47 protein-coding genes (1 of these 47 cut by a window edge) are annotated in these 57,671 nt (G+C 44.1%); 24 read left to right on the forward strand and 23 right to left on the reverse strand.

Going from position 1 to position 57,671, the window contains the following annotated elements:
• From SNR28_RS19655 to SNR28_RS19665, 3 genes are all read left to right on the forward strand, one after another.
• On the forward strand, positions 1-176 hold the 3' portion of the coding sequence (locus SNR28_RS19655) for a TfoX/Sxy family DNA transformation protein (RefSeq protein WP_375750289.1). Its footprint begins 412 nt before the window's first position; only the last 176 of its 588 coding nucleotides appear in the window; its start codon lies off the left edge, out of view; its stop codon occupies positions 174-176.
• Positions 177-318: 142 nt separating this feature from the next.
• Positions 319-1,005 carry a TVP38/TMEM64 family protein gene (locus tag SNR28_RS19660; protein WP_375750290.1) on the forward strand — a complete coding sequence of 229 codons (687 nt, stop codon included), beginning with the start codon at positions 319-321 and terminating at the stop codon, positions 1,003-1,005.
• Positions 1,006-1,011: 6 nt separating this feature from the next.
• Positions 1,012-1,323 carry a DUF2007 domain-containing protein gene (locus SNR28_RS19665; RefSeq protein ID WP_375750292.1) on the forward strand — a complete coding sequence of 104 codons (312 nt, stop codon included), beginning with the start codon at positions 1,012-1,014 and terminating at the stop codon, positions 1,321-1,323.
• Between the two features lie 19 nt (positions 1,324-1,342).
• Here SNR28_RS19665 and SNR28_RS19670 read toward each other — a convergent pair whose 3' ends face one another.
• The 3 genes from SNR28_RS19670 to topA form a co-directional block, all read right to left on the reverse strand.
• Positions 1,343-2,140, reverse strand: a complete 798-nt coding sequence (locus SNR28_RS19670) for an alpha/beta fold hydrolase (RefSeq protein ID WP_375750294.1) — start codon at positions 2,138-2,140, stop codon at positions 1,343-1,345.
• Between the two features lie 149 nt (positions 2,141-2,289).
• Positions 2,290-3,738: a glycogen synthase GlgA gene (gene glgA, locus SNR28_RS19675; RefSeq protein WP_375750296.1), complete on the reverse strand. Its 1,449-nt coding sequence runs from the start codon at positions 3,736-3,738 to the stop codon at positions 2,290-2,292.
• Between the two features lie 224 nt (positions 3,739-3,962).
• Positions 3,963-6,593, reverse strand: coding sequence for a type I DNA topoisomerase (gene topA / locus SNR28_RS19680; RefSeq protein WP_375750297.1), 2,631 nt, complete (start codon positions 6,591-6,593; stop codon positions 3,963-3,965).
• A gap of 384 nt (positions 6,594-6,977) precedes the next feature.
• Between topA and SNR28_RS19685 the strand changes: the two genes are divergently transcribed.
• Positions 6,978-7,226, forward strand: a complete 249-nt coding sequence (locus tag SNR28_RS19685) for a YciN family protein (protein WP_375750298.1) — start codon at positions 6,978-6,980, stop codon at positions 7,224-7,226.
• Positions 7,227-7,332: 106 nt separating this feature from the next.
• Here the strand turns inward: SNR28_RS19685 and aroA are convergent, their stop codons facing one another.
• Complete coding sequence (gene aroA / locus SNR28_RS19690) at positions 7,333-8,613, reverse strand: 3-phosphoshikimate 1-carboxyvinyltransferase (RefSeq protein ID WP_375750299.1); 1,281 nt, start codon at positions 8,611-8,613, stop codon at positions 7,333-7,335.
• 185 nt (positions 8,614-8,798) lie between these two features.
• On the opposite strand from aroA, the gene aat reads away from it, so the two are divergent.
• The 3 genes from aat to infA all read left to right on the forward strand — a co-directional run bounded on the left by aat (position 8,799) and on the right by infA (position 10,514).
• Positions 8,799-9,527 carry a leucyl/phenylalanyl-tRNA--protein transferase gene (gene aat / locus SNR28_RS19695; RefSeq protein WP_375750300.1) on the forward strand — a complete coding sequence of 243 codons (729 nt, stop codon included), beginning with the start codon at positions 8,799-8,801 and terminating at the stop codon, positions 9,525-9,527.
• Positions 9,517-10,215 (forward strand): arginyltransferase, encoded by a 699-nt coding sequence (locus tag SNR28_RS19700; RefSeq protein WP_375750302.1) that lies wholly within the window; start codon positions 9,517-9,519, stop codon positions 10,213-10,215. Before aat ends, SNR28_RS19700 begins: the two co-directional genes overlap by 11 nt.
• An 80-nt stretch (positions 10,216-10,295) precedes the next feature.
• Positions 10,296-10,514, forward strand: a complete 219-nt coding sequence (gene infA / locus SNR28_RS19705; RefSeq protein ID WP_001040192.1) for a translation initiation factor IF-1 — start codon at positions 10,296-10,298, stop codon at positions 10,512-10,514.
• A 218-nt stretch (positions 10,515-10,732) separates the two neighbouring features.
• Here the strand turns inward: infA and clpA are convergent, their stop codons facing one another.
• Positions 10,733-13,006, reverse strand: a complete 2,274-nt coding sequence (clpA, locus tag SNR28_RS19710; RefSeq protein WP_375750304.1) for an ATP-dependent Clp protease ATP-binding subunit ClpA — start codon at positions 13,004-13,006, stop codon at positions 10,733-10,735.
• A gap of 42 nt (positions 13,007-13,048) precedes the next feature.
• Positions 13,049-13,369 carry an ATP-dependent Clp protease adapter ClpS gene (gene clpS, locus SNR28_RS19715; protein WP_375750306.1) on the reverse strand — a complete coding sequence of 107 codons (321 nt, stop codon included), beginning with the start codon at positions 13,367-13,369 and terminating at the stop codon, positions 13,049-13,051.
• A 454-nt stretch (positions 13,370-13,823) separates the two neighbouring features.
• Between clpS and cspD the strand changes: the two genes are divergently transcribed.
• Positions 13,824-14,045: a cold shock domain-containing protein CspD gene (cspD, locus tag SNR28_RS19720; RefSeq protein WP_375750307.1), complete on the forward strand. Its 222-nt coding sequence runs from the start codon at positions 13,824-13,826 to the stop codon at positions 14,043-14,045.
• Positions 14,046-14,136: 91 nt separating this feature from the next.
• On the opposite strand, the gene SNR28_RS19725 is transcribed toward cspD, so the two are convergent.
• Positions 14,137-16,365 (reverse strand): NADP-dependent isocitrate dehydrogenase, encoded by a 2,229-nt coding sequence (locus tag SNR28_RS19725; protein WP_375750309.1) that lies wholly within the window; start codon positions 16,363-16,365, stop codon positions 14,137-14,139.
• A 340-nt stretch (positions 16,366-16,705) separates the two neighbouring features.
• On the opposite strand from SNR28_RS19725, the gene SNR28_RS19730 reads away from it, so the two are divergent.
• Positions 16,706-17,383: a pseudouridine synthase gene (locus SNR28_RS19730; protein ID WP_375750311.1), complete on the forward strand. Its 678-nt coding sequence runs from the start codon at positions 16,706-16,708 to the stop codon at positions 17,381-17,383.
• Between the two features lie 69 nt (positions 17,384-17,452).
• Here the strand turns inward: SNR28_RS19730 and SNR28_RS19735 are convergent, their stop codons facing one another.
• Entirely contained in the window at positions 17,453-19,570 is a 2,118-nt protein-coding gene (locus SNR28_RS19735; protein ID WP_375750313.1) for a methyl-accepting chemotaxis protein, read from the reverse strand.
• Positions 19,571-19,887: 317 nt separating this feature from the next.
• On the opposite strand from SNR28_RS19735, the gene xthA reads away from it, so the two are divergent.
• Positions 19,888-20,694, forward strand: a complete 807-nt coding sequence (xthA, locus tag SNR28_RS19740) for an exodeoxyribonuclease III (RefSeq protein WP_375750315.1) — start codon at positions 19,888-19,890, stop codon at positions 20,692-20,694.
• 51 nt (positions 20,695-20,745) lie between these two features.
• Here xthA and SNR28_RS19745 read toward each other — a convergent pair whose 3' ends face one another.
• The 4 genes from SNR28_RS19745 to SNR28_RS19760 all read right to left on the reverse strand — a co-directional run bounded on the left by SNR28_RS19745 (position 20,746) and on the right by SNR28_RS19760 (position 24,006).
• Entirely contained in the window at positions 20,746-21,423 is a 678-nt protein-coding gene (locus tag SNR28_RS19745) for an ABC transporter permease (RefSeq protein WP_375750317.1), read from the reverse strand.
• Between the two features lie 2 nt (positions 21,424-21,425).
• Entirely contained in the window at positions 21,426-22,166 is a 741-nt protein-coding gene (locus tag SNR28_RS19750) for an ABC transporter permease (protein ID WP_375750318.1), read from the reverse strand.
• Positions 22,167-22,307: 141 nt separating this feature from the next.
• The gene (locus tag SNR28_RS19755) at positions 22,308-23,075 is read right to left on the reverse strand and encodes an ABC transporter substrate-binding protein (protein WP_375750320.1); all 768 of its coding nucleotides are present in this window, start codon (positions 23,073-23,075) and stop codon (positions 22,308-22,310) included.
• Between the two features lie 160 nt (positions 23,076-23,235).
• Entirely contained in the window at positions 23,236-24,006 is a 771-nt protein-coding gene (locus SNR28_RS19760) for an ABC transporter ATP-binding protein (RefSeq protein WP_375750321.1), read from the reverse strand.
• A gap of 845 nt (positions 24,007-24,851) precedes the next feature.
• Between SNR28_RS19760 and SNR28_RS19765 the strand changes: the two genes are divergently transcribed.
• The 3 genes from SNR28_RS19765 (at position 24,852) to SNR28_RS19775 (ending at position 29,995) form a co-directional block, all read left to right on the forward strand.
• A complete protein-coding gene (locus tag SNR28_RS19765; protein WP_375750323.1) occupies positions 24,852-26,399 on the forward strand; it encodes a DUF3360 family protein in 1,548 nt (515 codons plus the stop codon).
• A gap of 253 nt (positions 26,400-26,652) precedes the next feature.
• Positions 26,653-28,929 (forward strand): formate C-acetyltransferase, encoded by a 2,277-nt coding sequence (gene pflB / locus SNR28_RS19770; protein WP_375750324.1) that lies wholly within the window; start codon positions 26,653-26,655, stop codon positions 28,927-28,929.
• Positions 28,930-29,068: 139 nt separating this feature from the next.
• Positions 29,069-29,995, forward strand: a complete 927-nt coding sequence (locus tag SNR28_RS19775) for a lipid A deacylase LpxR family protein (RefSeq protein WP_375750326.1) — start codon at positions 29,069-29,071, stop codon at positions 29,993-29,995.
• Here the strand turns inward: SNR28_RS19775 and SNR28_RS19780 are convergent.
• Positions 29,992-31,872: a methyl-accepting chemotaxis protein gene (locus tag SNR28_RS19780; RefSeq protein WP_375750327.1), complete on the reverse strand. Its 1,881-nt coding sequence runs from the start codon at positions 31,870-31,872 to the stop codon at positions 29,992-29,994. The two genes, SNR28_RS19775 and SNR28_RS19780, sit on opposite strands and share 4 nt — an antisense overlap.
• Before the next feature lie 244 nt (positions 31,873-32,116).
• On the opposite strand from SNR28_RS19780, the gene pflA reads away from it, so the two are divergent.
• From pflA to SNR28_RS19810, 6 genes are all read left to right on the forward strand, one after another.
• Positions 32,117-32,857 carry a pyruvate formate lyase 1-activating protein gene (gene pflA / locus SNR28_RS19785; protein ID WP_375750329.1) on the forward strand — a complete coding sequence of 247 codons (741 nt, stop codon included), beginning with the start codon at positions 32,117-32,119 and terminating at the stop codon, positions 32,855-32,857.
• An 86-nt stretch (positions 32,858-32,943) separates the two neighbouring features.
• Complete coding sequence (locus SNR28_RS19790; protein ID WP_375750331.1) at positions 32,944-33,609, forward strand: energy-coupling factor ABC transporter permease; 666 nt, start codon at positions 32,944-32,946, stop codon at positions 33,607-33,609.
• 122 nt (positions 33,610-33,731) lie between these two features.
• The gene (locus tag SNR28_RS19795) at positions 33,732-34,232 is read left to right on the forward strand and encodes a YfbU family protein (RefSeq protein WP_375750332.1); all 501 of its coding nucleotides are present in this window, start codon (positions 33,732-33,734) and stop codon (positions 34,230-34,232) included.
• A gap of 251 nt (positions 34,233-34,483) precedes the next feature.
• A complete protein-coding gene (locus SNR28_RS19800; RefSeq protein ID WP_375750334.1) occupies positions 34,484-36,418 on the forward strand; it encodes a PrkA family serine protein kinase in 1,935 nt (644 codons plus the stop codon).
• 88 nt (positions 36,419-36,506) lie between these two features.
• Positions 36,507-37,778 (forward strand): YeaH/YhbH family protein, encoded by a 1,272-nt coding sequence (locus SNR28_RS19805; RefSeq protein ID WP_375750336.1) that lies wholly within the window; start codon positions 36,507-36,509, stop codon positions 37,776-37,778.
• Positions 37,779-37,816: 38 nt separating this feature from the next.
• Positions 37,817-39,349 carry a SpoVR family protein gene (locus SNR28_RS19810; RefSeq protein WP_375750337.1) on the forward strand — a complete coding sequence of 511 codons (1,533 nt, stop codon included), beginning with the start codon at positions 37,817-37,819 and terminating at the stop codon, positions 39,347-39,349.
• Positions 39,350-39,524: 175 nt separating this feature from the next.
• On the opposite strand, the gene SNR28_RS19815 is transcribed toward SNR28_RS19810, so the two are convergent.
• The 4 genes from SNR28_RS19815 to SNR28_RS19830 are packed head-to-tail and all read right to left on the reverse strand — an operon-like array spanning position 39,525 to position 44,735.
• Complete coding sequence (locus SNR28_RS19815; protein ID WP_375750338.1) at positions 39,525-39,704, reverse strand: Trm112 family protein; 180 nt, start codon at positions 39,702-39,704, stop codon at positions 39,525-39,527.
• Positions 39,685-40,692 (reverse strand): tetraacyldisaccharide 4'-kinase, encoded by a 1,008-nt coding sequence (lpxK, locus tag SNR28_RS19820; RefSeq protein ID WP_375750340.1) that lies wholly within the window; start codon positions 40,690-40,692, stop codon positions 39,685-39,687. The genes SNR28_RS19815 and lpxK overlap by 20 nt, the downstream gene beginning before the upstream one ends.
• Positions 40,693-40,697: 5 nt before the next feature.
• Positions 40,698-42,449, reverse strand: coding sequence for a lipid A ABC transporter ATP-binding protein/permease MsbA (gene msbA / locus SNR28_RS19825; RefSeq protein WP_375750341.1), 1,752 nt, complete (start codon positions 42,447-42,449; stop codon positions 40,698-40,700).
• 30 nt (positions 42,450-42,479) lie between these two features.
• Positions 42,480-44,735 carry a DNA internalization-related competence protein ComEC/Rec2 gene (locus SNR28_RS19830; RefSeq protein ID WP_375750342.1) on the reverse strand — a complete coding sequence of 752 codons (2,256 nt, stop codon included), beginning with the start codon at positions 44,733-44,735 and terminating at the stop codon, positions 42,480-42,482.
• A 2-nt stretch (positions 44,736-44,737) separates the two neighbouring features.
• Between SNR28_RS19830 and SNR28_RS19835 the strand changes: the two genes are divergently transcribed.
• Positions 44,738-45,247 carry a DUF2062 domain-containing protein gene (locus SNR28_RS19835; protein WP_375750343.1) on the forward strand — a complete coding sequence of 170 codons (510 nt, stop codon included), beginning with the start codon at positions 44,738-44,740 and terminating at the stop codon, positions 45,245-45,247.
• Between the two features lie 135 nt (positions 45,248-45,382).
• On the opposite strand, the gene lolE is transcribed toward SNR28_RS19835, so the two are convergent.
• The 5 genes from lolE to lolC all read right to left on the reverse strand — a co-directional run bounded on the left by lolE (position 45,383) and on the right by lolC (position 50,458).
• On the reverse strand, positions 45,383-46,630 hold the full coding sequence (gene lolE, locus SNR28_RS19840) for a lipoprotein-releasing ABC transporter permease subunit LolE (protein WP_375750345.1): 1,248 nt from the start codon (positions 46,628-46,630) through the stop codon (positions 45,383-45,385).
• Positions 46,631-46,632: 2 nt separating this feature from the next.
• Positions 46,633-47,328 (reverse strand): lipoprotein-releasing ABC transporter ATP-binding protein LolD, encoded by a 696-nt coding sequence (lolD, locus tag SNR28_RS19845; RefSeq protein WP_375750347.1) that lies wholly within the window; start codon positions 47,326-47,328, stop codon positions 46,633-46,635.
• Positions 47,329-47,501: 173 nt separating this feature from the next.
• Positions 47,502-48,164 carry a hypothetical protein gene (locus tag SNR28_RS19850; protein ID WP_375750348.1) on the reverse strand — a complete coding sequence of 221 codons (663 nt, stop codon included), beginning with the start codon at positions 48,162-48,164 and terminating at the stop codon, positions 47,502-47,504.
• Positions 48,165-48,273: 109 nt separating this feature from the next.
• Positions 48,274-48,960, reverse strand: coding sequence for a ParA family protein (locus SNR28_RS19855; RefSeq protein ID WP_375750350.1), 687 nt, complete (start codon positions 48,958-48,960; stop codon positions 48,274-48,276).
• A gap of 289 nt (positions 48,961-49,249) precedes the next feature.
• Positions 49,250-50,458, reverse strand: a complete 1,209-nt coding sequence (gene lolC, locus SNR28_RS19860) for a lipoprotein-releasing ABC transporter permease subunit LolC (protein ID WP_375750351.1) — start codon at positions 50,456-50,458, stop codon at positions 49,250-49,252.
• A 196-nt stretch (positions 50,459-50,654) separates the two neighbouring features.
• Here lolC and SNR28_RS19865 point away from each other — a divergent pair, with 196 nt between their 5' ends.
• From SNR28_RS19865 to SNR28_RS19880, 4 genes are read left to right on the forward strand one after another with little or no spacing between them, the layout of a single operon-like run.
• Positions 50,655-51,224, forward strand: coding sequence for a PilZ domain-containing protein (locus tag SNR28_RS19865; RefSeq protein ID WP_375750353.1), 570 nt, complete (start codon positions 50,655-50,657; stop codon positions 51,222-51,224).
• A gap of 5 nt (positions 51,225-51,229) precedes the next feature.
• Positions 51,230-54,697, forward strand: a complete 3,468-nt coding sequence (gene mfd, locus SNR28_RS19870; RefSeq protein ID WP_375750354.1) for a transcription-repair coupling factor — start codon at positions 51,230-51,232, stop codon at positions 54,695-54,697.
• Between the two features lie 52 nt (positions 54,698-54,749).
• Complete coding sequence (locus SNR28_RS19875) at positions 54,750-55,592, forward strand: peptidoglycan binding protein CsiV (RefSeq protein WP_375750355.1); 843 nt, start codon at positions 54,750-54,752, stop codon at positions 55,590-55,592.
• 40 nt (positions 55,593-55,632) lie between these two features.
• A complete protein-coding gene (locus SNR28_RS19880; RefSeq protein WP_375750357.1) occupies positions 55,633-56,169 on the forward strand; it encodes a GNAT family N-acetyltransferase in 537 nt (178 codons plus the stop codon).
• Positions 56,170-56,257: 88 nt separating this feature from the next.
• Here the strand turns inward: SNR28_RS19880 and SNR28_RS19885 are convergent, their stop codons facing one another.
• Positions 56,258-57,547, reverse strand: a complete 1,290-nt coding sequence (locus SNR28_RS19885; RefSeq protein WP_375750358.1) for an NAD(P)/FAD-dependent oxidoreductase — start codon at positions 57,545-57,547, stop codon at positions 56,258-56,260.
• Between the last annotated feature and the right edge of the window lie 124 nt (positions 57,548-57,671).

A 57,671-nucleotide genomic window follows, 5' to 3' on the forward strand; every position in this document is an offset into this window, starting at 1 on the left:
CTTCTGTTTCAGACCTGAAGCAAGCAGGTTCTGTAGGCGCTTACAAAGCGATTAAAGAGACCAACTCCGGAGTTAGCCTGGAACTGCTGTGGGCTCTCGAAGGCGCACTAAACGGCACTCACTGGTCGGTGATATCGAAGGAACGACGCGAAGAGTTAATAAAACGACTCGACTAAGCTTTATCAAGATATTTCAATTAAAAACCGCTTTGAATCTCATAGCGGTTTTTTTGTATTTAAAATTCTTTGTGAAGTGTGAAATTATTTTCTTACTGAGCCTGTCTTATACTGTAACTACATGACTATCGGATATTTTAATATGAACAAAAAGCTGATTATCGGAATTCTGCTTGTTGCTACTATCGTGATTCTTGCGACGCAATTTGGACAGTATCTGACATTAGAAAATGCGAAAGCACAACAAGCTGCGTTAACCAGCACAATTAACGATAACAAACTGGTTTCTGCTCTAATCTACTTCTTTGCCTATGTGCTCATTACAGCTTTCTCCATTCCGGGAGCTGCTGTGGTTACCTTACTTGGTGCTGCCCTATTTGGTTTTTCTCTAAGTCTCTTGTTAGTTTCATTTGCTAGCTCGATAGGCGCGACGCTGGCATTCCTAAGTAGCCGTTACCTTTTACGTGACTGGGTACAAAGTAAATTTGGTTCAAAACTCAATGCGATTAACCAGGGCGTTGAAAAGGATGGTGCGTTTTACCTTTTCTCATTGAGATTAATCCCTGTGTTTCCGTTTTTCCTTATAAACTTACTTATGGGTCTGACACCAATATCAACTCTGAGATTCTATCTGGTAAGTCAGCTAGGCATGCTTCCAGGAACCATGGTTTACCTGAACGCAGGTACGCAATTAGCAACAATTGATAGCCTGTCGGGTATCGTGTCGCCTAATGTTCTGCTCTCATTTGCTCTATTAGGTTTGTTCCCTATTATCGCGAAGTGGGTAATGGGAAAAATAAAACCAGCCAAACAACCACAAAACAGTTAGTGGCCGATGAAAATATATAGCGCTAAGAACCCTACAGAAGCTCACATTGTCAGTGAGCTTCTGAAAAGTGAAAACATACCTGCTGAAGTACGCGGAGAAGGCATATTTGGGTTAAAAGGAGAGCTGCCTTTAACCGATGACACTGACCCCTACGTTTGGATTTCCGATACTTCACAAGCAGATGAAGCACATGAAATTGTTAACTCTTTTAAGCAACAATCTTTGAATACAGATACAGAATGGAGCTGCCAACAATGTGGCGAAAAGAATGAAGGACAGTTTGGAGCTTGTTGGCAATGTGGCCAGGAAGCCCCTTAACTCATTAAACACGTCATAGTTAGTGACTAACTGCTTTAATAAACTCTATAGACTTTTGATTAAACTCATCTGGGCGCTCAACGTTACATACATGTCCGCAGTCTGGGATCTCACATAGATAGCTTTGACGATGTGCCTTAATCATCTCTTTGACCGGCTGAATAAACATATAATCCTTTTCACCCATCAGATAGAGGGTTGGAATAGGAAGCTCTCTGTCTTTAAAGTAGCGCATCAGAGGATTCACATCTGCGGCCATCACAAACCAGCGTTTAAACTCTTTCTGGCAAAGCTTCTTAGCTTCTCTGACAAACAGGTGCCGCGATTCCCTTTGGCTCCGCTGTGGCATTACAATGTATGCAAAAAGTTTATACAGCCACATGTAAGGCACTATATGCTTACTAAAGTGCCCTAGCTTAACCAGAACCTGAGAACGTGCGTTTAAGCGCGTTACAGCCCCACCAAGGACCATCGAGCTTACTCTGTCGGTCGACAGTTCCGCAATATTTCTAACAATAATGGTTCCCAGAGACATTCCCACAAAATGGGCAGATTGAATTTTCAGATGATCAAGCACCTTAAGGACATCAACTGTTACTTCTTTAAAAGTGTATCTGCTAGAGATGATATCTTTTATAAATTCTGAGGAGCGGCCATGTCCACGCAAATCAACTAGCAGTAGATTAAAGTGTTCTTTGTAGGCTTTTATCTGTTTAAACCAGATCGAGGAACTACCACCAGCGCCATGCACAAAAACGACCCACTCCTTGCTGGTGGGATGAATATACGTTTTGTGAAAAAGCAAAGTCTCTGACATGTTCTCTTTTACTGTAATGTTTTTTTATCCACAGGGGCTGTGAGCTTACCACAACTATAGCTGGTATACGGCATTCTATATAATAAATACTACAAAGATTAGCGTACGGTTCAATAATTTAATGCATTCAACTTGGTACATTTTCGATATCAAGTTTGCGTAGTTCGGTACATTTCGACATATTTTTCAGCAGAGCACTTCCAGCTAAAGTCTTGTTCCATAGCACGTTTTTGCACTCTGAGCATCTCATCCCTACTCTGGTAATAGTAAATAACAGCCCGTTGCAGTTTCATCAGTAAATCTTTTGCGATTGGGTAGTGAAAGCTAAATCCGGTCGCTCGATCCGGGTGGACATCGATATCGATAACCGTATCTTTTAAACCGCCCACCTCTCTGACAATAGGTAAGGTGCCATAAGCCATACTATATATTTGACTGAGCCCACAAGCTTCGTATTCTGACGGCATCAGGAAGAAGTCAGAGCCAGCCTCAACAATATGGGCTAACCGATTACTATAAGCCTCAACAAAACAGAACTTTTCATTGTGATGACGCTCTACGTCTCTCAGGCTCTGCGCAATGTTGGAATCTCCGGTACCCAGTATGATAAGGCGCACATCGTTGGCAAGAAAATGCTCGAGTATCGGTAGGATATAGCCAAAGCCTTTTTGATGGCTAAGTCGACAAACCATACCAAAGACAGGACCATCATTCTCTTTCAATCCCGCTTCTTCTAACAGTAACTTGCGAGCAGCATGCTTACCTTTTTGCATGCTATCGGTATCATTTGAATAAGTTAAAGGCAGATAGCTATCTGTTCTTGGGTTCCATTCACTGTAATCACATCCATTTAGTATGCCTGAAAGATCGTCGGCCCTTTTGTTGAACTCCTCTGCCAATCCATGGGAACCTAAATGTGTCCTGAGCTCCAAAGCATAGTTCGGACTAACCGCATTGATTTTGTCAGCGTAAACAAGTCCGGCTTTGAGCATTCCAACATGTGTTGGGCTGACTAAGGCCTTTTCTCCTTCGCACTTTAATTCGGGTATGACTTCTAACTCTTTAAGAGGAAATACACCCTGAAATATTGCATTGTGAACGGTCAAAACGCTTTTTACGTGGCTCAACTCATGATGATTTTTATATCGGGACTTGAGAAGGAACGGAATCAAACCTGTATGCCAGTCGTTTGCATGTACAATGTCTGGAGTGATACCCAGTTTAGGTATGGCATCTAGCACTGCTGCAGAGAAAAATGCGAATCGCTCTCCATTATCGGTATATGCAATATTGTTTTCTGCGTACAGCTCGTCTCTGTCATAGTATTGAGGAGCTTCAATGAGATAAACAGGCACTTCTTCCAGGAACTGTTTTTTTATTTTGTAAGGTGTATGAGGCCAGTAGTCTAGATGTGTAGAAAGTATCTCTTCTGATTCCTGATACCCTAGCGTTTTGCTATAGCCCGGGAGGAAAATACTGAGTTCATGACCAAGCTCAGCTAGTGCCTTAGGAAGCGCCCTCGCAACATCAGCTAAACCGCCACTCTTAATTAATCCCTGTACTTCTGTAACTGCAAAACAGATTTTAAACTTCAACATCTACAACCGACTTCCAGCATTCTACTACTACACAATAATGATAAAAGTATCACTTCTTCACGCATTAAGCTCTGAATACTCTCTAATTAACTCCCCCTGTGCAATATTTACATGCTTATCTTTGATCGCCCCCTTGCTTTTCCTTCTGAGCACTTACAATTGGACGCCAAGATGAAAACAAAACGGGCAGCGATATCGCTGCCCGTTTTATTTCCGATTAAAGCTTACTTAGCCTTTGGCTTTTTACGCTTATCAGTGATTTCCCACTTGCCATCTACGTATAAACCAGTCCAACCAGAAGGTTTACCATCGATTTCCGTACGAACATAGTTCTCTTTTGCCTTTCGGCTGAATCGAACGACTGTCGGACGTCCATCCGGATCTTCTGTCGGAGCTTCTGTCAGATAGTGGAACTTCGGTGAGATTCGATCTTTAAACCTAACCAGTTCCGATACCAATGGTGCTCGCGTTTCACGTGATTTAGGGAACGTGCTCGCAGCAAGGAACAGACCGGATGCACCATCGCGAAGTACAAAGTATGCTTCTGAATTCTCACACGGTAGTTCTGGCAGGTGAACAGGATCTTCCTTAGGAGGAGCCACTTCACCATTTTTCAGAATCTTACGAGTGTTCTTACAGGTTTCGCTGGTACAGTCCATATACTTACCAAAACGACCGTTTTTCAGAACCATATCCGAGCCACACTTGTCACACTCAACAACCGGGCCATCGTAACCTTTAACTTTGAACTCACCGTGCTCAACCACATAGCCTTCACAGTTAGGGTTGTTACCACAAACATGAAGTTTACGCTTATCATCAATCAAGTAAGCGTCCATCGCTGTTTCACAGATAGGACAACGCTTTTTGGCACGAAGCGCGGCAGTTTCAACGTCTTCTTCCAGAACGTTGATTATGCCTTCTTCATCACCTAAGTTGATGGTTGTCTTACAACGCTCTCTTGGTGGAAGTGCGTAGCCGGAACAGCCAAGAAAGACACCTGTAGACGCAGTACGAATACCCATAGGGCGACTACATGTCGGACATTCAATATCCGTCTCGACAATGTGGTTCGGCTTCATACCGCCTTCATCTTCACCAAGCTCTGCTTTATCAAGGTTGCCAGTAAAGTCTGTAAAGAAGTCATCCAGAACCCCTTTCCAGCTAGCATCGCCTTCAGCGATCTGGTCAAGTTTCTGCTCCATACGAGCAGTGAAGTCGTAATCCATCAGGTCGTTAAAGCTGTCATCGAGACGATCCGTTACGATCTCACCCATCTTTTCAGCGTAGAAACGACGCTGGTCAACTTTTACATAGCCACGATCCTGAATCGTAGAAATGATAGAAGCGTAGGTTGAAGGACGGCCAATGCCACGCTTCTCAAGTTCTTTAACCAATGCAGCTTCAGTAAAGCGTGCTGGTGGCTTAGTAAAGTGCTGCTTAGGATCAAGCGTTTGCAGAGCCAGTTTGTCACCAACCTGTACTGCAGGAAGTATCTGATCTTCATTCTTACCAACCGGACGCTGTACTCGAGTCCAGCCGTCAAATTTAAGAATTCGACCCTTCGCTTTCAGGGTATATTCTGCTGCTTTTACACTCACTGTAGTGGAATCGTATTTCGCTGGCGTCATCTGACACGCCACAAACTGATTCCAGATTAGTGCATAAAGCCTGTGTGCGTCCGTATCCATGCCTTGAAGGTCATCAGCCAGCACATCTACACTTGAAGGACGAATCGCTTCGTGAGCCTCTTGTGCGCCCGCTTTGCTACCGTAAAGGTTAGGTTTAGCCGGAAGATACTTATCACCAAACTCAGACGTGATGTAACCACGAACTGAATCTACCGCCTCTGCACTTAAGTTAGTGGAGTCGGTACGCATATAAGTAATGTAACCCGCTTCATACAGACGCTGGGCCAACATCATGGTCTTTTTAACACCAAAGCCAAGACGTGTACTTGCTGCCTGCTGTAGCGTTGATGTGATATACGGTGCTGATGGTTTGCTGCTTGTTGGACGGTCTTCGCGTTTACAAACTTCGTATTCTGCATTCTCCAGCACAGACATCGCTGCTTTGGTTTCGGTTTCGTTAACCGGTTTAAAAGCAGTGCCATCTTTTTGTGCTACCAGCAGACGGAAATCGGTTTTATCCTGAGTTTTGGTATCTGCATGGATATCCCAGAACTCTTCAGGGATAAATGCATTGATTTCACGCTCACGCTCTACCAGTAACTTAACCGCTACCGACTGTACTCGGCCTGCAGACAAGCCACGCGCGACTTTTTTCCAAAGTAGTGGTGAAACCATAAAGCCAACAACACGGTCGAGGAAACGACGTGCCTGCTGAGCATTAACACCATCCATATTCAGTTCTCCAGGTTTCTGGAAAGCCTGTTGGATAGCATTCTTTGTGATTTCATTAAAAACTACACGCTTGTATCGTTCTTCATCGCCACCGATGATCTCACGAAGGTGCCAAGCGATAGCCTCTCCTTCGCGGTCCAAATCGGTTGCGAGATAAACGTTGTCTGCGTCTTTAGCCAACTTCTGAAGTTCAGCAACTACTTTTTCTTTACCTGGAAGGATCTGGTAGTTTGCTTCCCAGTCATCAAATGGGTTAATACCCATTTTTTTGATTAGCGCAGTTTTCTCTTTTTCTTTCTTGATACGAGCCTTCTCTTCCGGACTCATACCCTTAGTTGAAATCGCCGCAGCCTTCTGACCGCTACTCTGACCCGCAGTAGGTAGATCACGTACGTGACCCACACTAGATTTAACTACGTAGTCTTTACCAAGGTACTTGTTAATGGTTTTGGCCTTGGCTGGCGACTCCACTATAACGAGTGATTTACCCATTTGACTTAAGTGTCCTCAATCTTGCGATGGGTGTATTACACTCCACCCTTGATACATTGCTTCTTTTTTTAATATTGAGCGAGATTAATCCGAGGTCAACCTGTTTTTTAAATTAAAGTTTTGATTGGCTGACTTATCACCGCTATTTTTCCGTATTAGGCGTATACTCAAGTAACCTTAAGATGCAGCGTTAAACTCTGCATTTTGAGGTCACTCGAACATAAGCCGCACATATTAATCACGCTGACTCATAAACGCATAACTGCTCTGCTGGTATTTCTGGTGCAGGTCACAAAACGCTGTCCCGCACTGACTGCATAAAAAGTTGAAAATTCGCTTTTTAGGAATAAACTGTCCGGCATTATTAAAGTGTAGGTAATCGAAATGAGCGAAAGAAAAACCATCTCAGAATTTGAACTTCTTCTGATAGCGAATCAGATAATCCTGGAACACGAAGACTATATAGAGGGAATGAGAGCGGAAACCGTCGAAGAAAAAGACGACGTTTTAGTATTTAAAGGAAACTACTTCCTTGACGACAATGGTTTGCCGACACCAAAAACCACCGCCGTATTTAATATGTTTAAGTATCTGGCACACCACCTATCGAAAGAGTTTACTCTGGAAAGCTAAGTACAATGTGCTAAAGGCTGTGGGAACAAGCCCCCAAGTTTCCGTCATTCAGGAATGACAGCTATACAAAAAAGAGTTCCCGAAGGAACTCTTTTTAAATCAACAACTACTTACTCAGACCTTTCAGCTTGTCGAAGTAATCCGGGAAGGTTTTCGACGTGCACTTAGGGTCGTTGATTGTCACTGGCGTATCGCTTAATGCTACCAGAGAGAAACACATCGCCATACGGTGATCATCGTAAGTATCAATGGCGGCATGTTTTAGCTCTTTAGTCGGAGTGACAATAATGTAGTCCTCACCCTCTTCCACTTCAGCGCCAACCTTGCGAAGTTCCGTTGCCATTGCAGCAAGACGATCCGTCTCCTTCACCCGCCAGTTGTATACATTACGAATCGCCGTGGTACCTTCAGCAAACAGGGCAGCCGTAGCAATCGTCATCGCTGCATCCGGGATATGGTTAAAGTCCATATCAATCGCTTTTAGCTCACCACGGCGAGAGATAACGTAGTCATCACCCCATTCAATTTCAGCACCCATTTTTTCCAGTGCATCAGCGAATTGAACATCACCCTGAATACTGTTTTTACCAATACCCGTTACTTTGATCTCACCGCCTTTAATTGCTGCAGCAGCAAGGAAGTAAGATGCTGATGACGCATCACCTTCAACAAGGAAATCACCCGGAGCAACATAGCTTTGTCCCGTTGGGATAACAAACTCAGCGTAGTCGTTGTTGATAACGTCAACGCCAAACTGTTTCATGATGTGCAGTGTAATATCGATGTATGGTTTAGAGACCAGTTCACCTTCGATTTTGATCTTCACTTCGCCTTCAGCAAGCGGAGCGGACATCAAGAAGGCCGTTAGGAACTGGCTAGAGATAGAACCGTCGATAGATACCGTACCTGATTTCAGGCCTGTACCTCTGATTTTAAGCGGTGGATAGTTTTCGTTTTCCAGATACTCGACATCTGCACCCGCATCTCTTAGAGCAGCCACAAGGTGTCCTATTGGACGCTCCTTCATGCGCGGTTCACCGGTAAGCACGTACTCACCTTCACCCAAACAAAGCGCAGCTGCCAGCGGTCTCATTGCCGTACCAGCGTTACCGAGAAATAGCTCCAGAGCTTCTTGCGCAGCAAATGGCTTACCTAAACCATTCACTTCACATACTGTTTTGTCTTCAGACAGTTGATAAGAAACACCAAGCTTGGTTAATGCATTAAGCATATGACGAATATCGTCACTATCGAGTAGGTTCGTCAGGCGAGTCGTCCCTTTCGCCAAAGCGGCCAGCAAAAGCGCACGATTGGATACACTTTTCGAACCCGGAAGATTGATTTCACCATTAACCTGATGAATCGGTTGTAACGTTAAGCTTTCCATTTAAAACTTATTATCCTTGAGGTGCTCGCTAGGTAGGTTTGGTTGCGCGAGCCTTTTAATTCTTCGTACATGCAGACTAACTAAAAATAATAGCTAAGGCTAGTGCTAATCCTGATTCCCTTAATAGGTGCTCTTTGGTATATACTGATTAGAGCTGTTAAAAAATAAGTTGTTACTGCTTTTCTATGACCATCTATCTACCAGAATTAGACTCCTACTCTCTCGCTTTCCCTGCTGCTAATGACGCACTAAAGGATCCTAATGGCCTGCTGGCGATGGGTGGAGACTTAAGACCAGAAAGGTTACTGGCAGCGTATAATCAGGGAATATTCCCTTGGTATAGCCCTCATGAACCCATTTTATGGTGGAGTCCCTCTCCCAGAGCGGTATTACAACCAAGTACTTTCAGACCATCCCGAAGCCTGAAACGATACTTTAGAAAATTTGGATATAAGGTCAGTATCAATAAGGCTACCAAAGAAGTAATTAGGCTGTGTGCAGACTTAAGGCCCGAAGAAGAAACCTGGATTGGACCTGACATGCTCTCTGCTTACCAAAAACTGAGTGAGTTAGGCCAATGTCATTCCATTGAAGTCTGGGAAGACGAAAAGCTAATTGGTGGCATGTATGGCATTGCTGTAGGCGCTATCTTCTGTGGTGAATCCATGTTTAGTAAAAAAAGTAACGCGTCTAAAATTGCGTTATGGAAGTTCTGTGAACACTTCACCGCTTGTGGTGGCGAACTGCTAGACTGTCAGATATTAAACCCACACACGGAATCTTTAGGTGCCACAGAAGTATCGCGACAGGCGTATCTTGAACATCTGGGTAACTTTAAAGATAAAACCATTGATTCAAAGTGTTTTAATACTCAGTGGTTAACGGAGGTTGAGGAGACAAATCATGATTCCTGAGACCCAGCAGATAAAAATCGGACTATCGACAACCAACCCTTGCAACTATCTTGAGCGAGAAGAGGAGAGAGTAGCGGTTGCTCTGGACCAGGCGATTCACTGTAATCAAGGCTATGAGCTTCTTCTTGCAAACGGTTTTAGGCGTAGTGGTGGAACTATCTATACACCTCACTGCCCTTCTTGCAATAAGTGCCAGGCCATACGGTTGTCTATTTCGGATCTCCAGTTAACAAAAAGTCAAAAGCGACTCGTCAGTAAAGCATCTCATCTTCGTTGGGAGCTGAAAAATGAAATGGACGAGAACTGGTTCGATCTTTACAGCGATTACATCACCAAGCGACATAGCACTGGTTCTATGTACCCACCTAAAAAAGATGAATTTTTCCAGTTTGCTACCTGTGAATGGCTAAACACTCAATTTTTGCATGTTTATGATGCTGATAAGCTGATATTAATTGCGATTACTGATGTGATGGACAAATGTGCCAGCGCCTTCTATACATTTTTCGACCCTGATTATCCGCTCTCCCTTGGTACACTTGGCGTTCTGTATCAAACAGCTTATTGTAAACAGACAGCAAAACAGTGGCTTTATCTTGGGTACCAAATCGACGAATGCGCTGCGATGAACTACAAAGTACGCTTTCATCGTCATCAAAGGCTAGTAAATCACCGTTGGCAAGGGTAGAATACGCCCCAACTTTTATTTTATTCCCGTTTAACGGAGTTTATTCCGTTAACTATTGCCAAATTTCTAAAGAGGATTAAATGGCTAAAGAAGACGTAATTGAAATGCAAGGCACTGTCCTTGATACTCTGCCAAACACAATGTTCCGCGTTGAACTAGAAAACGGCCACGTAGTAACTGCACACATCTCAGGTAAGATGCGTAAGAACTACATCCGTATTCTTACTGGTGACAAAGTAACTGTAGAGATGACTCCATACGACCTTTCTAAAGGCCGCATCGTCTTCCGTGCTCGTTAATCTATAAAAGATTCTCTGAACACAAAAAAACGGAGCTATATGCTCCGTTTTTTATTGCTTTCAATAGTCAGTAAGGACATTTGCAGGATGTACTCTATTCCATGAACCGCCCTATACTAGGTTCGGATGTTACTCTCCACTTTCGAGATGGCATGTTCATTACATAGAGCACAACCAGCAAACATCAAAAGCTCGCCATGTACACTCGCTTGTAGTGATTAATGAACGGCTTCTTCCTCTGCATTGAGGTAGTGAAACTCTAGTTCATCTTTGCCAAGATCGACCTTCACAGTACCGCCATTAACTAAAGAACCAAACAGCAACTCGTTAGCAAGTGGCTTCTTAACACTCTCCTGAATCACACGGCCCATTGGACGTGCCCCCATAGACTTGTCATAGCCTTTCTTAGCTAACCAATGACGAGCGTCTTCTGAAACCTCCAGAGACACGCCACGTGCATCCAACTGCGCTTGTAGTTCAACAATGAACTTATCCACGACCTGATGAATAACCTGCTCATCCAGACTGTTAAACCAGATGATGTTGTCCAGACGGTTTCTAAACTCTGGTGTAAACACCTTCTTGATTTCAGACATCGCGTCGTGGCTGTGATCCTGCTGAATCAGACCAATCGACTTCTTAACGGTTTCTGCCACACCAGCGTTGGTGGTCATAACCAGAATTACGTTTCGGAAGTCAGCTTTGCGACCATTGTTGTCTGTTAGCGTACCGTTATCCATTACCTGTAGAAGCAGGTTAAAGATATCTGGATGCGCTTTTTCAATCTCATCTAGTAGTACAACTGCGTGTGGATGTTTGATAACAGCATCGGTTAATAAGCCACCCTGATCGTAACCAACATAACCTGGAGGAGCACCGATTAAACGGCTCACAGAGTGACGCTCTCCATACTCAGACATATCAAAGCGCAAGAGCTCGATACCCATAAGTTTAGCTAACTGCACGGTAACTTCTGTTTTACCGACGCCCGTTGGACCCGCAAATAGGAATGAACCAACTGGCTTATTCTCTTCACCTAGTCCGGCACGAGTCAGCTTGATCGCCTCTGACAATGCATCAATGGCATCGTCCTGCCCAAACACCAGCATCTTCATCTTGTCATCAAGAGACTTAAGTACATCTTTATCTGAAGACGAGACCGATTTTTCAGGAATTCGCGCCATCTTAGCTACCATAGCTTCGATATCACCAACACCAACGGTTTTCTTACGCTTGCTCGCAGGAGCCAGACGGCTTCTGGCACCGGCTTCATCTATTACATCAATCGCCTTATCAGGAAGGTGTCTCTCGTTGATGTACTTAGCGGATAGCTCTACTGCGGCACGCAATGCCTTGTTGGTATAGCGCACTTCGTGGTGAGCTTCATACTTAGGCTTAAGACCGATAAGGATCTTAGTGGTGTCATCCAGAGATGGCTCAACAACGTCAATCTTCTGGAAACGACGAGACAATGCTCTCTCCTTCTCGAAGATATTGCTGTATTCCTGGTATGTGGTCGAACCGATACAACGAAGTTTACCGCTACTTAGCAATGGTTTGATAAGGTTTGCCGCATCAACTTGTCCACCAGACGCAGCACCCGCACCGATGATGGTATGAATTTCATCGATAAACAGAATCGCATCTTCTTCTTTCTCTAATTGCTTAAGAATCGCCTTGAATCGCTTCTCAAAGTCACCACGATATTTTGTACCGGCAAGCAGTGAGCCAATATCCAGAGAATAAATCACGCTGCTCTTGATAACTTCCGGTACCTGACCTTCAACAATTCTCCAGGCCAAACCCTCAGCGATGGCTGTTTTACCTACACCTGCCTCACCAACTAGAAGTGGGTTGTTCTTTCTACGACGGCAAAGTACCTGAATCGTGCGCTCAAGCTCTTTATCACGGCCAATTAGCGGGTCAATATGGCCTTGTTTCGCTACCTGGTTTAGATTGGTTGCAAAGCTTTCAAGGCGCTCTTCTGCCGGAACGTCTTCTGGTGTATTTTCGTTTCCAAATACATCGGAAGATGAGTCTTCTTCATCACTGTTAGAAGCCTTAGTGATACCGTGAGAAATATAGTTAACAATATCCAAGCGGCTAATATCGTGCTTCTTAAGAAGGTAAGCGGCATGAGATTCTTGTTCACTAAAAATAGCGACAAGAACGTTGGCTCCGGAAACTTCATTGCGGCCGGAAGACTGCACATGAAAGACCGCGCGTTGTAAAACTCGCTGGAAGCTCAATGTTGGCTGAGTTTCTCTTGTTTCGTCGTTTTCAGGAATAAGTGGGGTGGTTTGATCGATAAAAGTATCGAGTTCTGTTTTTAGGGTTTCGACATCAGCATTGCATGCTTTTAGTGTGTCTCTCGCAGCCTGATTGTCCAGAAGTGCTAACAACAAATGCTCAACCGTCATAAACTCGTGTCGTTTATCACGGGCTCTGGCAAATGCGCCATTCAAGCTCGTCTCTAATTCTTTGTTAAGCATAAATACCTCCCCAATGAACGGCCTCTAATGTGATATTCAGGTTTATGCTTGCTCCATCGTACACAGCAACGGGTGTTCGTTTTCCCTTGAATACGTGGTTACCTGCATCACTTTTGTTTCCGCGATTTCAGCAGAATACGTTCCGCAAATCGCTTTTCCTTCATAGTGAACTTTCAACATTATCTGGGTCGCTTTCTCAAGATCCATCGAGAAGAATCGCTCCAGAATGTCAATTACAAAATCCATGGGTGTATAGTCGTCGTTATTTAGTACGACGTTGTACATCGATGGCGGTTTAACTTTTGTCTTTTCCAGCTCCAACAAATCGGAGTCTGGTGTTATCCACTCGTACGGTTTACTCATTTTCTACTTCAACTGGTTGAAAAGTTATCTGTTGTACTATTCTCAAGTACTTACAATCCAATTTACCCTATTTCGTCTTAGTAAGCTAAAAATAACTTTTCTTTAACTTACAGACTAATGCACTAATTGTATCCCTGCAAATCAAACATTACCATCCTGGAAAAATTTACACCTAAACGCTCAAAACCTAACCATAAAGTCGACCGTTCGTGCACGTTTCATAAGTTTGCACAATAGATCACAAAGTTAGCATTTTGTTAATCTCAAAACTGAATTCTTTAGAAATATGTTGAATTTTCGGTTTCGCAGCTATTGACTGCTTTACTCTATTGGCTAAATTGTGTGCGTAGTGATTAAAAGTTTGGCAGCGTCTGAATGAATATTCACTAGCAGTTGGTCGGTTAGATAAACCGACGGTGACAACATCAGTTTAAAATGCAGAAGGATGTAACGCATGGCTACAGGTACAGTTAAGTGGTTCAACAACGCTAAAGGTTTTGGCTTTATCTGCCCAGAGGGTGAAGACGGTGATATTTTCGCTCACTACTCTACTATCCAGATGGATGGATACAGAACGCTAAAAGCAGGACAGCAGGTAAATTACGAAGTTGAACAAGGCCCGAAAGGATACCACGCAAGCTCAGTGGTTCCTGTGGAAGGCCAGCCAGCTAAATAACGCTGCCAATAAAATATATAAACAGCAGATATGAAAGAACCCGCCATTTGGCGGGTTCTTAGTTTTGGAGTATTTACTATTACTCGAGGCCTTACGCCATATCAATAATCGCGTTCAGCGTTGCACTTGGACGCATTAGTGCTGATGCAAGCGAGTCTACTGGAGCATAGTAACCGCCTAGCTCACCTTTCACACCTTGAGCATCATTCAGTTCTTTAACAATGACATCTTCGTTAGCGGCCATCTTCTCTGCGATTGGTGCGAACTGCTCGGCAAGAACGGCATCTTCCGTTTGCGCTGCAAGCGCTTCTGCCCAGTATGTTGCAAGATAGAAATGACTACCACGGTTATCCAGCTCATTGACCTTACGAGATGGTGACTTGTTTTCGTCAAGGAACTTACCTGTCGCAGTATCAAGCGCATCAGCTAATACTTTCGCCTTCGCATTACCTGAAACAATACTTAGGTGTTCCAGAGAAGCCGCGAGTGCCAGGAACTCACCCAGAGAATCCCAACGCAGGTGATTTTCTTTCTCTACCTGCTGTACGTGCTTAGGTGCGGAACCACCAGCACCGGTTTCAAACAGGCCGCCACCATTCATAAGCGGAACGATAGAGAGCATCTTCGCAGATGTACCCAGTTCAAGAATTGGGAATAAGTCTGTCAGGTAGTCACGCAGAACGTTACCTGTTACAGAAATAGTATCTTCACCATCTTTCATGCGAACTAGTGAAAACTGTGTTGCTTCGACTGGTGCAAGGATCTTGATTTCCAGACCATCAGTATCAAACTGAGGCAGGTAAGCATTAACTTTCTTGATAAGCTCCGCATCATGAGCACGGTTTTCGTCCAGCCAGAATACCGCCGGAGATCCTGTAGCACGAGCACGGGTAACCGCAAGCTTAACCCAGTCTAGAATCGGTGCATCTTTAACCTGACACATACGGAAGATATCACCTTCCTCAACGTCCTGTTCAATCAGAATTGAACCCGATACATCGACTACTCGAACTTTACCCGCGTCAGACAGGATAAATGTTTTATCGTGAGAGCCGTATTCTTCTGCTTTCTGAGCCATCAGGCCAACGTTAGGTACCGTACCCATAGTTGTTGGATCGAATGCGCCATTCTCTTTACAGAACTCGATAACAGTCTGATATACACCCGCGTAGCTGCGATCAGGAATCATAGCTTTCGTGTCTTTCTGCTTGCCATCTGGGCCCCACATTTGGCCAGAAGCACGAATCATAGCCGGCATAGATGCATCGACAATAATGTCAGATGGTACATGTAAGTTTGTGATACCACGGTCAGAGTCAACCATTGCTAGTGGTGGCTGAGTCTCATAGACCGCCTGAAGTGCAGCTTCAATCTCTTCTTTTTGATCCTGAGGAAGTGAAGCGATCTTCGCGTATACATCACCGATGCCGTTATTTACGTCTACGCCAAGCTCTTCGAACAATTCACCGTACTTAGCAAACACATCTTTGTAGTAAACCTTAACAGCATGGCCGAAGATAACCGGATCCGATACCTTCATCATGGTCGCTTTCATATGTAGTGAAAGCAGGACATCTTGTTCTTTGGCTTCTGCAATCTGAGCATCAAAGAAGCTGACTAGTGCCGCTTTGTTCATTACAGCGGCATCAATGATTTCTTTGTCCTGAAGAGCAAAGCTATCTTTGAGTACTTCGACGCTGCCGTCTTGTTTTGCAAACTCGATTGTCACCTCTGTGGCGCCATCGATAGTCACTGATTTCTCGCTTCCGAAGAAATCACTTCCGTCCATGCTGGAAACATGAGATTTGGAATCAGAAGCCCAAGAACCCATTGAATGCGGGTTTTTCTTTGCGTAGTTCTTAACAGAAGCAGGTGCGCGACGGTCTGAGTTACCTTCACGCAGAACCGGGTTCACCGCACTACCTTTAATCTTGTCATAAACAGCCTGAACTTCTCGCTCTTCTGCATTAGAAGGCTCTTCAGGATAATCAGGAAGTGCATACCCTTTTTCCTGAAGCTCTTTGATTGCTGCTTTTAACTGTGGAATAGAAGCTGAAATGTTTGGAAGCTTGATGATGTTTGCTTCCGGTGTCTTTGCCAACTCGCCCAGTTCCGTCAGAGCATCTCCAATTCTTTGTTCTTTAGACAGGAACTCCGGGAAGTTTGCAATAATTCGTCCTGCAAGTGAAATGTCACGAGTATCTACATCAATACCAGATGAGGAAGTAAAAGCGCGGATAATCGGTAGTAATGAGTGCGTTGCTAACGCCGGGGCTTCATCGGTAATGGTATAAATAATAGTTGGATTTTTATTAGGCATGAAATTTCCCTATTTAACTTACAGGCTAGGTTTGGATGCATATTGCCTGTATTGGTTTAACGTCTGCGAATTACCGTTACATCCTTATGAAATCAGCAAACGCCTTAGTACTATGCAACCTCCTCTTCGCTGCAAACGTACTTTCCTGCACATAAAATTAAACAATCGAGCCTTGTTAGTCTATCATTCTGTGCATATTTCCTGTTTCCAGCCCCAAATGTCCGAAAAGCGAACAATAAATGATGGTTGCATGGAAAGCAGGCGCGCAAATCATAGCGTAAAACACTAATCGTTAAAACATTATTAAACACTTTGTTTACATTTTTGTAGGGTAGTTAACATGCCATCACGTTCAACGGAAACGTCTGGAAGACGCTCTCGACCGTCTAAATCCAACCGTTTTAAACAAAACTCAGTGAATAAAGGGAGCTACAGAAGAAAAAGTAAAGTTACGCCTAAAAAGATCATCTCCCCTGAAGAACGAAAGGTCATTCTGTTTAATAAACCTTACGACACTCTGAGTCAGTTCACAGATGATTCTGGCAGAAAGACACTCGCGGATTTCATCACTGAAAAAGAAGTATACGCTGCAGGCAGGCTCGATCGCGACAGCGAAGGACTCATGATACTCACTAACGATGGAATACTTCAGGCAAAACTCACTCAGCCTAAGTCTAAATCTCCGAAAACATATTGGGTACAGGTGGAAGGGGCTCCGAGTGAAAGTGATTTAGAGAAGCTACGCAAAGGTGTTGAACTAAAAAACGGAATGACGCTCCCAGCGGAGGTTGAAGTTATGCCAGAGCCCGACATTTGGGAGCGAAATCCCCCGGTTCGTTTCCGAGCGTCAATCCCAACAACCTGGCTTTCTATCACCATCATAGAAGGCAGGAACCGTCAGGTGCGTAGAATGACAGCCAATATTGGCTTCCCGACATTACGCCTGATTCGCTACGCTATGGGCGGACAAACGATCGGTTCATTGCAGCCTGGCGAATGGAAAGAAATAAACATGTGATTAAAACATCGGCTCCCTTAATTGAGGGAGCCGATATTGTTCAGTTTTACGTCCAATCGCTCGTAATTTTTACACCTTGAACTGATTGACCAAAGCTTGCTGTTCCGAGGAAAGCGTTGCTATCTCTCGACCAACACTCTCAGATGATTCTGCTTGTTTAAGAATCTGACCACTCAAGTCTCTGATATTCACAACGCTCTGATTCACTTCTGCAGCAACAGCTTGCTGCTCCTCTGCCGCGCGCGCTATCTGACTGTTCATATCATTGATTTCAGCGATTGACTCGAACACATCATGTAACTGAGAAACCGCATTTTTAACCTGTTCAGAGGTATCAATCGCCAGTTTGTTACCACTATCTATCGCCTCTACAACATCGCGGGTACCAGATTGAACTTTACCTATAACATCACGAATCTCTGAAACTGAATCTTGAGTCCGGCTGGCCAAGTTTCGTACCTCATCAGCAACAACAGCAAAGCCACGACCTTGTTCCCCTGCCCTTGCAGCTTCAATAGCCGCGTTCAGAGCAAGCAAGTTAGTTTGTTCGGAAATACCCTCAATAACTTCCAAAATTTCGGTAATGGAAGTGTTGTTCTCCGCAAGTTCATTCACCACAGGAACCGCTTCACTCATTCTTTCAACCAGCTTATCCATCTCTGCTGCTGATTGTTCGATAACAGTTTGCCCTCTTGTCGCAGCGTCACTCGCCTTATTAGCGGCACCCACTGCAAGCTCCGTGTTTTGATAAACAGTACCGGATGTCTGAGTCATCTCCTCCGACGCAGTGGCGACTAAGTCCACTTCTTTAAATTGTGCCTCACTGCTGCTTCTGGTCACAGCTGCCGCTTCTTCTGCCTGGCTTGTGGTATTCGCCACAGAATTTGTTGTTTCAACTATCTTTCTGATCGTCCCCTGAAGTTTATCAAGGAACAAGTTAAATCCTTTCGATAACTGCCCTACTTCATCTTCCGACTTCACTTCCAACCGCTGAGTCAGATCTCCTTCCCCAGAAGCGATATCGTTCAAACGTGCGACCACTTCTTTGATTGGCTTAACCAGATTCAACGATGCTAACCAGATTATCACCAGGCCGATAAGAACAAAGACAAGGCCTGCTGTCACTTCAGTCGTAACACCTTTGCTGATTTGCTCCGTAATCACGGTATCCAGGGTAATTGCATCTCTTAGAACCTCATCACGAGGCATCTCCAAAAGTACACCCCACTTTTTACCAGCTATCACCACAGGCGTATAAACTAATAACCACTGTTCATCATTACTCCAAACCGTTTTGGTTTCACTGCTGCCAATCAGGCTGTTCAACTCACTGGCAGAAACATTCGGACTCTGATAATCAGCTCCAACTTCAAGTGAGCTATCATCAGAAGTGATTAACATACCTGTTTCAGTGAGCACCGAAACATTACCTGTTCCACCAAACAGTTTGTTGTCCGTCTCAGCGACAATCACATCAAATCTGTCCAGCTTTATATCGATACCCAAAACACCAATCACGTTTTCATCTTTGTGTATCGGGAAAGTAATTGAGGTGGTCAGCTTGCTGGTTTCGCCAAAATCACTGAATTTGGGTGTGGAGATACAAACTGATTCAGTTTTAAATGGGCAGACAAAACGTTCCGAATTAATTGGATCTTCCATCGTTGCTTCGTACACAACGTTTGGCAAAACATCTGTACCGTCTAAAGACATAGCCCAGTATGTTGCAAAACGCCCAACTTCATTCGAGCCTACATAGTCGGCATGGTGATAGTTGGCATCTTCACCATCTAGCGCATCCCTTTTATATACAAGGTATGCGCCTTGTATCGTGTCGAACTTCTCAACCATTCCTCTAATAGACTCATCCAGAGAAGTACGTAAATCTTCACTTGGCGTAAAGTTATCTTCCGCTGTTCTTTGTAAAAATATGGCGGTTTCCACCATAACTTCCGCTCTGTGGTAAGCCTCTTCAAGGTATTGAACAGATTCCGTCGCGTTTAGTGCGGCACGACTTTGTAACAATTGCTGAGATTTATCTATTACAGACTCTGAGCTATAAGTCTTAATAGTGCTTTGATTGTTAAGTGCACTGTAAATAGAAAAACCAATCAGGAGGCCAGAAGTTAGTATCAGGCATAAACCTGATAACAAAGTTATCTTCCAATGAACTGATAGAGAACGCATTTCAATTCCTTTTAGGCGCTGTGTATTATTAGTAATTTTAGAACTTTATTGACGTAACGCATTATAAAACCGATATCGGCAGAGTTCTGCTTTACTGTAAAGGTTTACATTAAAATGTTAATGACAATCACATTTTTAACGAAAATCGAAAACAGCCGTAGAAAACAACAATAGCCTAAGCATTAAAATGAGCTAATTAGAAAGTTTTGTTTTAGCTTGTAAGCATTCGGTCAAAATGAATTTTGCACTCTTAAGCCTTGTATGGAACATTGCAAACCACTAGCATGCTGTAGAGCTCAATAAAAAAGGGACAAATAGTGAAAGTTATCTCCTTCAATATAAATGGTTTACGTGCAAGGCTTCACCAACTTCAGGCGCTAATAGACAAACATCAGCCGGACGTCATTGGTCTTCAGGAAATCAAAGTACACGATGATGCATTTCCTGTGGAAGATGTCGAAGCGATGGGCTACAAGGTATATTTCCATGGGCAAAAAGCGCACTACGGTGTTGCTATGTTATGCAAAAAAGAGCCTGTATCGGTCCAAAAAGGATTTCCAACCGACAACGAAGATCATCAGAAGCGTATGATTATGGCCACCTTCGAGGACGAAAATGGCGAAAAAGTTACGGTACTAAATGGGTACTTCCCTCAGGGTGACAACATCGCGCATGAAACAAAATATCCGTATAAGAGACAGTTCTATAAAGATTTGATGACTTACCTAAATGATCACCACTCTAATGACGAGCAACTTATCGTGATGGGTGACATCAACATCAGCCCTATTGATGCAGATATCGGTATTGGTGAGCCAAATAGAAAACGTTGGCTAAAGACCGGAAAATGTTCATTCCAGCCTGAAGAAAGGGAATGGCTTAAAACACTAACCGATTGGGGCTTTGAAGATACCTTCCGCAAGCTACAACCAGAAGTAACAGACAGATTCTCTTGGTTTGATTATCGCTCTCGTGGCTTTGACGACAATAGAGGCCTACGAATTGATGTAATTCTGGCTACCCCAAAACTTGCTGCCAAATGTGTTGAGTCGGATATCGATTATGAGTTAAGAGGTATTGAAAAGCCTTCAGACCATGCACCAATCTGGTCAACATTCAAGTAATAGCCTTTCTCCACTAGTTACCACGCAGATGCGTGGTAACTAAAAACAGATTCAACTTAACGGCTTAAGGTAAGCCAGAAACTTCTTCTCGGCCTGTTTGAAACACCAAAGAATAATAAAGGTCAGTCCCATATAGAACATGCCGGCAGTCAGGAAAGACTCGAACGGAGCGTAGTAACGAGAGTTTACCAAACGAGCTGCGCCAGTAAGGTCCAGAATAGTCACAATACCTGCCACAGCAGAACCGTGCAGCATAAACACTGCTTCATTACTGTACGCTGGCAACGCTCGTCTGAGCGCACTCGGCAAAATAATACGTCGGTATGTCATCGGCGTGCTCATACCATATGCTTTTGCCGCTTCAACTTCGCCTTTTGGCAAACCATTAATCGCACCACGGATTATTTCTGCGGTATAAGCAGAAGTGTTAAGCACAAACGCCACGAGCGCACAGAACCATGCGTTTTCCCAAAGTGTATCCTTTACAGCAATAAACTGATCCATTCCGTAGTAGATCAGGTAAAGCTGCACCAGCAACGGCGTGCCACGGAAAAAGTAGATATAGGCCCAAGATGGAAGCATCAGCAGGTAATTACTGCTATTGCGGGCAATCGCCAGAGGAATCGCTATCATCAACCCGATAACCAAAGACAAAGCAACCAGCCAGGTTGTCGTCCATAAACCATCAAGGTAGATAGGGAAACTTTCTATAACCAGAGTAAAGTCCATATTTACCTCGTATGAATGCTAAATTTGCGTTCAACCAGTTTGAGCATACCGGTAGAGACAGCAGTGAAGAATAGGAAGATAACCGATACCGCCATATAGAAGGTAAATGGCATTTTGGTTGAGCCCGCCGCCAGTGAACCTACACGAACCATATCTTCAAGACCGATGATAGAGACCAGAGCCGTCGTCTTTAAAAGTACCAGCCAGTTGTTACCAAAACCAGGTAACGCATGACGAATCATCTGTGGCAGCAGAATACGACGAAAAGCCAGAGGACCGCTCATGCCATAAGCTTTCGCTGCTTCCATTTCGCCAGCATCAACAGCCATGATCGCACCACGAAAAGTTTCGGCCATATAAGCACCAAATATAAAACCAATGGTCAAGATGCCCGCTATGAACGGACTAACATCGATATAATCGGGTAGATAGGACGTCCACTCATGATCGGGATTCGATGAGGTCATCCACTCATTTAACCACTCATTTATTGAGTAGAGGCTATTGTTCAGAAGTATCTGGCCACCATAAAAAATCAGCATCATCAGTACCAAATCCGGTATCCCGCGTATGATGGTGGTATAAAGTGTCGCTATCGCCCTTGCCCAGCGATAGGGTGCTAGTTTCGCTAATGCACCAGCCATACCCAGAACAACGGCCAACAATAGCGATAGCAATGCCACCTCAATTGTCAACACTGCACCTTTTAGTATTGAGGCTTCGTATCCCTGTAAATCAAACATCCTAATCCCTTGTTTTCCAGCACAACTTTCGCTGAATTATTAAACATACAGCTCTGATAGTTTTAATTTGAACTGCATGTTGAATAATTAAAAAGGCGGCCTGTGGTGCCGCCCTTTTCAAAGCGAGTTCGAATCGAACGATTAGTCGCCGTATACGTCGTAGTTGAAGTACTTAGCCTGAATCTTCTGGTAAGTACCGTCTGCGCGTAGTGCTTTGATTGCAGCATCCAGTTTCGCAGTCAGATCTTTGTCTTGCTTACGTACTGCGATACCCATACCTTCGCCAAACCACTTAGGATCAGTGAGTGAAGGACCAACAAACTCGTATGCGTCACCGCCAGCCTGGTTGATTACACCTTCTTCAAGAGCTGATGCATCGCCAAGTACCGCAGCGATACGACCATTGCCAAGGTCAAGGTACGCTTCATCGAAAGAACCGTAACGAACAATTTCTACATTCTTGTAGTTATCAGTCAGGTATTTATCGTGAGTAGTCGCACGCTGAACACCAATCTTCACACCATCCAGCTTATCAAAGTCAATGCCAGCACCTTTTTTAGCAATAAACTTATTAGGGATCAGAGCGTATTTACCAGTGAAGTCTACTTTTTTCTTACGCTCTTCAGTAATAGACATTGCAGCGATAATTGCATCGTACTTACGTGCAAGCAGTGAAGGAATGATACCGTCCCAATCTTGAGGAACGATCTTACATTTCACCTTCATTTCTTCACAAAGTGCGTTAGCCATATCAACGTCGAAGCCGCTAAGAGAGCCATCTGCCTCAGTTTTACTAAATGGAGGATATGCGCCTTCGATGCCAAAGCGTACCACTTTCCAATCCTTTGCCTGTGCTACACCAGATAATGCTGTCGCAGCAATTGTCGCTGCCAGTAACCACTTCTTCATTTCCATACTCCTGATTAAATCAAGCTCTGAGTTTCAAGCCCTGAGCTCTGGGAACGGTTCCCTGTTTGTTAACTATTATTGTGTTTGTGTTGTGTTTGCTAATGTATAGCTTTTTGTTTCGATACCCTGGTAGGGTTTGCTAACCAGAGGTCCAAAACATTTAATAAATAGATGAAATAAACTGCTGTAATCTTTCCGATTCAGGATTGGTAAACAGTTTTTCAGGGTCACCCTGCTCCTCTACCAAACCCTGATGAAGGAACATAACGTGATTAGATACATCACGGGCAAAGGCCATCTCGTGAGTCACGACAAGCATTGTTCGTCCTTCCTGAGCAAGATCCTGCATTACACCTAACACTTCTCCAACTAATTCGGGGTCAAGCGCTGATGTAGGTTCATCAAAAAGCATCACTTCCGGATCAACAGCCAATGCACGCGCAATAGCCGCACGTTGCTGTTGACCACCAGACAAATGCCCTGGGTAATAATCTTTTCTTTCGTACAAGCCAACTTTTTGCAGAAGTTGTTTCGCGTTTTCAATTGCCTGTGCTTTTGGAACACCCAGAACATGCACCGGAGCTTCAATCACGTTTTCCAATACGGTCATGTGTGACCAAAGATTGAATCCCTGAAAAACCATCGCTAAACGGGAACGAATGCGTTGTACCTGTTTTTCATTTACAGGAACCGACTCGCCTGAACGATTTTGCTTCATCTGAATCAGTTCGCCATTCACCCAGATTTCACCAGCGGTTGGTGTCTCAAGTAAGTTGATACAGCGGAGAAAGGTACTTTTACCAGAACCGGAAGATCCGATAATAGAGATAACGTCGCCTTTATGGGCTTCTAGCGATATCCCTTTTAATACTTCGTTCTGACCAAATGTTTTATGAAGATCTTTAATGTCTAGCGCGGCGACATCATTCATGCGCTACTACTCCCTGTATTCACTCTGTGGTGGGTCCACATTAGGTGTGGAGCCAGTTTGTTGGCCCCCGAGGTACTCCGACCTCTGTATTTATTTCATACAACCTAGCATCACCAAAAGGAACATGCAACAAATTATTAACCATAATGCATACAATATATAACCTATACTTCTGCATTTGTATTCAGAAACAGACTATATAACTAATGAAAGTTGAATAAAACAGCATGCCTAAGAATATTTCCGATACTAAAAAGTAGCAAATTCGTTAATAAACTCCATTTGAAACGCGATCTGTAGAATCAATAACTAAATACCCATCAATCAACAACCATGATCCACCCAAAGCAATCCATATGACGGAACAATATCATTTGCTGATAATATGCTTAATTGCTCAAAATACGTGCAGGCAAACGTTAAATTCACTCAGTCACCGAAAAATGGTTACTTAGAAATCAACATTTTGGACAATTTTTCACCTGAACTACGTTTTTTCTGACAAAGATCATATTAACAAAAGTAAAACTAACGAATTCTATCGGGGTAAATTTACTGAAAGATGGTTACAAAAAGTACGAGTACAGGACAAACAGTCTCTATGTTTTCTGTAGTTTTCTTTCACAAATATTTATAAAGTGATCGAGATCAATCACCCGGTTTAGGTAGATTGATAGACTCATCCGCCAAGATTTATATCGCGAATAGAACACCTTTTAGGTCATATAAACTACATTTAAACACATTATATATGTGTTACATTTGGGCCTAGATGCTGTATCGGAAACGATTTCGCGTTGATGACACATAAAATTCAAAATTCTAACTTTATATATGAGGAATCTATGTCAGACGTAGTCAATAACGACCGCTCAGATATCGAGACCAAGAGCTACTCAGAGCTTCACCGCCCTGCATCTGAGTTCTCTAGCCGCTCTGATTACCTAGACCACGAACTTCAAATCATGAAGCCTCGTCGCTTTGGCCTTAACCTGCCAGGACGCGATTTCCGCTTTGAGCTTGAAGATTTCGTACCAGCAATTGCCGGTACAATCGGTATTATCGCGATGTACTCTGCAGTAATGATGGCTTGGGCTGCAGGTCTTACTGAAAAGTGGGATCACGTTAACCTTGATGTCGCTTGGGCAATCGAAGTTTCTCGTGTAGAGATGCTTATCCCTGCTCTGCTATTCTGTGTTCTGGCATCCGGTTTTATTAACCCAAGAGCAAACCTTGCGGGTAACCACGGCCCGATGATTCCAATGATTTTCGTTATCGCTATGGCGGGTGCTCACCCTCTTGCGCTGGCAATTCTAATTGGTGTATTTGGTCTTATTCTTAGTGCTGTAAAAGGTGGTTCAAGACTCGTTAACCTCACCAGTGAGGGTGTAGCGGGTGGCTTGCTCGTATTTCTCGGATTTACAGGCTCGATGAGCCAGATCAACTCTTTGATCGGCTGGGCAAATGGTCTCAGCAGCGAAGCTGAAGGCGTTGTTGCAGGTGACATGGGTTATGTGGCTCTAATCGTTCTTGGCATCACTATCGTCACTTACGCAGTTTTAGCTAAGCTTGGCAAACGCTGGCTGGCAATTCCTTTATGTGCCGTTACTGGTTTCGTTGTTGCAATGGTATCTGGTGCAGGTTTCGACCTTGTGTTCACTACGGAGCCTGGGCTACCTAACCTGAACCCTGTTTACTGGTGGGGCTCAACTGAAACAGGTTGGCAGCTAGGTCTTCCAAACGTTCAGCACTTCATTGCTTCTCTACCGTTTGCAATTCTTGCTGTAGCAATGTGGTCTCCTGACTTCCTTGGTCACCGTATCTTCCAGGAACTGAACTACCCTAAAGGTACAGAGAAAGTACTGATGGACGTTGATGACACTATGACTATGTGTTCTATCCGTCAGATGGTAGGTACTGCAGTTGGTGGTGGTAACATCACATCTTCTTGGGGTACATACATGATCCCAGCAGCAATCGCTAAGCGTCCTATCCCTGGTGGTGCAATTCTGCTAGGTTCACTGGTTATCATCATTGCTATCGTGGGCTACCCGATGGATGCAGCGGTATGGCCTCCAGTAATGCGCGTTGCGCTACTGGTTGGTGTTGCACTGCCTCTACTTGAAGCTGGTATGCAGATGATTAAAGACGCAAAAGACTCTCAGTCTGCTGGTATCTGTGTATTTGCCGCTATGGTAACGAACCCTGTTCTTGCATGGGCACTAACGATGCTACTAGACAACAACGGCCTGATCGGTGACAAAGAGCGTCCAGGAAAACTAAGTACGCTAGACCGTATCATCATCCCAAGTGTTGTTCTGGTTATCTGTCTTGCGGCTATGCTTGCAGTAGGCATGCTAGAAAGTAAGTTTGGTATTCCAGCTCTGCTATAATTATCACAAAAATGGGCAGTACTTGATCGTACTGCCCTTTTTTTATATATTTTTTTTAAAAATTGCAGTATTATTTGAGTCAGAGCTTGAAAGACTCAAAAAAAGTTACAATATCTATATCTAAGAAAAGAGACATCTTGCATATAGATATTGTTATTTAATTAAAGAGTGTACTGCGTGTCCTCCCCGGGACACTAGCCGCGTTGCGGTGAAAACAGTGCGTATTTTTTGCTACTAAAAAGGTAGGTATATCATGGCAGAGCAATTTGCTAAAGCTTGGGAAGGTTTTGCTGAAGGTGAATGGCAAAACGAAGTTAACGTTCGTGACTTTATTCAGAAGAACTATGCACCATATGAAGGTGACGAATCTTTCCTAGTTTCTGAAGGTACTGAAGCAACTAACAAGCTTTGGGCACAGGTAATGGAAGGTATCAAGCAGGAAAACCGCACTCTTGCGCCTGTTGATTTCGATACTGATGTTATCTCTACCATCACTGCACACGATGCTGGCTACATCAACAAAGACCTAGAAACTATCGTTGGTCTGCAAACTGATGCTCCTCTTAAGCGTGCTATCATCCCTAACGGTGGTATCCGCATGGTTGAAGGTTCTTGCAAAGCGTACGATCGCGAACTAGACCCATCAATCAAGAAAATTTACTCAGAGTACCGTAAAACTCACAACCAAGGCGTGTTCGACATCTACACTCCAGAGATCATGAAGTGTCGTAAGTCTGGCGTTCTAACTGGTCTTCCAGATGCATACGGTCGTGGTCGTATCATCGGTGACTACCGTCGTGTAGCTCTATACGGTATCGACTTCCTTCTACAGGACAAACTAGCTCAGTTCCACTCTCTACAAGAGCGTTTTGAGAACGGTGAAGACCTACAGATGACTATGCAGCTACGTGAAGAAATTGCTGAGCAGCATCGTGCACTAGGTCAGATGAAAGAAATGGCAGCTAAATACGGCTGTGATATCTCTCGCCCTGCAGAAACTGCACAAGAAGCTATCCAGTGGACATACTTCGGTTACCTTGCGGCTGTTAAGTCTCAGAACGGTGCTGCAATGTCTCTTGGCCGTACTTCTACTTTCCTTGATATCTTCATCGAGCGTGATATCGCTGCTGGCAAGATCACTGAAGAACAAGCACAGGAAATGATCGACCACTTCGTAATGAAGCTACGTATGGTTCGTTTCCTACGTACTCCTGAGTACGATGAGCTATTCTCTGGCGACCCAATCTGGGCAACAGAATCTATGGGTGGTATGGGTCTTGACGGACGTACACTAGTAACTCGTACAAACTTCCGTTTCCTAAACAGTCTATACACTATGGGTCCTTCTCCAGAGCCAAACATCACTGTACTTTGGTCTGAGCAACTACCTGACGGCTTTAAGCGTTTCTGTGCGAAAGTATCTATCGATACTTCTTCTATCCAGTACGAAAACGACGACCTAATGCGTCCAGACTTCGAGTCTGATGACTACGCTATCGCATGTTGTGTATCTCCAATGGTTATTGGTAAGCACATGCAGTTCTTCGGTGCTCGTGCAAACCTTGCTAAGACTATGCTTTACGCAATCAACGGCGGTGTGGATGAGAAACTGAAGATGCAGATCGGTCCTAAGACTGACGCTATCACAGCTGACGTTCTTGATTACACTGATGTAATGGATCGTCTAGACCACTTCATGGATTGGCTAGCTAAGCAGTATGTAACTGCTCTTAACTCTATCCACTTCATGCACGACAAGTACAGCTACGAAGCGTCTCTAATGGCTCTACATGACCGTGACGTACGTCGTACAATGGCTTGTGGTATCGCGGGTCTTTCTGTTGCAGCTGACTCACTATCTGCAATCAAATACGCAACTGTTAAACCAGTTCGTGACGAAGATGGCATCGCAGTAGACTTCGAAGTAGAAGGCGATTATCCGAAGTTTGGTAACAACGACGCTCGTGTTGATGACATCGCAAGTGAACTTGTTACTTCATTCATGAATAAGATTCGTGAGCTTAAGACTTACCGTAACGCTGTTCCTACTCAGTCTATCCTGACTATCACTTCAAACGTGGTATACGGTAAGAAGACTGGTAACACTCCAGATGGTCGTCGTGCTGGTGCTCCATTTGCTCCAGGTGCAAACCCAATGCACGGTCGTGATGAGAAAGGTGCGGTAGCGTCTCTGACTTCAGTAGGTAAACTACCATTTGCTGATGCGAAAGACGGTATCTCTTACACCTTCTCTATCGTACCTAACGCACTAGGTAAAGATGACGCTTCTCAGAAAGCTAACCTTGCTGGTCTGATGGATGGTTACTTCCACCACGAAGCTGGTATCGAAGGCGGTCAGCACCTGAACGTTAACGTTCTTAACCGTGAAACTCTAGAAGACGCAGTTAAGCACCCTGAGAAGTACCCTCAGCTAACAATCCGTGTATCTGGTTACGCGGTACGCTTCAACTCTCTAACTAAAGAGCAGCAAGCAGACGTAATCGCACGTACTTTCACTGAATCTCTATAATTCAGCTGAATAGTTAAGCAAAGCCCCGCTTATGAATAGTGGGGCTTTTTGCTATCTATACCAAATAAACTCACCTCTCTTTTGGTATACCATTCGTTATGTAATATATATTGAGCTTTGCTTATACTGATTTGGTTCAATGCTCAATATAAAAATAAACAGGTATACAGTCACGCTCCTTCCTCTTGCACTTCTATGTACTTCAGAAGCGCTAGCGACCTCTTTTGCTTTAACGGTAGATAACGACGGTGTCTTTGGCACCGATAAAGATTATACCAGCGGCGTTATCATCGATATTGGCTCTGAGCTTCCTAAAGAATTAGCTACTGGGCAACGCTGGAGATTGCAACTTGGACAGAAAATCTGGACTCCTTCGGATCTGAAAGCGACAACACCACAACCTAATGAACGTCCTTATGCAGGGCTTCTCTATGCGCAAGGAAGCATTCTTACCCAGACAATGGGTGGTCTGCATGAAGTAGGCCTTTTGATTGGTACTACAGGGCCAAATTCTTACGCAGAAAAAGGGCAAAAGTTTATTCATAGCATTACCAACTCGACAAACCCTGAAGGCTGGGATTATCAAGTTGACAATCAAGTCGTTGGGAATGCCTTATACCGTGGACAGTTTCTGCTTGATAACCCGCTTCAGGATCAAGAGCTTTCAGCTCAACTTAGAGTGGAAGCAGGCAATTTCAGAAGCGAGGTCGCTAGCGGCATGATGTGGCGATGGGGAACAAACCTCTCTTCAAGTTTTGGTAGTGTCACTCCCAATCATGAAGGTGGATTTTCACCCGCCATGCTGGATGGGCGCTCTGGAGCATTTCTCTTTACCGGTATAGAAGGACGATATCGATTTAATGACATCACCATCGAAGGTGACACGATGAATGAAGTATACCCTGTCCATTTACAAAACTGGCAGGGAACAGTTGTTGCAGGGGGTGTGATTTATAATGGCAGCATTGGCGCTAGCCTGACTCTTGCCTCTAAAACTAAAGATTACAAAGAGGCAGAGTCAAACATCACTAGTAATGCATCCATTTCACTATTTGCTCGTTTTTAGATAGTGAACTGCCTGCAATCCTGAGTTAGTGATGAAGAGCTGGCATCGACAAGCTGGCTATTTTCTCTCAAGCGAACATTGTTGCTCTCAAGTTCAGACATGGCTCCGGAAATCTGGGTCATGCTTTCCGTCATAGATTGGCTGGCTTTCACTAGCTCGCTGATAGAAGCCGCGATAACACTGGTTTGCTCACTCGCCTCTCCGGCTTTGTGGGTGATTTCGTCCAATGCGGTAACCGCATCGTCCCCTCGCTGTTTTCCCTGCTCCATTGAATCTTTAGAACTGGCAATATATTGAATCACTTCGCCACTTTCATGCTTCATTGTTTCAATCGTACCGGAGATCTCATCCACTGCTTCAACCGTTCTTACTGCCAAACTACGAACCTCATCCGCAACGACAGCAAAACCTCTACCCTGTTCGCCTGCTCGCGCAGCTTCAATCGCGGCATTAAGCGCCAATAAGTTAGTTTGTTCTGCAATACCTGTGATAATTTCCATGACGGAATCCACTTTTTGAGAAGCCTCTTCAAGCTGCTGTATATGACCCGCCGCGTTATTAAGAATATCCCCCACTTCCTCAAGCGAACCGATAGCAAGCGTAATGATCTTGCCCCCTTCTTCTGCTGATTGCATCGAAGAGCGACTTACTTCGGAGACAAGCTCAAGGCTGTCAGAAACCTGTTGAGCTGTTACGTTGACTTGTTCAGTAGTGGAGGCAATGATCTGCGTCTGATTTGTAATTTCAGACTGGCTGTTCGCCATTGAGTCCAGTCCACCATTCAGCGCCTGAGCATTATCTGATAGCTCATCACTTTTTGCTTGGACTTGTTCAACGAGGTTACTCAAGTTTTCACAGGTGGTATTGATCGAAATCCCCAACTGATTAAATTCATCTTTCTGATTCGAGCTAATCTTCACTCTTGAAGACAAATCACCGGAAGATACTCGCTTGAGTACCTCTGCAATCTGTTTAAGCGAGCGAGTCATCGACAAACTCAGTACAGAAAAAGATGCTATTGTAAATATCGCAAGCACAATACACGCGGTAAGCACTGACCACTTAGTGATGTTCACTGAATCGGAAGCTGACTCCTGATACCCGCGACTCATCGATTCAAGTTGGTTAGAGATATCACTGACCACATAAAGTACTTGCTCTTGATGCTGTGCTAGCTGAAGTTCGATATCACCAAGCTGTGACGATAAATCCGCAACCTGTAAAAATGTCTCTTTAAACTGTTCAAGCTCTTTCTCGTACAGCTCCAACATGGCGTAGGTATTAGACATGTTGGTAAATCCAGCCAAGGCTCTGTTAAAAAGCTTCAGGTTCTGCTCATTCGGTGTAAGGAGATAATTTTGCTGCGCCTTTATTAGCGCCTGAAAATCGGAGTTAAGGGTTACCATACCGGTCTCAGCGATTTTTTGTTCAATGGTCGCTGCTAGAACCTTTAACATTCCAAGCTTACCGTCATCCGCATTAAATCCCAGTTGGGAGCGAAGCTCTAACCATGGAATGAGTGCTGATGAATAATTGGATATCGAGCTATCCAATTCATTGGCTTGTGAAGAAAGAGATTGTTGATTTAGGAACTGAGTATTTTCTGAAACTTGCAGATTTATAGAGTCCAACTCTGATTTGATTCCCGAAACCTTATCACTGCTTAAGTCTGGTAATGTTGTTGTTAACTGCAGCAGACGAATCTGAGTATTAACAATATTCTGAGCACCATTAATGACGTGGTTACTTTTTGAGTACTGAGCACCTAAACTATTCAGGCTTACCGTTGTAAATCCGGCCAGTGCGGCAAAACCGATACACAACAGCCCCAGAAAAAGCAGTATTTTTTGCTTTTGAGACAATGCGACTACATCCATGTTTTATCCTTAGTCAAATCTATGACACAAAATAAGCACAGTTTTGAGAACTCCCTCTCTAAACTTAGTGCCTATTGATATAAATATCTATCACAGTTCCTATTGAATAAAAAGATACAATCAGTTCATAGCATCAAATTCAGAAATAAATATTCAAAAATTTGTACATAGCCTGCTGAGACACTATTTCTAAGCCATTATTTGTAATAAAATAACGGATAAATAATTCTTATGAGATGAGCATATGTCTGCAACTGGTCGAATTCACTCTTTTGAGTCCTGCGGAACCGTTGATGGTCCGGGAATCCGATTTATTGTCTTTCTCCAAGGCTGCCTGATGCGCTGCATGTACTGCCATAACCGAGATACATGGGATACCCATGGCGGTAAAGAAGTAACGGTAGAAGAGATCATCAACGAAGCTAAATCTTATAAACACTTCATGAACGCTTCCGGTGGCGGTGTAACCTGTTCAGGTGGCGAAGCCATGCTCCAGCCAGAGTTTGTGCGTGATTTCTTCCGCGCAGCAAAAGCAGAGGGCATGCATACTTGCCTGGATACGAACGGACATATCCGTAAACACACAGATGTTATAGACGAAGTCCTGGAGGCATCGGATCTGGTCATGCTGGATCTCAAGCATATGAAAGATGAAATCCACCAGGACTTTATCGGTGTTTCTAACAAAAGAACGTTGGATTTCGCTCGTTACCTACACAAGATTGGTCAAACAACGTGGATTCGTTACGTTGTCGTTCCGGGCTATACTGACGATGAAGAGTCAGCTCATATGCTTGGTGAGTTTATTAAGGATATGGACAACATAGAAAAAGTAGAGCTTCTACCATATCACAAACTTGGTGCTCACAAGTGGGAAGCACTAGGTCACGACTACCCTCTAGAAGGCGTTGAACCTCCAAGTAAAGAGACAATGGAAAAAGTAGTTAGCATACTCAGCCAGTATAACGACAACGTGAAATACTAAATTTGTACTCAGTTATTCGATTCTATTAACATTAAAGATGCCGGTTTGTCCGGCATTTTTTTCATTTGTTGAGAAAGGAACTCTCAATGGAACTTCTACCTTACTTATTACCGTATATCATTGTATTGATTGCGATTGTGTATAGCGTGTCTGATTTTAAGATGGCCTTCTGGCCAAAACTGCTTCAGGATAAGCCGTTCCAAAATTTTTGTTTCCTAATCACTATCGGCCTGTTTTTCTTATGGAGCGCGCAAGCTGGAATTAAAGAAGGGCTTCAGATCCACTTCCTTGGTCTAACCACCTTTACCTTAATATTTGGAATGCGTACTGCATTTCTATTAACTATTCCAGTCACGTTGGCACTTGGCTTAACTAATCAAATTTCATTTGATTCAGTTGCTGAATACCTGTTCCTTTCCAGTCTGATACCCGTACTGACAAGCTATTCCATTTATAAGCTGAGCTTCAGCTATCTCCCCAGAAATATCTTCATCTTTATATTTGTTGCCGGCTTCTTTAACGGTGCTATCACGGGAAGTGTGCACTTGATGGCGAATACAGGATATCAACTTTGGCAAGGGAATTACGACTGGCAAACAATTAGCGATAATTACTTCATTTTCTTACCGTTACTTGCTTTCCCGGAAGGCTTATTAAATGGAATGGCTGCGGCAATTATGGCGGTTTTTAAACCAGAATGGCTTCGAACTTTCTCAGACAAAGACTACATTTACAGCCATTACAGAAAGTAGCGCTTAACACTGCTTAAAGTATCGCCATTTGTTATTAAAACTGTTGATATCATGTTGCTGCTCAGCTAAATGCTGGTAATCTAGGGATAACTATTACTACACAATATTTTTGAGGTCCAAGAATGGAAATGACAAACGCTCAACGACTGATTCTTTCGAACCAGTACTACCTGATGTCTCAGCTTAATCCGGATAACGCAGCGAAATACTGTCGCTTGCAAACTATCGTTGAGCGAGGCTATGGACTTCAAATGCGCGAGCTAGACAAACAATTTGGCGAACTCACCGAAGAAGAGTGTCGTGAAATCATCAACATTATGGAAATGTACCATGCTATGCAGGAGTCAAGCCGCATGCTATCGGAAGAAGAGCGTAGCAAGGTTGACCAGCGTCGTCTTCAGTTCCTGGGGTTTGATATTGCTAGCGAGTCTCAACTTGTACATTACGTTCGCTTCCTGGTCGATTCAGAAGGACTTTACCCGCAGTTTGATAAAGCAGATCACCACTTCAACGCACAAATGCCAATGCTTGAGAAGTACCGTCGTATGCTAACAACCTGGAGAAACTGCCCAAGACAATATCACTTATCGGCAACCGAGTTTTCTCAGATTTTTAATGCTTAAATCTCCATTCAGATGCACGTAAAAAAGAGCCGATTGTCGGCTCTTTTTTTTGCTCCCAAAAAACATAGCTAACCGAATAATTTCACTTTTTATGTGGTTTTAAAAACTATTCTATTAATAACTCTCTGAAAGAATTCATGAAATAAATAATTATTTTTTAAGCAAATATCCAAAATTGAGACTAGGCTTATTAAGTGAAGGACAGGCATTTTTAGTTGCGGTCGGTTTGAAGGATTTAAAGGGGTTTTGCGATGAGTATTTTTGACCACTATCAGGCGCGCTACGAGGCAGCCAAAGACGAAGAACTTACAATACAAGAATTTCTGACTCTGTGTCAGGAAGATAAAAGCGCCTATGCAAATGCAGCAGAAAGGCTACTGCTCGCAATTGGAGAACCTGAAACGATTGATACTGCTCAGGACCCTCGATTGAGCCGTATTTTCTCCAACCGTGTTATTTCCAGATATAAGACGTTTGAAGACTTCTATGGAATGGAAGATTCAATTGAACAAATAGTTTCTTATCTGAAGCACGCAGCACAAGGGTTAGAAGAACGTAAACAGATTCTCTACCTGCTTGGTCCTGTAGGTGGTGGTAAATCATCACTCGCTGAAAAGCTCAAAGCTCTGATGGAGAAAATGCCCATCTACGTGCTTTCTGCTAATGGTGAGCGCAGCCCGGTAAATGATCACCCATTCTGCCTGTTTGATATCGGTGAAGATGCCAGCGTACTAAAAAAAGAATATGGCATTGAAAAACGTTACCTACGCTCAATTATGTCTCCATGGGCTGCTAAACGTCTGCATGAGTTTGGTGGTGACATTACCAAGTTTAAAGTCGTTAAGGTTCGTCCGTCGATCTTGGATCAGGTCGCTGTAGCGAAAACTGAACCAGGTGACGAAAACAACCAGGACATCTCTTCTCTGGTTGGTAAAGTGGATATTCGCCAGCTTGAACACTTCTCTCAGGACGATCCCGATGCCTACAGTTACTCTGGTGCACTTTGTAAGGCAAACCAGGGTCTGATGGAATTTGTTGAGATGTTTAAAGCGCCAATAAAAGTACTTCACCCATTGTTGACGGCTACACAGGAAGGGAACTACAACGGTACTGAAGGACTTTCAGCACTGCCATTTGATGGCATGATTCTGGCGCACTCAAACGAGTCCGAGTGGCAGACCTTCCGTAACAACAAAAACAACGAAGCGTTCCTTGACCGTGTGTACATAGTGAAAGTGCCTTATTGCTTACGTGTGTCAGAAGAAGTGAAGATTTATAAGAAACTTCTTGAACACAGTGAGCTGTCGAAAGCACCGTGCTCACCAAGCACACTGGATATGCTGGCACAGTTTAGCATTCTGTCCCGTATTAAAGACCCTGAAAACTCATCCGTATTCTCAAAGATGCGTGTATACGATGGCGAAACACTGAAAGATACTGACCCTAAAGCGAAGAGCTATCAGGAATATCGTGATTTTGCAGGTGTCGACGAAGGTATGTCTGGGCTTTCAACTCGTTTTGCCTTCAAGATTCTTTCCCGCGTGTTTAACTTCGATCAGACCGAAGTCGCGGCTAACCCTGTTCATCTGTTCTACGTCATCGAACAACAGGTAGAAAGAGAGCAGTTCCCAGCTGAAACCGCTGAACGTTATCTGGAATTCCTGAAGGGTTATCTGGTTCCTAAGTATATCGAGTTTATCGGTAAAGAAATTCAAACCGCCTACCTCGAATCTTACTCGGAATACGGCCAGAACATTTTCGACCGCTATGTCACCTATGCTGACTTCTGGATTCAGGATCAGGAGTATCGCGACCCTGAAACCGGACAGCTGTTTGACCGAGCGGCCCTGAATGGCGAACTGGAAAAAATCGAAAAACCTGCGGGTATCAGTAATCCTAAAGATTTCCGAAACGAAATCGTTAATTTCGTCCTTCGTGCTAAAGCCAGTAACAATGGTACTAACCCTGTTTGGACCAGCTACGAAAAACTTCGTACCGTGATCGAGAAGAAGATGTTCTCGAATACTGAAGAGCTTCTTCCTGTTATCTCATTTAATGCGAAAACCTCGACAGACGATCAGAAGAAACACGATGATTTCGTTGCCCGTATGATGGAAAAAGGCTACACCAAGAAGCAAGTCAGATTGCTGTCTGAGTGGTATTTACGAGTACGTAAATCCTCTTAACACATGACACTTATTGTGTGAGCGAAAAGCACTTGCTGTCGCTAGTGACAGTAGGTGCTAACGCTGAGGCGTTTACAAGGAGTAACTCATGACACAATTTATTGACCGCAGGCTCAATGGCAAAAACAAAAGCACTGTAAACAGGCAGCGCTTTTTAAGACGCCATAAAGAAGCGATAAAGGAATCTGTTGCGGACGCAGTCAACCGACGCTCCATTACAGATACCGAAACCGGTGAAGATATTGCTATTCCGCACAAAGATATTAAAGAGCCAACGTTTCATCAAGGCCAGGGCGGAAGAAGAGAGCGAGTACACCCAGGGAATGACCAGTTTATCACTGGCGATAAAATGGAACGTCCGAAAGGTGGCGGAGGTGGTGGTGGAGCCGGAGAAGGTGAAGCCAGCCCAGACGGTGAAGGCCAGGACGAATTCGTATTTCAGATATCTAAAGATGAATATCTGGATATCTTATTCGAGGACCTTGAGCTGCCAAACCTCGAAAAAAACCAAATCAACAAGATTACGGAATGGAAAACCACACGTGCCGGTTATCAAACTGCCGGTAACCCTTCAAACATAGCAATTGTACGTTCGCTTCAACAGTCTTTGGCTCGTCGTACAGCGATGACAGCAGGTAAACGTCGTGCGTTGAACGAGTTAGAAGACGAGCTCGAACGCATAAAGAACAATGAGCCAGCCCAACCTCTTGAAGAGAAGAAGATTAAGGAGGAAATACAGGCGTTAAGAGACAAGATTTCGAAAGTACCATTTTTGGATAGCTTCGATCTTCGATTCAAGAACTATGAAAAGCGCCCTGTCCCTTCAAGCCAGGCGGTGATGTTCTGTCTCATGGATGTATCAGGCTCTATGGATCAGGCAACAAAAGACATAGCAAAACGCTTCTATGTGTTGCTGTATATGTTCCTCACCCGAACCTATGAAAACGTCGAAGTGGTGTTTATACGCCACCACACGCAAGCAAAAGAAGTCGACGAGCATGAGTTTTTCTACTCGCAGGAAACGGGCGGAACCATTGTTTCCAGTGCCTTGAAACTGATGAAAAAAATAGTGGAAGATCGTTATCCGTTAGGTCAGTGGAACATCTATGCTGCTCAGGCTTCAGATGGTGATAACTGGGCGGACGACTCACCGAAATGCCGGGAACTTCTGGAAGAGAACCTGCTTCCAAGCTGTCAGTACTACTCGTACATCGAGATTACCAGAAGAACACATCAAACCCTTTGGCATGAGTATGAAAAAGTGCAGGAGGTGTTCGGCAACTTTGCAATGAAGAATATCCGTAGTGTGGATGACATTTTCCCTGTATTCAGGGAGTTGTTCCAGAAAGAAACGGCGTAAAGGATATTTTAGGGGATAGCATTTACTTGGAGGGGAAGATGGCGAAAAAACAAAAAAAGCTAGATAACGCCTTACCTGATGGTCCTGACTGGACCTTCAGCCTGCTGGAGCAATACCACGAGGAAATCAAGCGAGTTGCAGAACACTATCGTCTGGATACTTATCCTAACCAGATTGAGGTGATCACTTCAGAGCAGATGATGGATGCATACTCTAGTATTGGTATGCCGATTAATTACCATCACTGGTCATTTGGTAAAAAATTCATTCAAACAGAACAGAACTACAAGCATGGGCAAATGGGGCTGGCCTATGAAATAGTCATCAACTCAGACCCTTGTATCGCCTACTTGATGGAAGAGAACAGCGTCACCATGCAAGCTTTGGTGGTCGCGCATGCTTCTTACGGCCACAACTCATTTTTTAAAGGAAATTATCTATTCCAGACATGGACAGATGCCAGTTCGATTATTGATTACCTGCTCTTCGCCAGAAACTATATTTCCGATTGTGAAGAGAAACATGGCATTGAAGAAGTAGAAAAGATACTCGACTCCTGTCATGCATTAATGAACTTTGGTGTGGACAGATATAAAAGACCCGAAAAAATATCAATTGCAGAAGAGAAAGTCCGCCAGGAAGAGCGGGAGGCCTATCTGCAGTCACAAGTAAACGACCTATGGCGTACCGTGCCTAGATCGCAAGAAAAAGCTGAAGAAGAGAAGATGCGCTTTCCGCAGGAGCCGCAGGAAAACCTGCTCTACTTCATTGAAAAACATGCACCTTTGCTTGAGCCGTGGCAGCGTGAAATTGTCCGTATCGTTCGTAAGGTCAGCCAATATTTCTACCCTCAGAAACAAACCCAGGTGATGAATGAAGGTTGGGCTACGTTCTGGCACTACACCATCCTGAATCATATGTACGATGAGGGCGTCGTAACGGACAAATTCATTCTGGAATTTTTACACAGCCACACTAACGTCGTAGCGCAACCTGCGTATAACAGCCCGTACTATAGTGGTATAAACCCATACGCGCTTGGTTTTGCTATGTTTCAGGATATACGTCGAATCTGTGAAGAACCAACAGACGAAGATAAGGAATGGTTCCCGGGACTAGCCGGTAGTGACTGGCTTGATGCCGTTCACTTTGCGATGGAAAACTTCAAGGATGAGAGCTTTATTGCTCAATACCTGTCACCTAAATTAATGCGGGATTTCAAACTGTTTTCAGTATTGGACGATGATCGTAAAAACTTTATTGAAGTGAGTGCAATACATGATGATCCCGGTTATCGCCAGATAAGAGAAACGTTAGCATCTCAATACAACTTGAGTAACCTTGAACCAAATATACAGGTATGGAATGTTGATGTGCGTGGCGACCGCTCAATGATATTGCAGTATGTCCCACACGACAGAATTCCACTGGCCGACAGTTACGACGAAGTACTTAAACACTTGTACCGGTTATGGGGGTTTGAAGTCGTCTTAGAAGAGATCACAGACACGGGGAGAAGAAATATCCTCGCTACCTGTCCTAAACGAGGAGTAACAACACCGGAAACCTGAGAGTAGCTAGAGGGAGTATTATTTAAACACGTCATCCCGGATGAGCCGAAGCGAAGTCCGGGATCTATTTCTTGTATGCAAAATCAAAAAGTGTGGTCACTTAAACTAAGCAATGTTTTGAAGTTAGATTCCGTACTACGCTCGTTCCTCGCTTTACGGAATGACGGCGGTAGTTCTATCGGCCCTCATCCATTTCCATCACTCTGGCTTCTGGCTCAAGCAGTACCGGAATACCTTCTTTTATTGGAAATGCCAGTCTATCCAGCTTACAGATAAGTTCCTGTTTTTCACGATCAAAAATTAGCTTGCCCTTACACACCGGACACGCAACGATTTCAAGCAGACGATGATCCATACTCTTTCCTAACTTGTTCTATTTTATTTATTATCTTCTGCTCAGCTTCTTGGCTGAAGCAAGCAGTCACTGGCAAATACCACCAGTTTTCATTTGCAAATCGACCACATTTCACTGCGTCTTTTTCCGTCATAATGACGTTATCTCCAAGCTTTTGCAAAGCTTCAAGCTCAGATTGTTCAAAATCCTGATGATCAGCAAAACCTTGAGTCTTCACCAAATCAGCACCAAGTTCCTGAAGAGTTTTGAAGAAGCGTGGTGGATGACCAATTCCAGCAAATGCCACCAGTCTGTCGAGTTCAGTAACGAGTCGCTTCTCACCTGTAATCAAGTTCACCGCCATATCCGGTGCCAGTCTCATTGGCATCTCACCTTCGTGAGCCACCCCGCCATTTGTGACGATGAAATCAACCTCTGAAAGTCTTTCCAGCCCTTCGCGTAAGGGGCCTAGCGGGATATATTGTTGGTTCCCAAATCGGCGCTGTCCATCGACAACGACAAACTCGATATCACGTTGCAAAGCGTAGTGTTGCATCCCGTCATCTGTGATAACGATGTCTACATCATGAGTAAGTAGCTCTTTCACCGCATTTGCTCTCACAGGGTCAACCACAACAGGAGCCCCGGTTCGCTTAGCGATAAGCATCGGCTCGTCTCCACTCTCACTCACCGATATATTTGGGTGAACTTCCAATGGATAGTGTTTCGCCTTACCACCATAACCACGGGAGACGACGCCCGGTTTATAGCCCGCCCTTTGCAACTGCTCAACCAACCAGATAACCACAGGTGTTTTACCATTACCACCAGCAGTTATATTGCCTACAACGACAACCGGCACAGGCGCACGAAAGCTCTCTTTCTTTCCAGACTGGTAGCTTTGCTTTCTGGATCGACTGATCATTTTAAAAATCATGCTGAGTGGCCACAAAAGTGGCAAAAGGATGATTCCTAAGAAGTGTTTCTCAAACCAGATCTTTTCAATCATGGTACTTATTCACCAAACTGCACTTTCGCAAGCTGGGCATAAGCGCCCTCTTTTTGAATCAATTCGCTGTGCGAACCTCTCTCTATCACTTCACCTTCGTCTACCACTAAAATCTCATCAGCATTTTCGATAGTCGATAGTCGGTGAGCAATAACCAGAACGGTCTTATCCTTTTGCAGTTCATCCAAAGCAGCCTGAATCGCTCTTTCTGATTCAGTATCCAGAGCAGACGTTGCTTCATCGAGTATCAGTACTGGTGCTTCACGTAACAGTGCTCTCGCAATAGCAATACGCTGACGTTGACCTCCTGACAAGTTGGCACCATTCTCTCCGATTACGGTATCCAGCCCATCGTCCATCTTTTCGATGAAGTCCATGGCGTAAGCCAAACGCGCAGCTTCTTCTATCTGAGCGCGGGAATATTTTTCTGTCGCAGCATACGCAATATTATTGGCGATAGTATCGTTGAATAGATGAACATTCTGCGAAACAAGCGCAAACTGCTGGCGCAGGTTATCCAATTTGTAGTCGCGGATATCGTGGTCATCCAGTTTGATCGTTCCGCTATCCACTTCGTAGAATCGAGTAAACAGATTTGCGATGGTACTTTTACCTGAACCCGAGCGTCCGACTAAAGCAACAGTTTTACCGATAGGTATATCAAAACTCACATTTCTGAGTGCTGGCTTTTCGTTACCCTGATAGGTAAAGGTTACATCTTCAACTTTGATATCCCCTTTCGCTTTTTCTAGCTTAAAGGTACCGTTATCTTTTTCTGTTTCCAGATCCATCAACGCAAATAATGTCTGACTTGCTGCCATACCTCGCTGGAACTGAGACGTAACGTTAGTCAGTGCTTTTAGTGGACGCATCAAACCAAACATCGCAGAGAATACAACGGTAAAAGTACCTGGAGTCAGTTCAGCCCTAATTGAGTCGATGCTTGCCAGATACAGAACCACGACGATCGCCATAGATGCGATCATCTGAATAATCGGGTTTGCAGCCGCCTGAGCAGAGATCAGCTTCATTGTCTGTTGGCGCATTTGGTTACTTACGTTATCAAAACGCTCATTTTCTACAGCCTGACCACCATAACTCAAAACAACCTTGTGTCCTTTAAGCATCTGTTCAGATGAAGACGAGACATTTCCCATTGCTGTCTGCATGTTTTTAGAAATTTTTCTGAATCGTTTGGATACGATGCTAATACCAAATGCAACTAAAGGTGCGACCGCGAAAAGAACTAAAGAGAGTTGCCAACTGTTCCAGAACATGAGGACAATCAGACCAAGAATACTTGCGCCTTCACGCACGATGCTGACAAGTGCCTGGCTAGTCGCAGCTGCAACCTGTTCCGAATCGTAGGTAATCCTGGAAAGCAAAGCACCTGTGGATTCACGATCGAAGAACGAGACCGGCATATGCATGAAGTGACCAAAAATACGTCGCCTCATCACCATAACGACGTGACCAGAAACCCAGCTCAGGCAATAGGTAGAGACAAAGCCACTCACACCACGAATAAACATCATCGCAACGATAATTAAAGGCAGAGTCTTCAGAAAATCAGATTCGACATCACCAAAACCTTCATCCAAAAGCGGCTTTAGCAAAGAAATCATATATGTGTCAGATATCGCGTTGATGATTAGCGCGACAACAGCAACCGACAAGCCACTTTTATAGAGTCGGATAATTTCCCAAAGTCGTTTGAATGTTTGCCAGGTAGAGGCATCTTCTTGGATTGTAGACATAGAATAGTTTTATTGATGACATTAATCTTCCTATTCTACTCCGTTCCGTAGCATCTGCCTATACCAAGTAACAGATTGGTTTTCCCTCATTTTTTCTATGTTCCAGCCATTAGAATCGAAATAGATGGAAATCTGACCAGATTCACCAGTATCCATCCAATGAATGCCAGCGTCCTGATATCTCTCATAGACTTTTTGATGAGGCATTCCCCACCGATTCCCTTTTGCTAATGAAGCAATAGCAATCTTTGCTGACGCTGATTCCAGAAAAAACGATGAAGAAGAGGTGTTACTACCATGATGAGGAACCAACATGATATCAGATTCAAGACTTCCTTCTTTTATCAGTAAATACTCGCTTATTTTTTCTATATCTCCGGTCAGCAACAGGGAACTGGTTAAGTCCGACACTTTTATCACACAGGAATGAGGGTTATAGGCACGCTTCACTAACTTTGGTGGCCACAAAACCTCAAAATTAATACCCTGCCACTGCCACCCTTCTCCCTTCACACATCGTTGATACCCACTAAGCTCTTGGCTGGATCTCATCGACATTGGATTGAATGCTCTCTCAATAAAGCTTTTTCCTCCAGCATGATCAGAGTCCATATGACTAAGAATTAGGGTATCGAGTTGGCGCACGCCTCTGTTGTATAAAATCGGTGCAATAATCGACTCTGCAACACTCCCACTCTCCCATCGGTTTCCAGTGTCATAAAGCATATGCTGCCCTTTTTTTTCGATTAGCACCGCCAATCCCTGCCCCACATCTAACACATCTACTCGCCAACTTTCTGAATCTCTGAACGGTATCAGTCCAAATGCTGTGGCCGTAATAAGAATCAAACCATGCCTTAGGTTCAGAAAAGCAGAAAAGAACCACATGAAAACCAAGATAAATACAGGCCATATATAATACTCAGGTACCACTACCCAGCCTGAGCCAGAGAAATCTAAGCTCCACATCACGGGTTCCAGTAACTTATCTACGACTACCCACGCTAACTCTGCTAATGCTGGATACAATGCGGTTGCTATCAGAGACAAAAATATACCGGGTACAATGACGAAACTGAAATAAGGAACTGCCCATAAATTGTAGAGGGGAGAATAGATGCTAAACCCGCCAAAAGAGAGTGCGGATACAGGTATCATTATGATGATCAGCGCGAGCTGAATCACAATGAGTTTCTTGAGCTGAGTTAGATTTGTAGTGGAAGGATGACTTGCTAGAGCAAACAAAATAGCGACAGCGGAGAACGACAACCAAAATCCAGAAGACATACTGGCAAATGGGTCATAAAGCAGAATTATTGATAACGTAACCAGTAGCTTTACCCAATGCCCATATTTAAGCCTCAAAATATAGAGAACAGATAACACCAGACACATTATAAATGCCCTTTGCGTCGTAATGCTAAAACCCGCCAGCCATGAGTAACACAACGCGAGCCCAAGCCCACACAAAAGAGGAAGATAAAGCGCGTTAACTCTTATGAGGCCAAGAGCAACCGAACCAACTCTTCCTAAATTCCAGCCAATGAAATAGGCGATACCGACATGTAACCCAGATATCGCAATGAGATGTGTGAGCCCACTGCTTTTTAGCTGCCTCCACAACTCTGGTTGAATATCGTTTCGATCACCAAAACTTAGAGCTTTTAATAAAGCAATATTGTTAAGGCTCTCGTTGAGCCCAGAAAGGTAGTTATGCAAATAATTCCTGTAAGAACGAGCACCCGCGATCAAAACGCCATCTAAAGCAATCGCCTTTCCTGTTAAACCCTGACTCGCGAAATAACGCTCCTGATCAAATCCAGCTTCGTTGAGACGACCATATACTGGCTTCATCTTAACGTTAAAGGACCAAAGTTCCCCGTAGTTTAACGGCTCTCCTGCAGGTACAAGCAGACGGACTTTTGGGCGTAGAAAGATACCCGTATGTATATCGTTTACACTGAGAACCGTGAAAGTGTACTCGCTACCGTGACTATTTTGCTTAAAAAAGCTGTCAATCCGGCCTTTTATGGTAATATTCTCACCGGCTTGAAACATAGCACTGACTTTTGAGTTGTAATGTTTACCGTGTATCGTAAGGGATAGGATTGCGAGCACGATACCAACAGTCCATTTTGAGACAAAAGTTCGAGATATAATCGCCTGAGCAAGCACAAGTATTAAGACAAAATGGTAGCAGGGAATAGCAGACCAGAACTGTCCGGAAACGCTAATCAGCGAAAAACAGATCAGATTCCAGCAGTAATTTAAGAGAGTCATATTCATCTATGCCAAAAAAACTTATCCAGCGTTTTATGCCTGACCATGAGCTGATAAAGCGTCAGAAAGCATTAAAAATTTTTGGTAACGTGCTTTACAACCCCAACCTATGGTGCCTTAACAGACGCTCAGCTTCTGGCGCATTTGCCTTGGGGCTGTTTATGGCTTTCGTCCCGCTTCCTAGTCAGATGATCATGTCAGCCGGACTTGCGATTGTATTTAGCGTCAACCTCCCTCTCGCGGTTGCACTGGTATGGATAAGCAACCCAATCACGATGCCAATCATGTTCTACTTTTGCTACAAAGTCGGCACATGGATCATGCATACTCCAACGCATCAATTTAATTTCGAACTGTCCTGGCAGTTTCTTGCAGAGCAAATGAGTACGATTGGCCCTCCGTTTTTACTTGGTTGCCTGATTTGTGGAACGATTTGTGCCCTTATCGGATATTTTGGCATTCGTGGTTTGTGGCGTTACTCTGTCGTCCGTAGCTGGCAAAAACGTCAGGTAAGATAGAGGAAGCTACCACTCGTTGCTCTCTTCAGATAAAGCTAATGAGACCGTATCCGGGCAATTTAAGCAGAAATGTCAGACTTACAAAAATGGAGACGCTCGCGTCTCCATTTTTCTATGAGGCATTTTGCATGAGATCTACTTTGAGCTCAACACAGCGGCAGGATTCATCATGCTCGCTTTCCGAGCGGGATACCATGTTGCTAAAAGGCTAAGGGTAATCGCTGTCCCGGAAACCATCAAAACATCAAGGCCGTTTACCTGTGAAGGCAGAAAGTCCACAAAATAGATGTCACCAGACAAGAACTGATGACCTATCAACACCTCAATACCTTTAATAATAGAGGTCAGGTTGAACGCCACTAGCACTCCCAAAATACTTCCAACGATGCTTCCCAGAACGCCAGACAATACGCCAAGCCATATGAAGATTCTCCGAATCAATCCGTCTGTCGCCCCCATTGTTCTGAGAATTGCAATTTCAGGCGCTCTGTCCTTAACGGCCATCATCAATGTAGAAACTATATTGAAGCAAGCAACACCAATTACGAGAACCATAACAAGGTACATAATGGTTCTTACCATCTGAATATCTCGGTATAGAAAACCATATTTCTGCTTCCAGCTCTTAAGATAAACGTAAACTGGAATCTTGCTACCCAAGCTTCTGACAATCGATGGCGCATTCATGACATCATTGGTCTTGATCGACACCCCAGAAATCGCATCACCCAAGCGAGCGTAGCTCTGCGCATCCTTCAACGGAATCAGTGCAAGGCTATGATCAAGTTGCCCACCAAGCTCAAGCAAGCCACTTACTTTAACCCGTACACGCTTGGGAGCCTGTACTTTATTCACCGAACCTGTAGAAACCGGGATCATCAATGTCAGGCTATCACCTAGATCTACACCCAGGTTATCAGCAATGCCCTTACCTAAAATAACCTGCTGTTTCCCATGTACAAAATCTTTCCACTCGATGCCTGTAACGAAATTAGGTAAGGAAGAAATCTTCAACTCATAGTCAGGATCGATACCACGAACCTCTAATGCTTTCAGCTTTTGCCCTCTTTCTGCCAAGGCCGTAAAACGAGCATATGGCGCAGTTGCAACGACCCTGTCATCCTGACTAACAGCGTCAAGAACCTGATGCCAATCTTTCATTTTGCCATCTACGGCCTCGAATTCACCATGAGCAACAACAGATAAGACTCGGTTTCTCAGTTCCTTTTCGAACCCATTCATAGCTGACAAGCCAATAATGATGACAGCAACACCCACAGCGATACCTATCGTGGACGACACAGAGATAAAAGAAACCATTTTGTTTCTCTGCTTCGCTCGACTAAATCGTCCACCGATAAAAAAGGAAAGTGACGAAAGCACAACTACTCTCCCTGAGACTGCGTTGAGTTCACTAACAAGCCATCTTTCATATGCAGTTGCCTGTCCATCTTATCTGCCAACTCGCCATCGTGTGTCACAACAAGGAAGGCAGTACCATATTGCTGATTCAACTCCCGCATAAGGTCGTAAATCGCCAGTGCTGTGTTGTGGTCAAGGTTACCTGTAGGCTCATCAGCCAGAACTAATGCTGGTTTATTTACCAGTGCTCGTGCTATTGCGACACGTTGCCTCTCTCCTCCAGAAAGTTCTGAGGGACGATGTTCCATGCGATGCGTCAAGCCTACTTTCTCAAGTAGAGCAGAGGCTTTCTTTTTAGCACTAGAAATATTTTCACCACCTATGAGTAGCGGCATTGCGACATTTTCAACTGCAGAGAAATCAGCGAGCAGGTGATGGAACTGATATACAAACCCAATATGTCTGTTTCGAATCTTGGCTTGTTTGTTCGATGAGAGGTTCGTTAAGTTCTGTTCCAGAAACTCTACTTCCCCCTCAGAGGCGTCGTCCAGTGCACCCAGGATATGTAACAGTGTGCTTTTTCCTGAACCAGAGCTGCCAATAATGGAGACGAGCTCGCCCTTTTTCAGATCGAAGCTGACCCCCTTAAGGACCTCGGTCTCCATTGAGCCTTCACGATAGGTTTTACGGACAGAACAGCATTTTAAGAGGTTACTCATAGATAAAACTGACACCTAAGTTTTCTTTGTGGTCTTTAGATGTAATTTTCTGTACCACAAAGAAGGAGTTAAATATTGTTCTGGCTATATTAGACGTTATGTTCTGGTGATTCAAAACATACTTGTCAGTAGCAAGTCAGATTGCAGTTTTAGGCGACAGATGCAGCGGAAAACTATTGTTTGTCTGGAGTCCAGCTTTGAAGCATTCGCTCATTTTCCATAAGAATGGGATCACAGCTATCCTCTGGTAACTCAATACTCGCCAGAAGATCCTCTGGAATGTCTTTTCTTGCATTTAGAGTATTCTGGTAACCCTGAACCTTCTTCTTATCGATAAGCAATAATCGCATTAATGTTTCAAACTCTTCTTCAGTAAAGCCCGAATCAAGGAAACATTTGTGCGCAAGTTCTTCGTTCCTAAGTAATGTTACCTGTCTGGCAGTCTTAGTTCTGCCTTCATCAAGATAGGACCGTACAACCGCTTTTGATACCTGTATGTAGACAGCACGCATTTTAGGAGAGTGTGGAAACTTTTGTGCCGCGTATATTTCGATGTCGTCTCTTATACCATTCTGATTCACATCGAAAGGCACAGGTTTGGCGGGCAATAATCCAAGGAATGGATAGGTCTGTACAAGCTCTTCCGTTAGTTCGAGTTTAATCTCTTCCAGTTCAGGAAGCTCCTCAACTACATCCGTCTCAACCTCTTGCTCAGTTAACACAGGTACCGATGTTGTCGCCTTTTGTGGCTCCACATCAATATCTATACCGAAGATAGCAATCAGGGTAAGAATCAATAGCGTTAATGCAACGATGATGTATTTAAGTATCTTCAAATTTTCGGTACCACTCTGAACTTCAAGAACTAACTATTATTATAACACTCAATGCATTACATCAAGGTCATACCTTTAAATTATCAGACATGGGCACAACTTAATGCTCTCAGATACGCTGTAACCAGGTAACAAGATCGTCCCACAGTTTTTTATCGATACTGGTATCAATATGTACCTTGTTAAAAAAGGCTTCCTGATAAGCCAAATCTTCAGACAATCGGCCTAGTGTAGGAAAATGCCGAAAGTACTTTAGTAACTGCCTTACCCGCTCTCCACGATTATCATCCCGGTAATAACGATTAATAACAAAAGAGAGTGCAATCTTACGCTTACTCAGGATACCCGAATCCATAATGCATTTAATAAATGGCAAACTGGCATGAAGGTCAACAGGCGATGGTGACATAGGAAGTACGATACCATTAACAAAGTAGGTGTAGCGCATCATATCTTCTGTAGTAAAGTTTGACGGTGAATCAAGAATCACAAAGTCCGTGTCTCTGTGTACACGAAGGGTCGATGCCATGTCTGAAAGGTTTCTTAAGGAAGGATTGTACGCTTGTGAACGGTCGGGGTTGACCACATGAGCCCAGTCATAACTTGATTTCTGTTTATCAAAATCAACTAACTCGACCCTATAACCAAGCTGCATCAGATGACTCACGGTTCCAGCAACCAGTGTCGACTTTCCGACGCCACCTTTCTGGTTCATAACTAGTACTTTTTTAGCCTTACTATAGTGCAGACCAACCGTTTCTTTTTGTCTAACATTCCAAGGTAGAAACCTACTCATTGAAACCTCTCATAACTCTGTGGAGCAATCCTATTTTTCGCGCCAGCCAACTATCATTGCTACTACTGGTCGAAAACAATGGAAACTGAATTTATTGTTATTGAGATAATCGGTTAAAAGCCTTGTAAACCACTGAGCTTTAAAATCAGTTATTTTTATTAATCTTATTCAAAATATAGTAGAAAATAAGACGGCTACCAATTTTCTACTCTAAATGAGTCGGTTAGAGCCGCCAGTTATCTATTCAGTGATTCAAACTGAGTGGAATGTACGTATTAATGAGCAATTGTTATTCGTAACGTAATGCCTCAGCAGGACTCACTGAAGATGCGCGATATGACGGAAAGAGTGTCGCCAACAAACTTAGCAATATAGCCAGAAGAATAACGGTAACTATTTGAACAGGTTCAATAAGAACGGGCAAACTTCCTCCTGAACCAAACAGAGCAACACCCATAGCCTCAAGAATTGAATTTAGATTGCTGGCAATCAGCACACCGATACAACCACCCACTATAGAGCCAATAATTCCGCTACTGGCGCCTTGCACCATAAAAATGGTGAGAATTTGATTGCTGGTCATTCCTTGTGTTTTCAGAATTGCGACCTCTGATTGTTTCTCCATAACAACCATAATCAACGCAGAAATAATATTGAAAGCCGCAATTCCGACAATCAAACTGAGCATCAACCCCATCATATTTCTTTCCATACGAACAGCCTGAAACAACTCACCGCGCTGTTCTCTCCAGTCGCTCCAATGCCAGCCCTCTGGCAGCTTGGAGTTCGCGAGTTCCGAAACGACAAACGGATCATCGAAAAAGAGTCGCCAACCTGAAATCTGATCAGACTTCAGCTTCAACAATTTACCCGCATCTTTCATATGAGTGACCATCAGTTGCGCGTCGATATCAGAGCCTGTATTAAAGATCCCGGCAACCATAAAAATTCTCTGACTTGGAATGCGTCCAAGAGGTGTGAACTGACTAGCACTTGTTACCATAAGACGGACTTTGTCTCCCGGAGCGACCTTAAGGCTCCGTGCGAGAGTGTGGCCAAGAAAGACATTGTATTCTCCGGCTTCCATATCAGATAGACGTCCAGACATCAGGTAACGCGAAATAGGTTCTTCGACAGTCGGTTCAACGCCGATCAACATACCCGCTGTAAGCTGCCCAGAACTTTGTATAACCGCTTCACTGCGAACCAACGGAGCAACCGACTGAACGTGACTAATTTGAGACAAAAAAGCAGGAGGCTTTTCAGAAACTTCTGTTTTTTCATTATCCTGATGAACAACCACCTGAGGTAAAACGCCCAGAATTCTTCCCTTAAGCTGCGCTTCGAGACCATTCATTACAGACAAAACCGTCACAAGAGACAGCACACCAATGGTGATGCCCGCTGTAGACATATAAGAAACAAATCGACTAAATCTGTCCCCCGAACGTCCTCTCAGGTAACGAAGTCCAATAAACGCAGAAACAGGGTGAAACATAACAAGAAAACCTGGGAATGAATGACTAGGGGTAATGTAGCGATTAATGGCGATGGTTTACAGGCTTATTTAACAGATTTCTCTAAAACCTGACTCAACAAACAAGGTAAAGACCTCAATACCGTATATCTTGCTTGATTACTGAGCTAAGTTAACGATAATCAAAAGGTTAAGGTAATAGAAAAAGGCCAAAGGTATGGACCAGCAAGAATTTTTTACGGTACACCACAAACTCACTGTTAATGTTGAACTTCTCGAAGAAGGTTACGTCCTGCCACAAGAAGCGGTATTCGTATCTGAAATACCAGCGCCTTTTATTGTTGCCAGTGAGTTCAGCCAACTAGACACGCTAACTGACAGCGCGATGGCAGAGCTCAAGAACAGCGACTTTAAAAACCTGATGCATTTGATCGATCATCAGAACAGTAAATTAAACCTTCTCCTGACGTTTATGCTGGCCCAACAAGATGACGAACGCTTACGAAGATACACGATAAGTTTCGGTGCTAGCCAGTTCTCATTCATTAACAAAGATGAGATTGCCTCAGGTAAAAAGGCACGAGTAAAACTATTTCTTGATCACCCCGCTGCTGCGATATACTGCTACGCAAAAGTTGCCGGATGCAAAGAAGCCGAAGCGGGTTATGAGGTCACCATGGTTTATGAGAAGCTAAGAGAAGTTGATCAGGACCTCCTAATTAAAGCCGCCCTGTATCAGCAACAGAAATTATTACGTCAGCGTTCAATGGAACGTGAATTAAAATAAGAGTCATGTCCAAAATCTCATCTATTTTATCCCTTGTCTCCCCTTCTGAAGCGGGAGACAAAAAGTTCGTTGGTAACCTTCCTGGTGCTGCATTGCCAATAGCAGTTGCAGAGCTTTCCGAGCAACATAACGGTCATACATTGCTTGTTGTGCCGGATCCTCAACTTGCACTTAAGCTTCAGGGGGAACTGGAACAGTTCACCAATACAGAAGTAAGTCTGTTTCCTGACTGGGAAACCCTGCCCTACGACAATTTCTCTCCTCATCAGGACATCATTTCCGACAGAATCGCTAAACTCTATCAGCTACCGACTCAGAACAGCGGGATAACCATCATTCCTGTTGGTACATTGTTGCAAAGACAGTCTCCGCGAGACTACTTGATGCAGCACACCCTAATGGTAAAAGCGGGCGATCTCTTTTCATTAGAAAACTTGCGCCTGCAGTTAGAGAAATCCGGATATCGTCATGTTGACCAGGTTTTTGGTCCTGGTGAATACGCAAGCAGAGGTTCGATAATCGATCTCTACCCTATGGGTAGCAATGCGCCATTTCGTATCGACTTTTTTGATGACGAAATCGACACCATTAGAACTTTCGATCCAGAAAGCCAACGTACCGTAGAAGAGATAAATGAAATTCGCCTTCTTCCTGCCCATGAGTTTCCAACCAGCGAAGAGGCAATCGAAGAGTTCCGTTCTCGTTGGAGACAACAGTTCGAAGCGCGAAGAGAGCCCGAATCGGTTTATATGCAGGTAACCAAAGGCACCTGGCCTGCTGGTATCGAATACTGGCAACCACTTTTCTTTGAAAAGACTGAAACCCTATTAGATTATATTTCTGACAACTCGCTGATTATCACTGTAGGCGACATTGAAGGCGCTATTGATGCTTTTCTCAAAGATGTTGACTACCGATATGACCAGAGAAAAATCGACCCTCTGCGACCTTTACTCGCTCCCGAGTTGTTGTGGCAGAAAAAAGACGAGCTATTTGCCGGGTTCCAGCAATACCCTCGTGCTTGCCTGACTGTTGAGCCTGTTAAGGAGAAAGCCGGACGTAGCAATCCATCCGTTGAAACACTACCCGACCTGCATGCAAAACAGCAAACCAAAGAACCTTTGGCAGAGCTTCGACGCTTCACTGAAAGCTATCAGGGTAAAGTTGTCTTCTCGGTAGAGTCAGAAGGCCGACGCGAAGCTTTGTTAGAACTGCTACAGGGCATCAAATTAAAACCAACGGCATTGGGCTCTTTGAGTGAAGCGATACAAAGCGATGTTAAACACTCGCTTGTGCTGGGAGCTGCTGAGCACGGTTTTATACACAGCCAACCAGATTTCGCTCTGATATGTGAAAGCGACCTGTTAGGCGATCGTGTAATTCAGCGACGTAAAAAAGACAAACGTGCAGTAAACAGTGACACGGTTATCCGCCACCTCGCGGAACTGAAACCCGGGCAACCCGTTGTACACCTTGATCATGGTATCGGACGCTATATAGGCCTGCAAACCCTGGAAGCTGGTGGCTTAACAACCGAATATGTGACTCTGGAATATCAGGATGAAGCAAAACTCTATGTGCCAGTTTCTTCATTAAACCTCATCAGTCGATATTCTGGTGGTGCAGATGAGTCCGCTCCGGTTCATAAGTTAGGTGGTGAAGCGTGGGCTAAAGCTCGTCGACGTGCGGCAGAGAAAGTTCGCGATGTTGCTGCAGAACTTTTGGATGTCTACGCCAAGCGAGAGCTCAAACCTGGCTATAAATTTGAGTTGGACAGAGGGCAGTACGCCACGTTCAAGTCCAGCTTCCCATTTGAAGAAACTGACGATCAGGCGATGGCAATCAATGCCGTGCTTTCTGACATGTGTCAGCCAAAAGCGATGGACCGCTTGGTTTGTGGTGATGTTGGTTTCGGTAAAACCGAAGTGGCCATGCGCGCGTCCTTTGTATCGACCGATAACGGAAAGCAAGTAGCCGTGTTGGTGCCAACAACACTCTTAGCACAGCAGCATTTCGAAAACTTCCGTGATCGGTTTGCCAATCAACCTATCAGAGTCGAAGTACTTTCGCGCTTCAAGACGGCTAAAGAACAAAAGCAAATTCTAACCGATGTAGCAGACGGCAAAGTTGATATCATTATCGGCACACACAAGCTTCTGCAGAGTGATATTAAGTTCAAAGATCTTGGTCTTCTTATCGTGGATGAAGAACACCGCTTTGGTGTTCGTCAAAAAGAAAAAGTGAAGGCAATGCGTGCTGATGTCGATATCCTGACATTGACTGCGACGCCTATCCCGCGAACACTCAACATGGCGATGAGTGGCATGCGTGATCTTTCTATTATCGCAACACCACCAGCTCGACGTCTGGCAATCAAGACCTTTGTTCGACAGCGGGAAGACAGCGTAATACGTGAAGCGATATTGCGTGAAATCATGCGTGGTGGTCAGGTTTACTTCCTGCACAACAAAGTCGAAACGATAGATAAAGTCGCGGAAGATCTAGCGAAACTCATTCCGGAAGCCCGTGTTACGACGGCACACGGTCAAATGAGAGAACGTGAACTGGAGAAAATCATGAATGATTTTTACCACCAGCGTTTTAATCTACTAGTGTGTACGACCATCATCGAAACGGGTATTGATGTACCGACAGCCAACACCATCATCATGGACAGAGCTGATAACCTTGGCCTGGCGCAATTGCATCAGCTAAGAGGACGTGTTGGTCGTTCTCATCATCAGGCATATGCTTACTTGCTCACACCGCACCCTAAAGCTTTGACAAAAGACGCTATCAAGCGATTGGATGCCATTGCGTCCCTCGAAGATCTTGGAGCCGGCTTCACTCTCGCGACACACGACTTAGAAATTCGTGGCGCAGGTGAACTATTAGGTGATGAACAGAGTGGTCAGATTCAATCCGTTGGCTTTACTCTCTACATGGAAATGCTGGAACAAGCCGTTCAGGCTTTGAAGGATGGCAAGGAGCCATCCTTGGATGAGCTACTGAAAGAGCAGACCGAAGTCGAAATGAGAATACCGGCTCTTCTTCCAGACGACTATATCCCTGATATCAACACTCGTCTCTCGACATACAAGCGTATCGCAAGTGTGAAAAACGAAAATGAGTTGGCTGAGATGAAGGTTGAGCTCATAGACCGATTCGGTCCGCTTCCAGATGCAACAAAGAACTTAATTTCTATCGGTGAGATAAAACTCGCAGCGGCACAAATCAAAGTGAAGAAGATTGAAGCTCATGATAAAGGTGGATACATCGAGTTTTATCCGAACGCTGACATCAACCCAGCTTACTTGGTTAAACTACTGCAATCTGCACCTAAAAAGTATGGTATGGATGGCCCGACGAAGCTGAAATTTATGGTGTCTTTGACCGACCGAAGAGAAAGGACACGCTTTATCTCTGATTTGCTTGAACAATTCGCGAAAAATAGAATAGCGACACCAGCATAGAATGATAAACTATGACTTATTAGGGCAGTTTATACCCAGAACCGGAGTAAAAATGAAAAAAATAATGGCACTTCTTCTCTCTATGGTTTCTCTGAGCGTTTACGCATCAGAAAGAGAGTTTGATGTTGAAGTTATTATCTTTAAAAGAGCGGTTGCACCTGAAACTGTAGAGGAATCCTGGCCTGATGAGCTGCCTCAGATAGATCTTAGCCGTGCTAGCACCTTAAATAATGCTCAGTATCTGGAAGATAAAGGCGTAATCATGCTGCCATACGAAGACTTTCAGCTTATCGAGAAAAAAGAAGCTCTGGATAAACACGCCGGTTTCGAAGTACTCCTTCATACCGCTTGGCGTCAAGGCGATCAGCCTAAGTCTACCGCCCCTGTATTTCATATCGTAGCCGGTAAAGATTTCTCTGAGTCATTTAACCCAGACGGAAGCAGCAAACAGCAGGATACCGAAATCGTTGTTGATGATTTAGCGAACGAAGTGACCATCGACAACCCTCTGTATCAGCTTGACGGAAAGTTTCAGGTTTATGTTCAACACTACCTGTTTCTGGAAACCGAGTTAGATCTGAAGTCACCTTGGCGACGTGAAGTGCTTGTTGAAGATGAAGTGCCAGAAGTAGAAACGATTCCTGTCATTGAAGAAGTGACCTCAGATACAGAGGCACCAATCGGACAGGAGCAGATTATTACCGAACCGGTTAACGATACGGTTCAGTTTGGCAACCTTGAGGCGGTAGAGCCGACTTATCGGGTTGAAGAGTTTCTTAAAGGGTATCGCATGACTCAAAAGCGTCGGATGAGAAGTGGTGAAATTCACTATCTCGATCATCCACTGATGGGTATTGTGATTCAGGTGCGTAGAGCACCGACACCAGAAGCCTAATGATAGAAAAGCTCTCCTTGTGAGAGCTTTTGTGTATTTTATGACACCAGATTTCACCATCATCACCCAAAAGCTGATATTAAGGCTCCCAGACAAGTCAGAAGCAGCACGCTTCTCAGAGCTGGTATCAACCTCCCCTTCTCTTTACCCTTGGCTTGACTGGACTCACTCAGCGTTTTCACATTTTGATGCCGAGGAGTTTTTGCTGGCGAACCGCTTAAACTGGATTAAAGAGATCTCTTATGGATTTGGTGTTTATCAATCTGATTGTAACCAACTAATCGGTATGGTTGCCATAACCGAGTTCCAACGCATCGCCAACATGGCCAGTATTGGATACTGGATAGGAGACGACCATCAAAAGCTAGGATATGGGAAAGAGGCGTTGGATGCTTTAATCGAGTTCTGCTTTGCAAAGCTCAAACTCACTCGGCTGGAAATCGTTTGCGATCCGGACAACAAACCAAGCCACTTGATTGCTCAAAAGTGCGGAGCGGTAGAAGAGTGTCTGGCCAAAAACAGATTCGTGTTCAATGGCAAACCTAAAGATGGCTTGGTATTTTCTGTTACGCCTTAATTCAAAGAACGGATTCGAAGTAACAGAATCAAAACAAGCAAAGCCGAACATCAAGTTCGGCTTCAAATACGTTATAGGAGAATTAAGATTAGTGTAACTTCAGGTTGGGTCTTAACACTCGGTTGATTCGCCCTACCAACATCATCAAACCCGTCTTGAACATCCCATGAAGTGCCATCTGATGCATTCTATACAGTGAAATGTAAACCACGCGAGCAATACGTCCTTCGACCATCATTGAACCTTTAGTCAGATTCCCCATCAAGCTACCAACAGTAGAGAAGCGGCTAAGGGAAACAAGTGAACCATGATCTTTGTAGATGTACGGCTTCAATGCTTTGCCATTTAACTGCGCGATAATATTTTTAAATGCCTGACTCGCCATCTGATGCGCAGCCTGTGCTCTAGGTGGCACAAATGAACCATCAGGTTGCGTGCACTGAGCAAGGTCACCAATAACAAAAATACTGTCATCACGAGTCGTTTGCAGCGTATCCTTTACTACAAGCTGGTTAATTCGGTTGGTCTCTAATCCTGCAATACCCTTAATAAAATCAGGCGCCTTAATACCAGCGGCCCATACCATAATCTGTGCTGGAATTTTCTCACCGTCCTTTGTCGTCAAACCATCCTCATCTGCTTTTGTCACCATGGTAGTTGTACGAACTGTAACACCAAGCTTAGTTAACTCGCTATGGGCGGCAGAAGAGATGCGTGCAGGAAGTGCTGGAAGAATGCGCTCTCCCGCTTCAATCAGGTTAACGTTCAGCTTGCTCGAATCCAGGTCGTCAAAGCCATAGTTACGCAGCTCTTTAATCGCATTGTGTAGCTCAGCAGAAAGCTCAACGCCCGTTGCACCAGCACCAACAATCGCGATATCGACAGTGCCGCTGTACTGTTTCCAATGAAGCTTCAGGAACTCATTATTCATCTCTTCTCTGAAGCGACGCGCCTGCTCAGGACTATCAAGGAATATGCAGTTTTCACGAACACCAGGAGTATTGAAATCGTTAGAGGTTGAGCCAAGGGCCATAACCAGGATGTCATAAGGAAACTGTCGGGTTGGCATAATCTGCTCGCCCTTTTCATCAGAGACAGCACTCAAAGTAATATACTTTCCTTCGCGATCAATATTCTCCAGGCTTCCTAAGCGGAATTTAAAGCCATGGTTCTTAGCGTGAGAACGGTAACTTAAAGCATCCACACCTTCATCCAGCGAACCTGTCGCCACTTCATGCAAAAGTGGTTTCCACAAATGGCTGGCTTTTCGGTCAACCAATGTAATCTCTGCTTTTCCTTTGCGACCCAATGTATGGCCCAACTTGGTTGCCAACTCAAGGCCACCAGCACCACCACCAACAACAATAATTCGAGTCATAACAATACTCCTTTAAAGACTTAAAAATTTGATGAGACCGTAGCTTCGCTCCAGCCTCTAGAATTCTTTACTCTCAACAAACTCACCGTTTGGTTTTTCTCGGGGTGCTTCAGGCACCTTCTTT

This window comes from Vibrio iocasae (genome assembly GCF_042245395.1).
Lineage (GTDB): Bacteria > Pseudomonadota > Gammaproteobacteria > Enterobacterales > Vibrionaceae > Vibrio > Vibrio iocasae.

What these genes read in the sequence shown, in the direction of transcription:
- SNR28_RS19660 (WP_375750290.1), top strand. Translation starts at nt 319, where the DNA reads ATGAACAAAAAGCTGATTATCGGAATTCTGCTTGTTGCTACTATCGTG.
- SNR28_RS19665 (WP_375750292.1), top strand. Translation starts at nt 1,012, where the DNA reads ATGAAAATATATAGCGCTAAGAACCCTACAGAAGCTCACATTGTCAGT.
- SNR28_RS19670 (WP_375750294.1), bottom strand. Translation starts at nt 2,140, where the DNA reads ATGTCAGAGACTTTGCTTTTTCACAAAACGTATATTCATCCCACCAGC.
- glgA (WP_375750296.1), bottom strand. Translation starts at nt 3,738, where the DNA reads ATGTTGAAGTTTAAAATCTGTTTTGCAGTTACAGAAGTACAGGGATTA.
- topA (WP_375750297.1), bottom strand. Translation starts at nt 6,593, where the DNA reads ATGGGTAAATCACTCGTTATAGTGGAGTCGCCAGCCAAGGCCAAAACC.
- SNR28_RS19685 (WP_375750298.1), top strand. Translation starts at nt 6,978, where the DNA reads ATGAGCGAAAGAAAAACCATCTCAGAATTTGAACTTCTTCTGATAGCG.
- aroA (WP_375750299.1), bottom strand. Translation starts at nt 8,613, where the DNA reads ATGGAAAGCTTAACGTTACAACCGATTCATCAGGTTAATGGTGAAATC.
- aat (WP_375750300.1), top strand. Translation starts at nt 8,799, where the DNA reads ATGACCATCTATCTACCAGAATTAGACTCCTACTCTCTCGCTTTCCCT.
- SNR28_RS19700 (WP_375750302.1), top strand. Translation starts at nt 9,517, where the DNA reads ATGATTCCTGAGACCCAGCAGATAAAAATCGGACTATCGACAACCAAC.
- infA (WP_001040192.1), top strand. Translation starts at nt 10,296, where the DNA reads ATGGCTAAAGAAGACGTAATTGAAATGCAAGGCACTGTCCTTGATACT.
- clpA (WP_375750304.1), bottom strand. Translation starts at nt 13,006, where the DNA reads ATGCTTAACAAAGAATTAGAGACGAGCTTGAATGGCGCATTTGCCAGA.
- clpS (WP_375750306.1), bottom strand. Translation starts at nt 13,369, where the DNA reads ATGAGTAAACCGTACGAGTGGATAACACCAGACTCCGATTTGTTGGAG.
- cspD (WP_375750307.1), top strand. Translation starts at nt 13,824, where the DNA reads ATGGCTACAGGTACAGTTAAGTGGTTCAACAACGCTAAAGGTTTTGGC.
- SNR28_RS19725 (WP_375750309.1), bottom strand. Translation starts at nt 16,365, where the DNA reads ATGCCTAATAAAAATCCAACTATTATTTATACCATTACCGATGAAGCC.
- SNR28_RS19730 (WP_375750311.1), top strand. Translation starts at nt 16,706, where the DNA reads ATGCCATCACGTTCAACGGAAACGTCTGGAAGACGCTCTCGACCGTCT.
- SNR28_RS19735 (WP_375750313.1), bottom strand. Translation starts at nt 19,570, where the DNA reads ATGCGTTCTCTATCAGTTCATTGGAAGATAACTTTGTTATCAGGTTTA.
- SNR28_RS19745 (WP_375750317.1), bottom strand. Translation starts at nt 21,423, where the DNA reads ATGGACTTTACTCTGGTTATAGAAAGTTTCCCTATCTACCTTGATGGT.
- SNR28_RS19750 (WP_375750318.1), bottom strand. Translation starts at nt 22,166, where the DNA reads ATGTTTGATTTACAGGGATACGAAGCCTCAATACTAAAAGGTGCAGTG.
- SNR28_RS19755 (WP_375750320.1), bottom strand. Translation starts at nt 23,075, where the DNA reads ATGAAGAAGTGGTTACTGGCAGCGACAATTGCTGCGACAGCATTATCT.
- SNR28_RS19760 (WP_375750321.1), bottom strand. Translation starts at nt 24,006, where the DNA reads ATGAATGATGTCGCCGCGCTAGACATTAAAGATCTTCATAAAACATTT.
- SNR28_RS19765 (WP_375750323.1), top strand. Translation starts at nt 24,852, where the DNA reads ATGTCAGACGTAGTCAATAACGACCGCTCAGATATCGAGACCAAGAGC.
- pflB (WP_375750324.1), top strand. Translation starts at nt 26,653, where the DNA reads ATGGCAGAGCAATTTGCTAAAGCTTGGGAAGGTTTTGCTGAAGGTGAA.
- SNR28_RS19775 (WP_375750326.1), top strand. Translation starts at nt 29,069, where the DNA reads ATGCTCAATATAAAAATAAACAGGTATACAGTCACGCTCCTTCCTCTT.
- SNR28_RS19780 (WP_375750327.1), bottom strand. Translation starts at nt 31,872, where the DNA reads ATGGATGTAGTCGCATTGTCTCAAAAGCAAAAAATACTGCTTTTTCTG.
- pflA (WP_375750329.1), top strand. Translation starts at nt 32,117, where the DNA reads ATGTCTGCAACTGGTCGAATTCACTCTTTTGAGTCCTGCGGAACCGTT.
- SNR28_RS19790 (WP_375750331.1), top strand. Translation starts at nt 32,944, where the DNA reads ATGGAACTTCTACCTTACTTATTACCGTATATCATTGTATTGATTGCG.
- SNR28_RS19795 (WP_375750332.1), top strand. Translation starts at nt 33,732, where the DNA reads ATGGAAATGACAAACGCTCAACGACTGATTCTTTCGAACCAGTACTAC.
- SNR28_RS19800 (WP_375750334.1), top strand. Translation starts at nt 34,484, where the DNA reads ATGAGTATTTTTGACCACTATCAGGCGCGCTACGAGGCAGCCAAAGAC.
- SNR28_RS19805 (WP_375750336.1), top strand. Translation starts at nt 36,507, where the DNA reads ATGACACAATTTATTGACCGCAGGCTCAATGGCAAAAACAAAAGCACT.
- SNR28_RS19810 (WP_375750337.1), top strand. Translation starts at nt 37,817, where the DNA reads ATGGCGAAAAAACAAAAAAAGCTAGATAACGCCTTACCTGATGGTCCT.
- SNR28_RS19815 (WP_375750338.1), bottom strand. Translation starts at nt 39,704, where the DNA reads ATGGATCATCGTCTGCTTGAAATCGTTGCGTGTCCGGTGTGTAAGGGC.
- lpxK (WP_375750340.1), bottom strand. Translation starts at nt 40,692, where the DNA reads ATGATTGAAAAGATCTGGTTTGAGAAACACTTCTTAGGAATCATCCTT.
- msbA (WP_375750341.1), bottom strand. Translation starts at nt 42,449, where the DNA reads ATGTCTACAATCCAAGAAGATGCCTCTACCTGGCAAACATTCAAACGA.
- SNR28_RS19830 (WP_375750342.1), bottom strand. Translation starts at nt 44,735, where the DNA reads ATGAATATGACTCTCTTAAATTACTGCTGGAATCTGATCTGTTTTTCG.
- SNR28_RS19835 (WP_375750343.1), top strand. Translation starts at nt 44,738, where the DNA reads ATGCCAAAAAAACTTATCCAGCGTTTTATGCCTGACCATGAGCTGATA.
- lolD (WP_375750347.1), bottom strand. Translation starts at nt 47,328, where the DNA reads ATGAGTAACCTCTTAAAATGCTGTTCTGTCCGTAAAACCTATCGTGAA.
- SNR28_RS19855 (WP_375750350.1), bottom strand. Translation starts at nt 48,960, where the DNA reads ATGAGTAGGTTTCTACCTTGGAATGTTAGACAAAAAGAAACGGTTGGT.
- lolC (WP_375750351.1), bottom strand. Translation starts at nt 50,458, where the DNA reads ATGTTTCACCCTGTTTCTGCGTTTATTGGACTTCGTTACCTGAGAGGA.
- SNR28_RS19865 (WP_375750353.1), top strand. Translation starts at nt 50,655, where the DNA reads ATGGACCAGCAAGAATTTTTTACGGTACACCACAAACTCACTGTTAAT.
- mfd (WP_375750354.1), top strand. Translation starts at nt 51,230, where the DNA reads ATGTCCAAAATCTCATCTATTTTATCCCTTGTCTCCCCTTCTGAAGCG.
- SNR28_RS19875 (WP_375750355.1), top strand. Translation starts at nt 54,750, where the DNA reads ATGAAAAAAATAATGGCACTTCTTCTCTCTATGGTTTCTCTGAGCGTT.
- SNR28_RS19880 (WP_375750357.1), top strand. Translation starts at nt 55,633, where the DNA reads ATGACACCAGATTTCACCATCATCACCCAAAAGCTGATATTAAGGCTC.
- SNR28_RS19885 (WP_375750358.1), bottom strand. Translation starts at nt 57,547, where the DNA reads ATGACTCGAATTATTGTTGTTGGTGGTGGTGCTGGTGGCCTTGAGTTG.